This is a genomic window from uncultured Brachyspira sp. (assembly GCF_944388875.1).
GTDB lineage: Bacteria > Spirochaetota > Brachyspiria > Brachyspirales > Brachyspiraceae > Brachyspira.
On the sequence record NZ_CALXKQ010000017.1, the window covers coordinates 1 to 57671 of the forward strand.

Sequence of the window (57671 nt, forward strand, 5' to 3'; positions counted from 1 at the left end):
ACATCAAGAACAGATTCTTTTAAATTAATATTTTCAGGCAGATTATGAGGATTAATAATCTCCAAATCATGAACTTCATCAAATTTTGAATCTCTAAGTACACAGTTTACTATATTTTCTAATATATCTTCATTACCAAGAGAGCCTAAAAGATAACGCACAAAATAATCGTTCATTCTGTTAATATTTCTCATACAAAAATTATAACAAAAAGAAAATAAAAGTAAATGTTTTCTTAAATTGCATGTATCATACTCTATAAAATAAAATTATTACTTATTTTTTTTATTATCATTATCCCTAAGGTATTTACTAATTCTCAATGCTATAAATGATATTATACCGCCAGAAAAGAAAGCTAATAATTCTAGTACGCTCTCTATACTTCCACCCATATTAAAAATAGCCATGTTTCCATGTATTTTATAAATAATAGCCAAACTCATTATAAGAATTACAGCAAATGTAATAATATAAAATTTATAAGAGTAATTTTTAAAAAAAAGCATATCCGCCAAAATGCCTATGACAGCACATCCTATAAAAAATATTATTACCAATCTAATAAATAAATCTTCTGAATCCTTTTTAAAATCTACATTAGGATGCTCCCTATAATCTCTCCATCGGTGGCTTCGGCGAATTTCTTTAGTTTCTATATCACTATCAAAATCATAACTATTTTCTAAAATAATATTATTATCACTTAGTATATAGTTTCCATTATAAATGTTGTTTTCTTCATCATTACTTTCTTCTATTATTATATTTGTTATATTAGAATAATATTTTGTCATTTCATTATAAAATATAATAGAAAGAGTAATTAATATAACTGCTAATACACTAATTTTCATAATCCAACCTTCTTAATAATTATTAACTTATAATAAATTTAAATAATTTTTATTTCAAGCAAATTTACTATACCCACACCCTCTATCTTTTTTACCTTATTCTAAATTGTTACTTTCCTATTTTTTAATGCTTAATTAACATCTATTAGTACCCACCCAAAGTGTTATTTAAATTTTCAGTCTAATTTACGCACGCAGAACAAAGCTAAAAAATAAAACTATTTTAATAATTCTAATTTAATTATTTTTTTATTAATCAGTTTACCGTGCGTTGAATAAATTGCAGGCTTAATAAACACTTGGGTGGGCGTTAAAAAATATAAGTTAAACTTGTAAAATAAGTACAATATTTATACCCAAGATAAATGGTAATAAAATATCAATTTTTTACAAAGAATATTGCAAAAAAAACGTAATTATAGCATACTATCAGCAATATTTTAAAGGATTTTATTTATGAATAATATAAATAATATAATAATAGAAGAGTTAAAATTTGATGATAAAGGCTTAATACCTGCTGTGATTATCGATTATTACACTAAAGAAGTTTTAACATTAGCATATATGAACAAAGAAAGTTTAAAAATAAGTATAGAAGAAGGGAAAACCTGTTTCTACAGCAGAAGCAGACAGAAACTTTGGAGAAAAGGTGAAACTTCAGAAAATTATCAGTATATACAATGTATAAAAAGCGACTGCGATAATGATGCCTTAGTTGTAGAGGTAATTAAGGATGGACCTGCATGTCATACAGGATCAGAATCATGCTTTATGAATGAAGTTTATTCTAAAGAAGATTATAAAGACTTTTCTATAGATAAACTCTATGAACTTATAAAAGGAAGAAAAATTAATCAAACAGAAGGCTCTTATACAACATATCTGTTTAAAAGCGGCATAGATAAAATACTGAAAAAAGTAGGAGAAGAATGCACCGAAGTTATAATAGGTGCAAAAAATGACAGCAAAAAAGAAACGATATATGAACTATCTGATCTGCTTTATCATAGTTTAGTGCTTATGGTTGAAAAAGGAATAAGCATTAATGATATAAAAAATGAACTTGCTGGCAGGGCTGTAATAGACAAAAAAGAAAAACAAAAAAGCATGAAAGAGTAATGTTTAAGGATTTTAGCCTAAAAACATATAATAGCATACAGATGCATAACATTTTTTTTACAAAAAAGTAAAATTTTTATATAAAAAATATTGCAATATTTTCATAATGATTTATTATATAAATAATAAGTTATTTTATGGAAATATCACATGAAAAAAATATCTATCATACTAATTATATCATTCTTATTATTAATTTCATGCACTAAAGATTTCGGTGTAAAAGTAACGAAACCTGGTGCTGATTTAATACTTTCTAAAATGCAAAGCGGTAAATGGTCTGGAGCTACAGCAAGCGGCAATAATCTTAATATCTCTTCAGGTGGTCTAGTTGGAAATTATACTTTTGATGAACCTGTACTAGGTATAGGAGCGGTATATAAAGACAGCAATGGAAATTATATAATGGCTACCCCAGTAGGGGATACTCTCTATGCTATAAAAATGAATGCAGAGGCAAAAGCTGCTGTTGATACTATATTGGATATACTTGATGATGCAGGCGGAGAAGCAGTTGTTGGAAACTTAATAAGTGCTGTTATAGATAATGGTGCTGACAAAATAGATTTAAGCAATTCAGATAAAATACTTGCAGGTACTAATTTAACTCCTGATAAAGCAGCAGAAGTTGAAGCTATATTAAAAGCTTCTGCTAATGGTTTTAGCAGCGGTGAAGCTATAAAATAATAATCAGAGTTCTCATTATGAAAAAATATTTAATATTATTAATCATTCTATTCAATAGTTTTTCTTTATTTGCTAAAGGACTTCCTTTATCTACTGAGGTAACAGGAGAGGATTACAGCTGGATAAAGGGAAGACAAATGATAAGTGTTAATCTTAATCCGGGCGGAGCAATATATTTCCCATTATTGTTCAATACTGCAGCAAACAATGCTGTAAATATAGCAGGATTAATTGGAACAGATTTCGGCGATGTGGCTAAATATTTTGATTATGCAGATGTAAAAGGTTCTGCTTGGTATATACCTGCCATTTCTTATTCTATATTTGTACATAATCAAATAGCTATGGAGGCTGGAATAGGGGTTTACTCAAGCACTTATGATTTGAATATATCAAAAGAAAATGCAGGAAAATTATTAGAAGCATTAGGACAGGGAAATTATTCCAGTGTAGTAGGAACCGATACAAAGTTTAATGCCTCATTTGTATTTATGCCTGTTACATTCGGCGTAAAATTCTACGGACCTAAAAGACAATTCTATAATGCATTCCGTTTCGGCTTAGATGCTTTCTTTTATACAGTTTCTACAGAAAATGGATTAACTGGTATAAAAACAGAACATACAGTTTATGATGCCGCTTTATATGTTTCTTATGAAATAGGATGGAATATAGAATTATTCCCTACAAGAGAATGGAGAGTAAAACCTACTATAGATATAGCATTACTTGAAATAGGGTATTATGTAAGACCTTGGGCTGAAAATGTATATAATACTGTAACTGGAGGAACTACTTCATTAACTGCTGGTTTCTCAGCATTTAATATTCCTGCTTGGAACAGTTTTCCTAGTTGGGTGAGAAACTTCGCTGTAAATGTAAGATTTGCCTTATTCCCAAGAATAGGATTTAGTTTAAGATTTTAATGGATTTGAAATATGAATACTAAAAAAATAATAATTTTTATATATTTGCTAGTTTTTACTTCTGCTTCTGCAGTACATGCTCAGGATTACTTAAAACATCATATAGCTGTAGACTTTGGTACTACTTTATTTTCTATGGGAACTATACCTATTATTACAGACTTAGTATTTAAACCTCAGGAAGGAGCAGGCGGAAAAGTTTATGACGGTAAATTCGGCATAAGATTATCATATAATTATACCTATCTTCCAAAACAGTCAATAGATGTAACATTAGGTTTCTATGCTTTTGATACACATTATGGTGATTACGGCGATCCTAGTGTTGATAGTGCTACAGGAAATATTATAAGTTCTGCCTTTTTAGGAAGATTTTATAACGGCAGCACAATAGCAATACCAGCATCTATAGGTGTTAGATTTTACTTTAATAAGAATGATAAAGCTAATGGATTTTTCTTATTGCCAAAAGTAGGTATGACTACATTTATAGTTAATGGTAAAGAAGTAAGAGATGACGGCAGTATTAAATATAAAAGAACTACTGTGTATGATTTTTATATTTCAGGAGAAATGGGTTTTAAAATAGATTTAGGCGGAGATTGGAATGTACGCCCTTTCATAGATATATCATTGCTTGATATAGGTTATTCTTTTACTCCGGGCATAAGACTAATACCGCTTCCAAGATTGGCTATAGGTATATCTTTTTAATAATTGTAGAAGGTTTTTGTCATGAAAAGAATTTTATTGATATTAATAATAACTTGCTTTATGAGTTCATCTCTATTTCCATTGATTGAATCATTTTATATAGCTCCTAAAATAATTTATAATTTTAATGATTCTGGTATATATAATTCTAAAAATCAAAGAGTTATGAATAATTATCTTGGTGCAGGAATTTCTGGAGGATTTGATTTTTATAGATATCAGAAGTCTGTACCTGTAAGAGTGGAATTAGAATATGCTTTCAAAGATGGTATGACTGGAAATTATCATCAAAATAATATACTAAAGCAATCACAGCATACTATACTTGCTGCTGCTTATTACAGCTTTCATATTTATCATATAAAAAAGAGTGAATTAAAAGTATTGACAGCTGATGAAATATACAGAAGAACGCCATTGATGTCATTATATTTAGGCATGCTTATAGGAGCTAAAATAAATGCTAATACTTATGACAGATGGTTTGAAGACGGAGGAAAGGTTAAAGCTACTGTAACTAAACCTGAAGCTACATTTACAATAGGTGCAGGCTTTGGACTTGATTTTTATGTTGCCAGCTTTCTTAATATAGATGTAGGATACAGACTATTATATAGTTTAGACAAAGTTTTAGCACATGAATTTGTATTAGCAGCCAGATTCCCATTACCAGACCTTAGGAAATAAAATATTATGAAAAGAAGAATTATTTTACTACTAATTATTTCTATATTTATTTTTACATCCTGTAAAACTGGTACTTTAGTTATAGTCCCTATACCTAATATAGAAATACCTATATATCCGCCTCAGACTAATTTAAGTTTGAATACTAACATATTTAATAATTATTATTTAGGATTAGGCGGCTTTAGCAGTTTTAATAGAAGTTTATTTAATAATAGTACTGTTTTTTTTAATGGTACTACTAATAATAATTTATTTAAAAAGAATTTTGTTTACTTAAAATAAAAGGGTTGTTATATGAAACGATTAGTGATTGTATTATTATTTTTTATAGCTGCTTTTTCAAATAAAACTTTATTGTCAGCAACATTTTCAGGTGTTTATATAGCCCCTAAATTTAATTTTAAGCATGAAGCTTTAAAATCTACAAATATAGAAGAAACTATGAAAAAAGGTTCTGTTGTTTTTGATAAAAATAATTATTTAGGACTTGGTTTTGCCGTAGGTTATGATTTATTTAGAAAAACAAGATTGATTCCTCTTAGAATAGATTTAGAATATATGTTTCAGGGTATGGTTGCTGGGAAGGATAAAGGCTATTTTATGCAGGACATAATGGCAAGCATTTATTATGATATTAATGTATTTTTCCTAAAAAACAGCGAACTGGATACTGTTACATCAAAAGTGCTTTATCAAAGAACACCGCTTATGAATATATATATAGGGTTATCAATAGGAAACAGATTATTTCAAACTAGATATAATTATTCAGATATAGGAGATGCACTTATTACTAGAAGCTCCTTTGTATTTGGAATTAATGCTGGTTTGGTATATAATATTTTTGATTGGTTTGCTGTAGATTTGGGATACAGATATATAATAGGCTTTGGATTTAATAATGCCCATGAAGTTTTAATAGGAACTAGATTTACTATAAGATAATTAATTTAGAAGAAGTATAATTATGAAAAATAATATATTAATATTGATTTCTATGCTATTTTTTGCTGTATCATGTTCTACTGCAAGCCAGAATGTTATTATTGTGGCTTTCAGCAAACAGCAGCATGCAGTTATTTATAATGATAATAGCGAATACAAAGATATTCCTGAAAAAAACAACAACACTGCTGCAGTTAAAAAAACAGATAGCGGAAATACTATATTAATTACAGATAATGTAATAAATTTTGATTTCGATTCATACGAATTAAAAGATGAATATAATGATGGAATAAACGAAATCTATTCATATTTAAATAATAATAAAAATGCCATACTAATAATAGAAGGTCATGCAGACAGCATAGGAGACAGTAATTACAATATATACCTTTCTGAAAACAGAGCAAGAGCAATATTTGATGAATTAAGAGAAAAAGGAATAGAAAGAAGAAGACTTAGATACATAGGATACGGTTCTACACGTTCAGACCAAAACTATGATAAAAATAGAAAATGCCAATTTGTAGTAATCAATAGTGCTGATGAAGAGAAAGCATACAAAGAAAAAAATGAAACTGATACTATTAAATTAAAAAAATAAAAATATATATTTTTTATAAGCTGTCAAACTTTATAAATAAATAATTTTTAACAATGAGTAAAAATTATATAATTTAATATATCTTCTATATTTCTTTGAAAATATTTTGTGCATATTAAATTATTTTCTTTATAAACTTCCATTTTATATCTATTTTCAGAAGATAATTGCTCTCCGTAAATTTTAATAGTTTTATCATCTACAGATATATGCACATATGGCTCTTCATAAGAGTATTGCCAAATATAATCCATTTTAATATTACTATTCAAATTTTGATTTTGAAAAAATAACAGCAGCAAATAAGATAAAAATTCAACATGATAAGAAGACATTTTTGAACGAGTTATAAGATACAATTTATCATTTTTATTTAAAATCCTTCTAAAATCATTCAAATTATAGTAATCATTTATTAATAATTCTCTCCAGTCTTCTACATTACTATTATTTATTATTTTCAATAAAGAATTTTTTATATCGTTTAAAGATATATTATTTCCATTATAATATTTATATATTTCATCAAAGATATACTTTATTATAGGAATAAAATCATCCTTTTTTAACATCCCTTTCCAATATCCCTTGCTCTTATTATAAAAATTATTTTCCCATTCTAACAATAAATAACATTTCCCTTTATATGTTAATAATGCCCTTTCAAATAATCTTTCTTCTTCAATATCTTTATTAATACATTTATTATCATCCTTAGCATCGAAAATACATTCAGCTATATTTTTATATTTATCAAATAATTCAGTATCGTATTCTCTGCTGTCATTAACAGACTTAACAGACATATCAAGCAAAAATTTTATCTGATATTTACAAAATTCATTTTTTTCCATTTCTATTATTCTATTTTTCCATAATTCTTCATTTTCAGTAATAAGATATGCCTTAATTTTTTCTTCTTCTCTTTGATAAACATCAAAATATTTAATATCTGTATTTTTTATAAACTCTAAAATATTATCTGAATTTTTAATAAACTCATCAATAACCTTTATATCTCTAATATAATTATCTTTAGTACTATCTGTATTTTCTGTATAATTTACTATAACTCTCATAAACTCATTAAAGTTATATATAATAGTATTATCATCATCTAAAATTTTATCGCTATACTTTATTATATATCTGTATAAAGCAGCAAAATTAATTCTATCCATAAAAGTAACATTGTTATTTAATATTTTACCAAGATTTTGAGAAATATCATATCGTCCATATTTATTATACTTATCAAAAAAATCTTTCATCTTTACTAAGCAGTCTAAAAATACAGTTATTTCTTTTATACTTTCTTCGTTTATGACTTTTGAACAGTAATAATCTTCAAAATATAGAACTTGTTCTTCTTTATTATTAAAATAGTCTTCTTTATTATCTTTATTATCCTTTGAATATATTTTCTCATAATATTCATTATAAAAAATGTTATGAAAAATATTCATTACTTTTTCATCAAATAGCTTCTCATCATCTTTACAATATGATAGAAAAAAATCAGACCAATCTGTGTCTATTTTCCTTGAAAAATACTCACGCAAATTAAAACATTTATCAACTATTTTATACTGTAATTGTACTCCATTTAGATATTGTTCCAATTTTGCCTTAAAATTTTCAAAAGCAGTTAATGGTATTCCTGTAGAATTCATCTTTATATAAATATCATCAGATAAACTCATACTCTTATCTTCTAAATCCAAAAATTGAAAAGATATAAGTTTGTCTTCATTTTTAATTAAATCATCAAAAATACATCCAATATCCTTAAAATCTTTAAATTGACTATGAATAACATCCATTGTATTAAGCATAGCTTTTATAGTAGGATCATAATACCATAAATACATAAACCAATTTTTATTTTTTATAATATTAGAAATATTTTCACCATTATTAAAATCACTATATAAATCTTTATTTACTATAGCATTGCAAAAATCTAAAGAACTTGCTCTAACTTCATACTGAAGTTTAGACTTTAATATATCATTTTCTTTTAATGTAAATTTTTCTCTAAACTTTTCCATTTTATCGCTTTTCTGTGCCAAATACCAATATAGTAAAAATAATGTAGTTATTCTCTGCTGTCCGTCTAATATAATATACTTATTATCTTTTTTTACTCCGTATATAAAATCAAGCTCGCATTGTTTTTTATTTAATAATGCTTCTTTTAAATAACTAATAAAATTCTTTATTACATTTTCTTCTTTATCACCGCACATTCTTCCCTGAACATAATCTCTCTGCATCGCTGGTATTAAAATAATGAATTCATTTTCAATAATATCAATTAAACTTTTTAATTTACTCATATTATATTTCCTCAAAATATTCTTTTATAGTTTTCTCTATCTCTTTTTGATATGCATCTGCATCTTCATCACTCCAATGAAAAAGATTAGTTAAAGCAGAGCTGTAAACTTTAGTAAAAACATTTTTTGTAGCTATAGGTATAAAATAACCTTTAGAATCTTTTTCCAAAATAGTTTTTCTTTTAAAAGGAAACCAAGCATTTTTATATGATCTGTTAGTCTCATAATCTAATAAAGCTAAATTACCGATAGAATTGATATTCTCAAAATTATCATCAAAATTAAAATAATCTTTTACCAAGCTAAATAATTCATTAAAATCATCATTACTTTTTGACTGCTCATATTTTTTTATATATTCATCTATTTCGTATATTTTTTTATAATCATCATTTTCTGTATCATCATCATTATTAATATCAATATTAAAAAAATTTTTTATCATTTTGAACCAATTATCTTTACTTGTAATATCTTCTTCTGTAGCTTGAGAATGTATATGTTCTATATCCCAGCTATTTTTTTTGAACTCATCAAATGGAAATTTTATTACTGACTTATTCTTAATAATGATTATTAAATTAAATAAAAGCAATATTTTTTTTATAATATATTTATCTTTATACTCTATATAATCTAAGGTTAGTTTATGATTATTATCATGTATTTTATTTTTTATATTTTTGTATATAATTTTTTTTATTGATTTTTTAAAATCATATTTAGTTTCAGCTCTATTATATTCATCTATAATATATTTTATTGACTTAATATTAAAACACATAATAAAACCTATTAAATGAAATAGTTCTAAATCATTATAAAAATAATCAAAAATATACATTATATCTTTTACTTCCTGCCATTTAATATCAATGATAAATTTAATATTATTTTCACTATTTTCAAAAAAATCATTATAATATTCATTGAATGTATATCTTATTTCTTTTTTATTATCTAAATTATTCTTTATTATATCAAATATATATTCAATTCTATTTATATAATTTTTTTTATCATCATTTATGAAATACCAAAAAGAATCATTTTGCAAAGTATTTTCTATACTATCCCATTCATTTGATATTTGTATATGTTTTACCTTAAGAAGCTGCTGATCGCTTTCATCAGGCCAAGTTTTTAGAAATAAAGCTTTTATTAATTCAGCATTTGTAAGCTCTATTTTTCCTATATTTAATCTTGAAAATATTTCATACTCTTTATCAGAATTTTGAGTATCATTATCATCTATTTCATACCAAATAAACCCTACATTTTTATTATTTTTATCACTTTCTCCTTTAAGCAATTCTTTTATATTTTCAAATGCATTTTTATTATCTTCAAAATATTTTTTTATAGTATTATATGCCTTTACCATATAATGGAAATCTATATTATCTATATTTTCAGAATTTATCTTTTCATCTATTTTTTCTAAAAACTCTTTACTTTTTTCTCTGCTTTCATACGATAATTCATAAGATATAGAACTTTCTAAATATTTAAGTATCATATAAATAGTAGTAAGTCTTTGCTGACCATCTATAACTTTATAATAATCATTATCTTTTTTTACTACTAAAGGCTGCAGACAGTAAAAAGTATTATTAGATTGATAATGCTCATATAAATCTTTCAAAAGCTGTTCAACTTGTGCTTTTCTCCATTTATATCCTCTTTGATAGCTTGGTATTTTAAATTTATATCCTGATATACCATTTATATACTTAATAGTTAAATCACTCATATCATACCCTCAAAATACAAAAAAAAATATATATTACTGTTTATAACATAAAATATATAATAATGTATTTTTATCAAATATCAATATTTTTTAAGAATTTATACAAATTATAGGCTTAAAATCATAAAAAAATTTGTTTAACTATATGCATATAAAAATTAATTGTAACGGAGTTTTATATGCATACAAAAATATATTCAGAAGCTCTATATGGAATAGAAGGCATACCTATTATAATAGAAGTAAATATATCGGAAGGACTGCCTAAATTCGATGTTGTAGGTCTTCCAGATCAGGCAGTTAATGAAGCAAAAGAGAGAGTAATTGCTGCAATAAACAACAGCGACAGATTTTTTCCTCCCAAAAGAATAACTATAAATCTAGCCCCAGCAGATTTGAAAAAAACGGGAAGCATGTATGATTTAGCATTTGCTTTGGGAATATTATCTTCAAGTGCTCAGATATTTTTCTCTGACTTTATGGATAAAACTATTATACTTGGGGAATTAGCATTGGACGGAAGCGTGAGAGAGGTAAAAGGTATATTTTCAATGCTTCTTAATGCTAAAGAATTAGGGATAAAAAACGCCATTATTCCATTTAATAATATGGAAGAGGCTAATATAATTGACGGCTTGAATCTATATCCTGTAAAAACTCTGAAAGATGCAATTGACTCCATTGAAGGAAAAAAAACTCCAATAATTTCTGATGGTAAATTTAATTTTAATAATGATTATGAAGAAAATATAGATTTCTCAGATGTTAAAGGTCAGGAATATGCCAAGCGTGCGGCAATGATAGCAGCAGCAGGAGGACATAACTTTATAATGATAGGCTCACCAGGATGCGGGAAAACTTTGATAGCAAAAAGAATACCTACTATACTTCCCCCATTAACATTTGAGGAAGCTATTGAAGTTACAAAGATATATTCTTCTTACGGACTTTTATCAAAAGATATGCCTATAGTAAAAAAACGCCCGTTGAGAATACCTCATCATACATCTTCTTATGTAAGTTTAGTAGGAGGCGGAAGAAATATAAAAGCTGGGGAAATTACTTTAGCTCATAACGGAGTATTATTTCTTGATGAGTTTGTGGAGTTTCAAAGCTCAGCACTTCAAACTTTGAGAGAGCCTATGGAAGAGAAAGTTGTAACTATAAGCAGAGCAAACGGCAGTATTTCTTTTCCTGCAAATTTTACGTTAATTGCAGCTATGAATCCATGTCCATGCGGATATTACGGCGATGAAAAGCATATATGCAGATGTTCAGAAATAGCTAGAAAAAGATATATAGCAAAACTTTCAGGTCCTATACTTGACAGAATAGATATTTCAATAGAGGTCCGTGCCGTTGATTATAATAAAATGATTTCTAAAGCCGATGGAGAAAGTTCTTCAGCTATGCGTAATACGGTTATTGCTGCTCGTAAAAAACAGGAAAAACGATTCAAAGAAAATGGAATTAAAATATTTTCAAACTCTTCTATGGGTATAAAAGATATAGAAAAATTCTGCATAATGGATGATAAGGCTAGAAATATACTTAATATTGCCATGGAAAAATTTTCAATGAGTGCAAGAAGCTATAATAAAGTATTAAAAGTATCAAGAACAATAGCCGATTTGGAGGATAAAGATATAATAGGTATAGATCATATAACAGAGGCTTTACAATACAGATTCAATATAAATTGATAATGCTATATATTTATACATTAAAAATATAATATATAATTTTCACTATTTTTATTAAGCTAGGTTGATAATATATAATATATATGTTATTATTAGAATACACAATATAGGTATAAAAAAAGTGGATATGGTATGAAAATTGTATCTGGGAGATTCTTATCAAAATCGGAACTCAAAAATAGAATATTAAGAGATGTAGTTATAGCAATAATGTTCGTTTCTATAGTATTTTTAGTTTATGTCCAAATGAGAAGTCCTGTACCTATAAAATTTATATTTAAATCACTGTTTCAGGATGTGAAAACTTCAATAGTAGAAGAGTATTCAAAAATATTCTACCCTACATACTACTTTTCCATGCAAATGACGCCTATATTTGATATAGTAAATCAAGCACCTGAAGCATATAAGATTCTTATAACTAACTTCTTTCCAAAACATACATTTATAGAAAAAGCAGCCATGCAGGTTGGAAATAATTATATGTCTATAACCAAAGAAGGAAACGGATATAAAGTAGTCGGGCATATTGTAACAAACAGCAATAATAATCAATATTCTTCCGTACCTTTTGAACAGCTTAGTATAGATTCATTTTATATAAAAGACGGAAAGCCTTATATACATCTAATATATATAGCAAATGAGAACATAGCCTTTGAATATATATCTCAATTCAATGTTAACTTTAATGAAGTTGAACTTAAAGATATTGATAATATATATGCATATCTTGTTACAGGCAATAGTAAAATAACATTCCCAATTTCATTTTCTTCAAATACGAATAATAAAATAAATGATTTGGATTATATTGCAATAGCTGATATTATGACAAAAGAGTTTAACGGCACCAATGAAGATATGATGAAAGTTTCATATAAGGATAATAATTATTGGGGATATAAAGGCACTTTTTCTGTTGCTGATAATAATATTGAGATAGGAATTATTATACCAGAAAAAGCATTAATAAATAAAATTCAAATACCTATAGTTTTATTTTTAGTGATATTTGTAGTTGTTACGATTGTATTAATAGTAGTGCTTGCTATACATTATATAAGAATAATTGAAGATTTAAGAAGAAATCACATGGATATAAAGAAGATTATTGAAGAGGGAGAAAACACCAATGTAGAGTTTAAATCTTCTTTACGGTATGACAGCAGTACAGAAAAAATTAATAAGGCTTTGGAAGAAGTTATTATGAAATCTATTGCGGCATTCAGCAATACGGAAGGCGGAAGATTATTCATAGGTATTTCAAATGACGGTGAAATTTTAGGGCTTGAACATGATTATTCTACATTAAAGCATGCCAATCAGGATTTCTTTGAACTGCATTTAAGAACTCTTATAGAAACATACTATGGAAATGCATTCTCTGCTGAAGGTATCAGAATAGATTTTATTGTTGAAGACGGAAAAGACATTTGTATAGTATATATAAGTAAGGGAAGAGAGCCTGTATACACTAAGATTACAAACAAGCAGGGTGCTAAAGAGGAAAAATTCTATATTCGTGTTGGAAACTCATCGAGAGAATTGGCTAATGCAAGTGAAATAATAGCCTATGTTAAAAAACATTTCAAATAATAAAATGTTTGAGGCATCTAATTTGACTATTTATAGTCAATATTATATAATAATTATTACTAATAATTAAAGGAGTGTTTCTATGTCTGAAAATGTATATGACAGCATTATAATAGGCGGAGGACCTGCTGGTTTATCTGCTATGTTATATTTGGGAAGAGCTTTAACTAATTCTCTTCTAATAGAGAAAAAAGGGGCTGGCGGACAGATGATGAGTACGGATACTGTTGAAAATTATCTAGGTTTTCCTGAAGAGATGAGTTCTTTCGAGCTTGTTGCTAGAATGCAGCAGCATGCTGAAAAATTTTCTAAAAATGAAATAGTTTATGATGAAGTTACAAAAATAGAAAATATAAAAGAAAAGATAAAAAAGGTTATTACAGCTGACGGCAAGACTTATGAAACAAAAACAATAATACTTGCTATGGGCGGTTTTGCTAAGAAATTGGGTGCTAACGGAGAAGAAACTTTTTCTGCTAAGGGTGTTTCTTACTGTGCTACATGCGATGGGGCTTTTTACAGAAATAAAACTGTTGCTGTAGTAGGAGGCGGAAACAGTGCTTTTGATGAGGCTTACTTCCTTACAAGATTCGTTAATAAAATATATTTAGTTCATAGAAGAAAAGAATTCAGAGCTGAGCCTATAAACGTAAAACATTTAACAGACACTGGAAAAGTAGAATATGTACTTGATTCTGTAATAGATGAGATTTGCGGAGATGGTAAAGTTAATAGCATAAAAATAAAAAATGTTGTAGATGGTTCTATACACGATCAAGCTGTAGACGGAGTATTTGTATTCGTAGGTCAGGAGCCTGCAACACATTTCTTAAAATACACTGGACTAGAATTAAAAGAAACTGGACATATAGTAACAAACATGTCTACAATGGAAACTAACATTGAAGGCGTATTTGCATGCGGAGATTCTATATTAAAACCAGTTCGTCAGGTTGCTAATGCTGTGGGAGAAGGTGCTGTTGCAGCTGTCAGTGTAACTCATTATTTGAATAAAGCTTGATTTTAAATTTCTAATAAAAAAGAGTTTAGCTTTTAATAAGTTAAGCTCTTTTTATTAGATAATTTTGTATATTTTTTATTATGATTGTTTCAAAGCCTATTTAAAAATAATTTCTTCAAGTTTTCTATTTTATATTAAAATTATACAATACTAATTATTTCATAAAGCAAGTATATAAGTTAGCACTGCAATATGATGCTTACCTGATAAATAGAGTTAAATAATTTTTGTTATACTTATAATTTTAAAAGTTTTTATATTACTAAATCAAATTCTCATCATGGCATATTTCATATTATTACGTGCCTTATTATTATTTGGATTTAATTTTATAGCTATATTACAATCCTCTATAGCTTCTTTATATAATCGAAGTCTAGTTTTTACATATCCTCTATCGGCATATAGATTTGAATTATTAGGGTTTAATTCTATCGCTATATCATAATCTTTAATAGCTTCTTTATATAATTGAACTCTAGCTTTAGCAAATCCTCTATTATTATAGATGCTATAATCATTTGGATTTAATTCTATAGCTTTATCATAATCTTTAATAGCTTCTTTATATAATTGAACTCTAGCCTTAGCAAATCCTCTATTATTATAGATACTATAATCATTTGGGTTTAATTCTATAGCTTTATCATAATCTTTAGTAGCTTCTTTATATAATTGAACTCTAGCCTTAGCAAATCCTCTATTATTATAGATGCTATAATCATTTGGATTTAATTCTATAGCTTTATCATAATCTTCAATAGCTTCTTCATATAATTGAAATCTAGTTTTTACATATCCTCTATTATTATATACATAATAATCATTTTTATTCAATTCTATGGATTTATTATAATCTTCAATAGCTTCTTTATATAATTGAACTCTAGCCTTAGCATCCCCTCTATTATTATAGATATTATAATCATTTGGATTTAATTCTATAGCTTTATCATAATCTTCAATTGCATCTTTATACAATTTAAGATCCTCTTTAGTATATCCTCTATTATTATAGATAATATAATTATTTGGGTTTAATTCTATAGCTTTATCATAATCTTCAATGGCTTCTTTATACAATTTAAGTCCAGCCTTGGCATCCCCTCTATTATTATAGATATTATAATCATTTGGATTTAATTCTATAGCTTTATCATAATCTTCAATGGCTTCTTTATACAATTTAAGTCCGGTCTTGGCATCCCCTCTATTATTATAAAAATCTGCATTATTTGAATTTAATTTGATTGCTGTATTAATATCATTTATTGCTTCGCTATACTGATTTAAAATATTTTTTATCCTGCATCTGTAAAAATAAGCATCAGCATAAGTAGGATATAATTCTATTATAGTATTTAAAATAATAAGTGCTTTATCATACTCTTTATCATCAATTAATTTATCAATATTGTAGGAATTATTTTTTAATAGATTATTTTTATCATAAGAAAGTGCATTATTTTTTAAACTATTAATGAGTATATCAATTCTGCAATTATTATATGCAAGTTCTTTCTTGATATTTTCTATGCTGTCAAATAAATCTCCTTTATTTTCTAATATACATTCTTTTATGCTGTGAATTTCATCTGCATCTTCACGCATTATATCAAGATACTCTAATTTATCATAAAAAGAGTCTATTTTTTCTACTAATATTTGTATTTTGTTATAAATATCATTTAAATTTTTATTATTCATTGTCTAATATAGTATAAAAGTATTCTAATAATTGCTCTTTTTCTTCGTATTCTTTTCTTTTTGGTTCTATTTCTGCTTCTTTTAATTTTCTATTTTCTTCTATCTCATTTTTAATATTCTCTATACTTTTTTCTATACTGCTTATATTATTATTAATTGCTGCACTTATAGATTTTAAAGAATCATTTGTTATTTTATCTATGTTTTTGTAGTATTCTTCTTTGGCATCATTAATTAATTCTTCAATATATGAAGATATTTTTCTTCCTCTTTCAGATGAATTTGAAATAGAAAGAAAAGATGAAAATTTTCTATCTGATAATGCTATATGTCTGGTTATATCATCAGAAAAAGTATTTTTAAACCTTTTTATAATATTTTCAAAATCATACTCCACAGACTTAACATTGAAGTCTATTTTATTTTTATCAACAATATTTTTTATTTCTTCTATCATAGTATCAAATGTTTTTCTGCTGCAATCTATAGTTGCTTTTTCTATATTGTTTAATTTATCATAATATTTATTTCTAGTATCTGAAACAACTCTGTCCATTTCAACAGTTTCATCAACGGTTGCTGTATGTTGATTATAGCTTCTTTCTCTTTCAAATGTCTGAGCTGTTTCGTTATAATCGACTCTGCTTGGTTTATTTCCTGCGATAACATTTGCAAATGATTTAACCGCTGATTTAATAGCTCTGCCTACAGTAGATGCAAAACTTTTTATTGCTCCCCAAAGTCCCATAATTAACCTCCTTATTAATTATTTTAAAGTTTCTTTTAATTCATTATTTGCTTCAAGCCATTTTTGCTTTAATTCATTAAATGCATTATTAACTTCTATCTTGCTTTCTTTTAAACTTTCCATCTCTTCATTTTTTGATAGAATATAGGCTTCTTTTTCATTCTCGCTCATATCTAAAGTGCTTTTCATATCGGCAGTTTCATTTTTAAGCTCATCTATTTTTATTTTTGTATCTTTTATAAGATTAGAGAATTTTTTATTTAGATCTTTTAAAACTATATCGCTTGAATGAACTAAGATGCTGTTTTTTAATAATTTGTTTATATTATTAATATTAGTACTTTCTTTTATTTGCTGTATATTTTTTTTAATAGCATTTAATTTCATCATTTTATATGCTTCTTCTGGATTTAAACTCTTATCTATATTAGAATTATCTAGTTTTAAATTAATATCAAAACTTTTTGCAAATTTATCTATAATGAATATAGCATCTTCATCTATATCTTTTCCTTTTTCTATATCTGACAAATGTTTATCCACATAAGAAGAAACACCTAATATATTGCTATTCATTATATTTTCATCTTTATACTTATCAATTAAATAATTAAACCATTCTTTTTTCTGCTTTAACCAATCAGATTTAGGGCTGTTTAATATATCCAATTTAGTACCTAATACTATAACTTTATAAATATCTTTTCCCACATTTTCAAAAACTTTTAGTATAGTTAATAATTCATCATTTGTTAAATTAGATGACTGAACACATACTATAACAGCATTAGCTCTTTTTATATAATTATTTGTTATATCCGAACGGTAGCTTACAACATCATTTAATCCGGGAGTATCTACAAACATAACTTCTTTAGGAATATTTTCATTATTAATACCTACAATGATTTCTTTTACAAAATAATGCTTAGCACTTCTTTTTGAAGTATATTCTCTTACTTTTTCTACTAAAGAGTCCATATCGGCACAATTAATAGTTAAATCAGACTTATTTAGATAATCATTTTTTATTGAATCAGCATTAACAGATTCATATTCTCTTTTAAACACATTGCTTCTAAACTGCTTATCAGAATCTTCAACGCTATCCCAAAGCTCTTTCCATTCTTCACTTGTATAAAATCTTATAACAAGATGATTTTTATCTGAATATTTAAATTTTGTTAGAGATGCCGTTTCAGGTGTAACTTCTGTTGAAGCTATATTTTCTTTTAAAAAAGCATTTATAAAAGTTGATTTTCCTGCTTTTATGCTTCCTACTATAGCAACTTGTAAATCAGGTTCTTTTATAAAATCTTTATGATCTTTTATCTGATTTTCTACATTAGAAAAATCAGAATTGCTAAATACTTTTTTAAGATTATTTATATACTCTTCTAATACATTTAATTTCCTGATCTGTCTTTTTGTTTCTGTAGTTATATTATCCAAACTAGACATATTAGATCTCCAAAAATATTATTTTAATTTATTTAATACCATATTAATATATTTTATAACATATTTTATTATAAATCAATATAAAATATATAAAAAAATTATTGACTTAAAATATATAATACTGTATAATAAAAGATGTGGGGGTAATGGTTTTTTAGGGTTCGATTCCCTTAACTCCCACTGGTTATAAATTAATATAATATTTTTGATTTTATTACTTATTCAATATATCAATCTTCAATTAAATCAAACAAAAATTTTTTTATTTGCAGGCATACACTAGTACATTTAAAAATTTAATACAAATAAGCATTAAAAAATCTATATAAACCCTGCGAGTCATATTCCACGCCCTTTAATGTTGGTGATACTAATAATGCCTCAGAGTAAAAATATATTGGTATTACAGCATTATCTTTTATAAAAATATCCTCTGCCAAATGAAGTGCATGCATTCTTATATTATTATTTTTGTTTGTGGAGGCTATGTCAATGTAATCATCAAATGCCTTATTAGAATAAGAGCCGTAATTATTAGGAGCATCGCTTTTAAAAATATTCAAAAAATTAATAGGATCATTATAATCAGCATACCATAAATAAACAGCTAAATCAAAATCTCTATTATACATATTCTGAAGATAAGAAGCCCATTCATGTTTTACTATCCTAACATCAATATTAAGTGCATCTTTAATCATGTTCTGCACGGCATCTGCTATATTTACATCAAACTCTCTTGTCGCTATAAGCAAATCAATAACAGGAAAGTTTCTGCCGTTTTCATATCCAGCTTCTGCTAATAATTTTCTTGCCTCTTCAATATTTTTTTTATAATCATCAATATTGATATTATCTCCGCCTTTTTCTCTGAAATCTCCATTAACATCATTAATACCATAAGGAACCAAACTTCCAGCAGGACGCTCACCGCATTTTGTTATTGATTTTACTATATAATCTCTGTCTATAGCTAAAGATAATGCTCTTCTTACTCTATTATCTTTTAAAGCTTCTTTATTGTTTAGATTAAATCTATAGTAGTATGAGGCAGCTACTGGTACTATATGAACTACTTTCTTTTTCTTTAGAGTTTCTATATCATTTCTAGGAAAAGGCTTTGCAAAATGAATAGAACCATTAAGAACTCCGGCAAGAGAAGTGTTAGGCTCTTCCATCAAAAGAAAAGTCAATTTGTTTGGCTTTATATTTTCATTGTTCCAATAATTGGTATTTCTTTCTAGTATTATACTTTTATCAAAATTTATCTCTGTCATTTTAAAAGCACCGTTTCCGATATAGCTTTCAGGCTTTAATGTCCATTCATCGCCGTATTTATTTATTATATCCTCACGCACTGGATAAAATGGAGGATAAGCAGCAAGCTCTAAAAAGTACGCTGTAGGACTGTTTAATTCTACTTCAAAGGTATAATCATCTATTGCTTTAACTCCAAGCTCCTCTATAGATTTTTTACCGCTTATTACTTCTTTTGCATTTTTTATCACTTCAAAATAATAGCTGTATTTATTAGCAGTTTTAGGATCAACCGCACGCCTCCAAGTATATACAAAATCATTAGCTGTAACACTTTTTCCGTCGCTCCATTTTGCATTAGTTCTTATATGAAAAGTATAAATATTTCCTTCATTATTAATATCCCAGCTTTCTGCTGCTCCGCCTATTATTTTATTATCTGCATCTTTTTTTGTAAGCCCTTCAAAAGCATGAAGAATATATATCATAGTAAGATTATCAGTATTCAAAGTTGGATCAATAGTTAAAGGCTCAGGTGCAAGATTTATCACTATATCATTATTTGTATTAATTTCTTTTTTTGAAACTTTTGAACATGATATTATTGAAAGTATTAGTAAATTGAAAGTAATTATTTTTTTTATCATATATTTTCCTTTTAAAGTTTTAAAGTTAAAATTTTTTTATAAGAAGCATACTTATTATTTTTATTGATATATTGAAAATTTTTAAGTTTGTCAATTTTTTATTGTTCTTTTTCCCGCCGCAAAAAGAACCAAAAAGTGCAAGTATTAAAATTATTATTAAATCATACTAATTATGTTTTATATGTAGGGTAAATTACTAAATTCAGTGTAAAATGTAGCCTTTTTGCTTCTCGCCGAAGGGGGTCTGTGCCTGTGGCAACAAAAGAAGTGGGGGGGTGCGGAGGCTAGTCCCAACAAATACTAAAATTTAAAAATTTTCAGTACATACTACGAGGTTAAACAAAATTGTATTTTTTAACCTAAAATATCACTTATAGACTTTACACACAAATCAACAGCCTTATCTATCTCTTCTTCATTAATTATCAAAGGAGGATTAAAATATATAACATTACCCAAAGGTCTTAATAATAATCCTCTCTGAAGTGCTTTTTTATATATTTGATAACCCATTCTGAGTTTAGCGTCAAAACCTTCTTTTGTATTTTTATCAGCAACTAATTCCATTGCATTAATAAGTCCTATATTTCTAATCTCTCCTATATTTGTATGATTTAATAATTTTTCTTTTAATTTATTATTTAAATATTTTGCCCTTATTTGTGCCTTATTTATAATATCATCTTCTCTTAAAACTTTTTGTACAGCCAAAGCAGCAGAGCATCCCAGAGGATTACCGCTGTAGGTATGACTATGCATAAAAGCCTTGCCTTCATTATAGTCAGCATAAAAGGCATTGTATATTTTATCTGTTGTGATTGTTATAGCCATTGGCATGTAGCCTCCAGTTAAACCTTTTGAAACACACATTATATCAGGGCTTATGTCGGCATGATCGCATGCAAACATTTTTCCTGTTCTTCCGAAATTTGTAGCTATTTCATCAGCAATAAAAACTACATTATATTTATCACAAAGCTCTCTTAACTTTTTTAAGTATAGAGGAGGATATATTCTCATTCCAGCAGAAGCCTGAAGCAAAGGCTCTATTATAACAGCACAAGTTTCATCAGCATATTTTTCAAACTTTTTCTCTGCATCTAAAAAGCATTCGCATTTGCAGGTTTCTCTGTTTTGATTATATTTGCATCTATAACAGTCTGGAGCTTCTATATGAATAGTTTCCATAAGCATAGGCTTGTATATTTTTGCATACAAGTCCAAACTTCCAACGGATAATGCACCTATAGTTTCGCCATGATAACCGTCAGTAAAGCACATAAACTTTATTTTTTTAGTATTGCCTATTTGATGCTGATACTGAAAAGCCATTTTTAAAGCAGCCTCAACAGATGATGAACCGTTATCTGAAAAATTAAATTTAGTGAGTCCTTTAGGAAGTATTTTTACAAGCTCTTCGCATAATTCAATAGCTCCTTCATGTGAGAAGTTTGCAAATATTACATGCTCTAATCTGTCAAGCTGTGATTTTATAGAAGCATTTATTTTGTCATTGCAATGCCCAAGAAGATTGCACCACCAAGAACTTACAATATCAATATATTCTTTTCCGTTTTTATCATAAAGATATATTCCTTTTGCTTTATCTATTATTATAGGAGGAAGCTCTTCATAGTCTTTCATCTGTGAGCAGGGATGCCAAATATATTTTAAGTCTTTCTCTTCTAATGTCATAATAAAACCTTGTTATTCAAAAAGAGATGATAAATTATCAGCATGAAATTTGTTTTCTTTCTTTAAAGTATTTTGTATAACAAGCCCTGCTGTATTTATTCCAGTTATCTCTTCTATCATTTTTTTATTGTCTTCATGCATTACATTTCCTATTTCAAATCTATTTAATATAATGCCTTTAATCTTAATTTTTTTACTTCTCATATATTCTACGGTAAGTACAGCAGAATTAATTGTACCAAGTCCTGCATCAGCTACTATTAAACAAGGCAAGTCAAGCTCTTTTATAATATCTTCTAAAAATATTTTTTTATCATTATCATATCTTATAGGACATATTATACCGCCGCTTCCTTCCACTATCATATAATCATGCTTTTTAGATATATCTTTATAAGCCTTTTTTATTACTTTCATATCTGTGGGATTGCCCTCAATTTGTGCTGCCAAATGAGGAGAATATGCATGCTTATAAGTATAAGAAACCATTTCATTATACTCATCTTCAAGATTTGCCTTTCTTTTTACATACCAAGCATCGCTGTCTTTTATATCACTGCTTCCGCTTAAAGCTGCCTTATAATAGCCTATATTAAATCCTTCATCTTTCATACGTTTGCAAATAAGTGCAGACACATAAGTTTTTCCTACATCAGTACCAGTTGCAGTTATAAAAAGAGCTTTAGCCATTAAAAATATCCTAATAAAATATTAATCTTCTGTTAATTCTATTTTATATCCTAACTCTTCAGCCATTTTTTTGTCTGTTTCTATTGAAATACCCGCGGTAGTAAGCATATCTCCTGTTATAGCAGCATTTGCCCCAGACAAAAAACATGATCTTCCTTTATCTTCTAAAAGTCCCCTTCCTCCTGCAAGTCTTATAAATGCCTTAGGATTAATAAATCTGTATACAGCTACTATTCTTCTCATATCATCTAAAGTTAAAGGAGTAATGTTTTCAAAAGGAGTGCTTGCTATAGGATTAAGCATATTAACAGGAATAGACATTATACCAAGCTCTCTTAATTCTAATGCCATATCAATTCTGTCTTCCCAACTCTCCCCCATTCCCATAATGCCTCCGCTGCACACAACCATTCCAGCTTTTTGAGCAGATTTTATAGCATTTATTTTTTCATCATAAGTATGAGTAGTACAAACATTAGGAAAGAAATTTCTTGAAGCTTCCAAATTATTATGCACTCTTCTAAGTCCTGCCTCTTTCATTTTTTTAAATCCTTCCTCATCAAGAAGCCCCAAAGATGCACATACATATCCGTCAGTTTCTTTATTTATAGTTTCTATTGCATCATATACTTTATCTGCTTCTTCTCCATATAATGCCCTACCTGATGTTACTATAGAGTATCTTAAAACACCTCTATCAAAATCACTTTTACCCTGCTCCAATATTTTATCTTTATCTAAAATATCATACTCCTCGCATTTGGTATCATAATGAGCCGACTGAGCACAGAACTTGCAGTTTTCAGAACATTTTCCGCTTTTGGCATTTATTATTGAGCACATATCAAATACATTAGAACAAAAATGCTTTCTTATAGTATTAGCAGAAATGCATAATCTTTCTAAAGGAGCTTCAACTAATTTTAATGCCTCTTCTTTAGTTATATTATATCCATTAAGTACTTTATCTTTTAATTCCTCTAAATTTATTTCTGTTTTTATTAAACTTTCAATATTACTCATTTTTTATGAACTCCTTAATTTATGATAATCTATAGTTAACACTGCCAGATGTAAGCCTATCAACTTTACCATTTTGCAATTCTATTATAAGGGCAAAAGTTTTATCTATATCCAAAACTTTAACTATATTCTCTGCACCATCTATATTAACTGCAACCTTCTTACCTATTAAAAAAGAACGCTTTTTATATTCTTCATAAAAATTAATATCATTAAAATAATATTCGTACAGATTTTCTAATATCCTTGCTATTAAAATATTTCTTATATCAGAATTTGAATTATCAGAATTAATAGATGATGCTATATTGTGAAGTTCCTTAGGAAAACCATTCTTAGGAAAATTAACATTTATACCAATACCTATAACAGCATAATCAAGTCTTCCGTCCTCAAAACTAAAAGCACCCTCTGTAAGTATGCCGCATACTTTTTTCTCATTGATAAATATATCATTAACCCATTTTATCTGTGTGTTTTCATTCGTTATCTCTTCTATAGATTTTGAAACTGCCATAGCTGCTGCCGTAGTTATGAATGAATTATTAAAATACTTATTCTCATTTCTTAAATTTAGTATTATGCTCATATATATACCTGTACCGTAAGGAGAGAAAAAAGATTTTCCATTTCTTCCGTATCCGCTTGTCTGCTCTTCTGCAATCACTACAGTACCGCTGTCAGCTCCGTTAATTGCAAGTCCTCTAGCTATTATATTAGTTGATTCTACAGTTTTATATATGAGAAAATCAAACTTATCCCTGTATTTAATCATATTATCTTTTATAATTTTTGATGAGAGAATATCCGTTTCCTTTGACATTGCATAGCCTTTATTGGATACTGCATGAATATCATAACCTTCATTTTTAAGAGATTTTATTGCTTTCCATACAGCTGCTCTGCTTACATTAAGCTCATTTGCTAATTTTTCACCTGATATAAAAAGTCCTTTATTTGACTCTAATATAGATATTATATTTTCTTTTATGTTTCTGCTCATAGAAATAGAATAACATACATAAAAATAATTGTCAACTTTAAAAAATAAAAAGGTTTACAATTTAAATAGATTTACAAAAACAATATTATAGTTACATATATTATAAATTTATTAATACAGGATAGTAATAACTTGACAATACTAAAAAATTAAATATATTATTTTTATAATAAATAAATATTATGAGTACTAATATGTCATCATCAGAAAAATATTATGAAGAAGGTATTAATTATTATAAAAATGGAAAATACGAAAAGGCTTTAGAATATTTTGATAAAGCAATAGAACTTGATAATACAAAGTCAAAATATTATAGTAATAGAGGCGGAGTAAAAAATGAATTAGAACAATATAAAGAAGCCGTAAAGGACTATGATAAAGCTATAGAATTAGACCCTAATAATAATGCCATTTATAATAACAGAGGAAATGCTAAAGCAAATTTAAAACTATATGAAGAAGCTGTAAAAGACTATGATAAAGCTATAGAGTTAGACAATAATGACAGCACTGCATATTATAACAGAGGAAATACTAAATCAGATTTAAAACTATATGAAGAAGCTGTAAAAGATTATGACAAAGCTATAGAATTAGACCCTAATTATGCCGATGCTTATAATAATAGAGGAAATGCTAAATCAGATTTAAAACTATATGAAGAAGCTATAAAAGACTATGATAAAGCTATAGGGTTAGACAATAATGACAGCACTGCATATTATAACAGAGGAAGTACTAAATCAGATTTAAAACTATATGAAGAAGCTGTAAAAGATTACGACAAAGCTATAGAATTAGACCCTAATTATGCCGATGCTTATAATAATAGAAGTGTTGCTAAATTTAATTTATTTCAATATGAAGAAGCTATTAAAGATTATAAAAAGTCTTTAGAATTAGATTCTAAGAATAATATTTCTATATAAAATATTCAAAAATATATATTGTTTGAAATAAAATATAATTATTTGTAATTTAAGGTATTATTTAGAATTGTTTAAAAAGTACTTTATAATATTTTAATAATTTACAAATTATTAAAATAATGTTTTATATGTTGTATAATTTATTATTTAATATATCAATATGCAGTATTTCATCTACTGTAGGCACACTTCGCGGGGTGTACTTCGTCGGTATGCAGAACACAATTATAATTAAAAAAATATTCAATCAAAAACTATAAGTATTAATAAATTGAGTTTTAAAACAAGTATAGCTTTTGAAAAATAAAAATATATAAGTACAAAGTATATACATGTTTTTATTATGATTAATTTATAAGTATAATTAATATACAAAATAGATTTTTAAAGCGTATATAAATAATACATATTTTTATTATTATAAATATAAAAATTAAAAAACAACAAAAAAACGTATAATTAATAAACATGTTTTAAAATTTAATTGGTACAATTATTGCATATATAATAGTGTAAGCGATGATGAAAAGCTAAAAGGCTTAAATAAATTAATAATCGCTTAAAATAATAAAATTAAGAAATATAAAAAAGTTAATATAAAAAAGGAGTTTTAACTATGACTAAAAATGTATTTTTACCAGCTTTACATACTATATTAGATGATTTTAGAGGTTTTGATGAGGCATTTAACAGCTTATATAATAGCAATGAAATAAGAAAAGTATCCCGCTGCAATGTGGAAGAAGATGATAAAAACTATTTAATAGAAATGGATATGCCTGGTGTTAAAAAAGAGGATTTAGAAATAGGCATAAAAGAAAATATATTGTCTGTATCAGCAAAACGCAAAAAAATGATGAAATCAGAAAACGGTGAATCTAAAGAAGAAGTTATATCAAGCTATGAACAAAGCTTTAATATTAGTACAAAAGGTATTGATGTAGAAAATATAGAGGCTAATTTAAATAATGGAGTTTTGACTATTACTCTTCCAAAGAAAGAAGAAGTTAAATATGAGAAAAAAATTAATATAGCTTAATTGCTTAAATCAGAGGTTTGTGAAAAATACTTAATGATGATAAGAATTAATAAAATAAGGAGATTTTAATATGTCAAAAAGAATATTTGTACCAACTTTGCATTCAATATTTTCAAATACTAATAGATATAATAATCCAATGCATTACAGAGATTATGAGCATAGAATGCTTGACTACAGAATAGATGAGGATGAAAAGAGCTACTGCTTGGAAATAGATATGCCTGGTGTTAAAAAAGAGGATTTAGAAATAGGCATAAAAGAAAATATATTGTCTGTATCAGCAAAACGCAAAAAAATGATGAAATCAGAAAATGGTGAATCTAAAGAAGAAGTTATATCAAGCTATGAACAAAGCTTTAATATCAGTACAAAAGGTATTGATGTAGAAAATATAGAAGCTAATTTAAACAACGGAGTTTTGATTATAACTCTTCCAAAAAAAGAAGAATTTAAATATGAGAAAAAGATTGAAATTAAAGGAGAATAAAAAACTTAATATAAATACATAATTATTTCAAATTCATAATAATAATCCATAATAAGAAAGGAGGCGTATGCATTAAAACATACGCCTTTTTTATTTTATAATAAAAACATTTAATTCAAAAGTTTTATATATTATACAGATTATCATTTGATATAGTGGAGGAATAAGAATAACTTTCTCTGCCAATATTAAAGTAAAAGATTAAAACTTTAATAAAAAGTTACAGAGTATCTTACTTATCATTTATATTTTATATAGGCGTATCATTTGGAAGAAATAATAAAAATTATAAACAGCATATTGACTTTATTTTTTGTAGATATAAGATTTTCATATTATAAAAAATAAATGCGTTTCAAAACTATCATTAACAAAATATTAATTAATTATTTATTATTGAAGGATTTTTATGGAAAAAAATAATATACAGGAATTGACAGAAGGCAGTGTCAGCAAAGGACTTATTAAATTAGTTATACCTATGATATTGGGCAATCTGCTAAACATAGCATACAATATAGTTGATACAATTTGGATTGGACAGATGATAGGTCCTAAAGGACTTGGGGCAATAGCCGTAAGTTTTCCTATTATATTAATATTAATGGCTATTGCATCAGGCATAACTGTTGCAAGCAATATTTTAATAGGGCAGTATTTCGGTGCTAAAGATTACGATTCGGTTCTTCATGCTTCCAAAGTTTCAACTACTATAAGTTTGATAACAGCTTTAACTTTGGCGGCACTTGGATATATATTTGCTCCTCCTATAATGAAATTCTTAAATACTGCAGACAGCATAATGGAATATTCTGTGAGTTATTTTAGGATAAGCATGATAGGTTTTCCTTTTATGTTTTATTATTTTTTAGTTTCTGCTTTGCTTAGGGGAATAGGAGATACTGTAAGACCTTTAATATTTTTAGCCATATCTTCAGTACTAAATTTAATATTAGACCCTCTTATGATAAAAGGCATAGGACCTATTCCTGCTATGGGACTTAATGGGGCTGCTTATGCTACGGCTTTTTCTCAGTTTGTATCCGTTTTGGTAAGCATGATATATTTAAAAATGAAAAACAGTATAGTTAAAGCTAATCCTTTTAATATTACTTTTGATGTTAATATAACAAAATTGATGTTTAAAATAGGCATGCCTTTTGCTGCTATGCAGTTAATAATATCAATAAGCTGGATATTTTTAAATAGACTTATAAACACTTACGGAGAATCAGCTTCAGCTTCTGTTGCCGTATCAATGAGAGTGGATTCATTATCCTTTCTTCCTCTTTTTGCATTATCTGCAGGAATTGCAACTATGGTAGCTCAGAATATAGGGGCTGATAAAATGGAAAGAGTTAAAGAAATATATAAAGTAGGCACTATTCTGTCAGTGGCTATATCATCATTTATGGCTATTTTTGCCGTATTATTCCCAGAAATTATAGTAAGAATGTTTACTGATGATATGAGCGTTTTAAAATATACTAGAAGCTATATTTATGTAGTAATGCCTTCTATAATAATGCTTTCAGTGATGTTTGCTACTAATGGTGTAATAAATGGAGCTGGAAAAACTTTTACGCTGATGATATTTGCTTTTATGGCACATATTTTAATAAGAGTTCCTCTTGCATACATAATATCTCCTAAAATGGAGCTATGGGGAATATGGACTGCTATGGCAATAAGCAATTTATTCAGCATGACTTTCAGCCTTCTTTATTATTTCTCTAACAGATGGAAAAAAGGAGCTAATATAGTATCGCAAAATTAATGATTAAAAGATTGCTTTTTTTCATAAAAGTATTATAATTAAAAATTGTGTGATTGTTTACATAATTATTTTAATTAAAATAATGAGGTGTTATATGGAGTTAAAAGATTATATAAGAAATATCCCCGATTATCCTAAAAAAGGAATACTTTTTAGAGATATAACAACATTGCTTCAAAATAAGGATGTTTTTAAGTTCGCAATAGATAAAATGTCAGAACAGGTAAGCAATGAAAAAATAGACTTTATAGTAGGAGCAGAAAGCAGAGGTTTTTTAATAGGTGCTGCTTTAGCTTATAAGATGAACTGCGGATTTATACCTGTTAGAAAAAAAGGCAAACTTCCTTATAAAACTATCTCAGAAGAGTATGCTTTGGAATATGGTACGGATACATTATTTATGCATGAGGATGCTATTAAAAAAGGAGAAAGAGTTTTGATAGTTGATGATTTAATAGCTACTGGCGGTACTGCTTTAGCTATGATAAAAATGGTGGAAAAACTGGGCGGTATTGTGGTTGGTTCTTCTTTTCTAATAGAATTAAAAGAATTAGACGGAAGAAAAGAAATATCAAAATATCCTGTTAATGTTTTGATACAATATTGATATTATTTCTTATTGACTTTTAATTATTTTTATTATAGAATTATCCAAAAATTATAAAGAAAAATTTATTTAAATAAATATATTTTAAGGAGAGAGTTATATGGCATCTATTAAACCATTGGCAGACAGAGTGCTTTTAAAAGTATTAGGACAAGAAGAAAAAACTTCAAGCGGAATATTTATTCCAGATACATCTAAAGAAAAAACTCAAAAGGCTGAAGTTGTAGAAGTAGGCGACAGCGAAGATATAAAAGTAAAAAAAGGCGATACAGTTATATACGATAAATATGCTGGAATACAAATAAAAGAAGGCGATACAGAATATTTAATAGTAAAAAATGAAGAAATAGTTGCTCTTATAAAATAATAAATAGCTATAACTAATATATAAAAAAGAACACTAGCTTTAAAAAAAAAGCTGTGTTCTTTTTTTACTTATCGGTAATTATTATAGTTATATAATTGTTAATAAAACTTTTTCGTATCATAAAGAATTAATAAGGTTAAATAATATATAAATTATATTATTTAATTTTATTAATTTGTTTCATAATAATGCAGCTGTCTGGGAGTTTATTTATAAATGCTAAAATATTTTGTAATATTTCTTGCAGTATTAAATGTTATATATGCTCAGGAATCTACAAATCAAATTAAAACATCAGAATATACTTTTATCTATGAAAAAGAAAACAGCTTCAATATATCCGATACTAATGCCTCAAATGAAGTTTCAATAATGATAGAAAGAAGAGGACTTCCTCTTGTTAATAGATTAGTGAGATTTACATCATTAAAACCTGAAGTATTTACATTTGAAATACCTAGTAATGATGATATATCATTAAAAGACATAGATGAAGAAGAATTAAATACCAATGATGCAAATCTATATACAAATATTTATATTGTTCCTACTGATGAAAACGGCGTAGCAAAAGCTAAACTTAATTTAAGCAATACTGGAGAGGGTGTTGTGCTTATGCATATACTTTATGTAGGATCAACTGGAAATACCAATATATCTTATGAAGAATTTGCTTATGTAAATGTTGAAGATAATGATAATGATTTATCTTTTAAGTTTTTAAATGGCGACGGAGAAAGTTTAAATGTTAAAGGTTCTATGATAATGACATTAACCCTTTTTCCTGCATTATTTTTAGTTGCTATGGCATTGATATTAATAAGCTATTTCAAACATATTTATGATGAATACAGAACAGCAAAATCAAAAATAATAATGTATACCTTCTTCGGATTCAGCTCTATAAAAAAGAATTTTATACTTATGATAGTAATTATATTAATAGAACTTATTATAGCAGCAAGTTTCTTATTATTAAACAGCTATATTTTCTCAGTATTATTAATAACATTCTTTATAGCTGGATTTATAGTAAAGAGGGAAAAAATATACTCAATAGCATTTTTTATATTGGGATGTATTTCAATGATATATTTATACCTTCAGACATTTATGAATTATTTGGGTATAGAATGCTTATTTCACTATAATATAATGGGAAATCCTGTATTTATATTTTTATTATTCACAATATTAACATCATTATCTGGAGGAATATATATACCATTATCTATATTAATTTTATATAAAACTATATTTAGTATAAATGATTTATCTTTAGTGACGGCATTAATAGGAATATTTATATCATCTGCTTTATATATTGTTAAAGTAAAAAAAGATATACCATTTTTATACTCTTTAAATCTATTAAAAATAAAAGATTGATATTATGTTTTTTGATTTAATCAGAGATTTGGAACTGCTTTTATCAGATATTACCTTTACTGGTATTAATAATATAGATGCTAATATAATAGATAAAATATATTCCATATCAAAACAATTTGAAAAAATAGGTATGAATCATTTAAAAGATTTATTGATAGATTTGTCAGATTCTATAAGAGTTTATAAAACTGATGAAAATAAAAAAGAAAATATAAAATCCGTTGTAAATAATATATCTAAAATAGAGTTTTATATAAAAAATACTTTATCTTATGAATAAAATAAAAAAACTATCTCTTAATATATCTTTCCATTTCTCTGTCTAAAGTTTTTCTTTTTAGTGTTTCTCTCTTATCATGCAGCTTTTTACCCTTAGCAAGTGCAAGCTCTACTTTAACTTTACCGCGTGAAAAATAAAGTTTTATAGGTATAAGAGTAAGACCTTGTTCTTTAATTTTTCCATTTAAACGTTTTAATTCGCGTTTCTTCATTAAGAGTTTTCTCTCACGCAAAGGCTCATGATTATTTCTATTGCCGAAATGATAAGGTGATATATGCATATTAACTATAAAAAGCTCACCTTTCTTGTTAAAAGAAGCATAAGAATCAGACATATTAACACTGCGTTCTCTCAATGATTTTACTTCTGTACCAAGGAGAACAATACCTGCCTCAAATTTCTCTATAAGCTCATAATTAAAAAGGGCTTTTTTATTCCTTACTATTTCTCCAGATGAAATACTATTGTTAGATTTTTTATCTTTTTTAGCCATCTCTTATTTACCAAAGTATTAAAGTATATAAGATTATACAAAAATAAATTAATTTGTCAATTATAATAAAAAAGGCTAGAATAGAAATTCTAACCCTTTATATAATTATTATTAATTATTAGTCAATGTGCTTAGTAAATTATTCATATCAGATATTTCTTTTTCCTGAGCAGATATTATTCTATTAGCTATCTCTTTTATTTTTTCATCTTTTGTATATTCCAATATCTTTTTAGATACATCAACAGCTCCCTGATGATGAGGTATCATTCCTTTTAAAAAATCAATATCATTATCAGCAGCAGCTTCTATAGAAGACATATCAGCCATCATCTTATTCATAATGTTTTCCATATCATTTCCTATAGAAACAGTATCTATATCTTCATAGCTTGTATTTTTTGCTTCTAATTCTTTAATTAAATCTGTAAATTCAGCAACCTCAGCCTCCTGAGATGTTATTATATTATTAGCCAAATTAATTAATGTTTGATTTGAAGTTGTTTCCAATAATTTCTGAGAAGATAAAATAGCTCCTTTATGATGCGGTATCATATTAGCTAAAAAGTCTATATCTATATTGGCAGTTTTTTCAAAAGGCTGTTCCATCATTGGGGCATGCATTAGGCTAATTATATCAGAACCTTCCATATTATGATGATTAGCATGAGTATTAGTTTCTGATGAAGTTTTGCTTGAGCATGATACAGCGAATATAAAAGATAATATCATAAATATAAAAATTATTTTTTTCATTTTTCCATCCTTAAAAATTTTATTTTCTTTAATAACTATTTATTTTATTAATTGTAAAAATATTATAATTGACTTTATAAATGCATATATTATAATTTTTAAAAAAATATTAACGGAAGGACTAATCATTATGAAAAAGTTACTATTTATAATTTCTTTATCTTTTTTCATCAGCATAATTTCATGCTCGAAAAAATCAGAAAGCACATCTTCTTTTCCTAAAGGAACTGTAACAAATATATCAGTAGAGGATGCTGAAAAACTTTTGGGAGATACTAATTACATATTTATAGATGTAAGACAGGAATCAGAATATATAGGCTGGAAAGTTAATTCAATAGAAGGCGGACATATAGAAGGAGCTTACGATTTTACTGCTGATTGGTTTGATATGCTTGCTTCAGATAAGGATGCTTTAATAGAATTAGGAAGAAAAAAAATATACCCTCCAATGAACTTAATTATATATGATACTAAAGATACTGATACTAATGTTGCCAATAAATTTGCTAATTTAGGTTTTAATGTAATGACTCTTGACGGAGGAATAGATGCTTGGATAGAAAAAACTAAAAGACCTTTAAATAAGATGCCTAATTATGAAATTTTAGTTTATCCTAAATGGGTTTATGATTTAACACAAGGAAATAATGCAGATATACCTAAAGATAAAAAATTTGTTATAGTTGAGCTTAGCTATGGGGATATGGAAGCGGATTATGAAAAAGGTCATATACCTGGTGCTGTTCATGTTGATAGTAAAGTTATAGATGTATCAGGACCTCAAAATTTGGAGGAGTATGAATTTCTAACTTTAGAAGAAAAAGCTAAATTTTTCAGAAGACCTGATGATGCCAGCATAGAAAAAACTTTATTAAGTCTTGGAATAGATAAAGATACTTTAGTTATAGTATACGGTCCTAAACCTTATGCTAATACAAGATATGCACTAATTATGAAATATGCAGGTGTAGAAGATGTGAGAGTATTAAACGGCGGAATTAAAAGATATAAAGCGGATAATCTGCCTTTAGAATCAGGAAAAGTAACTCCTACTCCAGCAGCAAGTTTCGGAGTAAAAATACCTGCAAATCCTCATTATATAATAGACTTGGAAGAAGAAAAACAGCTTATTAATGATACAAATGCAGTTATAGCATCAGTAAGAAGCTGGCCTGAATATTTAGGAGAAGTAAGCGGATATACATTCATAGGCGAAGCTAATGATATACCTAATTCAAGATTCGCTTATGCTGGTTCTAATCCTTACAACCTATTGGACTACAGAAACCCAGATGAAACTATGTTTAATTATCAAATAATAGAAGACAGATGGATATTATGGGGAATTACTCCTGATAAAAGAATATCATTCCATTGCGGTACTGGATGGAGAGCAAGCGAAACATTATTCTATGCTTTAGCTTTAGGATGGACTAATGTAACATTGTATGACGGCGGATGGTATGAATGGCATTTATATGAGGAGCTTCCTAGAAAAGAAAAAGGAGTTCCTAAAGATGCACCTGAAACTCCTGTATTCCATTATACTTGGTAAAATATTTAATGAAAAAAATAATATTTGTTTTATTATCTATATTATTTTTAATTTTAACGCAGTCAGCAAAAATCTATATACCAAATGCAGGATTTTTATATATCAACATTGTATATATATTTCTGCTGACTATAGGTTTGGGATTATGGCAAAGTATATTATTTAGTTTTATATATTTTGCCGTAATGCAATATTTAACATTAAGAGCAGGCGGAAGTATTAATATTTCATCATTTTTAGTTGCGGCATTTCAATCTTTAATAATATATTTATGCTGCGGAAAAACTTTTGATATAAAAAAGGCTGTAATTACTCCGATAGTATTGTCTATTACAGCATCTCTATTTGGTATAATTTTAAACTCGGCTTTAAGCGGTAATATATACAATATTCCTAAAAAATATATTGATTATATGATATATTCTTTAAAAAATGGCTCTCTATTTTTTAAATATTTTTTATCAAGTATAATAGCTTATATTTTATATAAAATAATTTATTTTAATAATAAAAAGAGGGTATCATAAATTATTATAATACCCTCAAAAATATATATTAGTCGATTTTTACCATATATGCAAATTTATTAAAATATAGAATTTACCATATCATTAGTGTAGAGCCCCAAGTAAATCCTCCGCCAAAACCTGTAAGAAGAACTAAATCTCCTTCATTAATTTTATTATTTTCTAGAGCATCAGTTAAAGCTAATCCTATGCTTGCAGAAGAACAGTTGCCGAATTTATTTAATACCACGCTTACCTTTTCCATAGGAAGACCTATTCTCTTAGCAACAGCCTGCGTTATTCTTAAATTAGCCTGATGAGGAACAAAGAAACTAACATCGGATAATTTCTTTCCAGTGCTTTCTAATACTTTATCTATGCTGTTTGAAAACTCAGTTACAGCTCTTTTAAATGTTTCAGAACCTTCCATATATATTTTAAACTCAGGAGCTTCCAAATCATCTGCTCTTATAGGACATACGCTTCCGCCGTTAAGTACGATACTCATATCAGGTTCGCTTTGCATGTGCATTCCTATAATTCCTTTTCCATCATCTCTAGTTGTTATCAATGAAGCAGTAGCAGCATCACCAAAAAGAATAGCAGTGCCTCTGTCCTTCCAATTTATATCCTTTGTTAATTTTTCAGAAGAAACTATAAGTACATTTTTACATTGTCCGCTCTCTATCAAAGCAGTAGCTGTATTTAATGAATATATATATCCAGAACAAGCAGCAGATAAATCTAAAGCAAAACAATGCTTAAGTCCAAGCATTTTCTGAAGCTGACCTGCCATAGAAGGGAATATATAATCTTTAGTTACAGTAGGAACTAAAATAGCATCAACCTCTTTTAAATCCACTCCCTTTTTCTCTAAATTTTTAACAGCATTCATACCCATTTCAAATATAGTTTCATCAGGTCTTGCCATGTGTCTAGTTTCTATTCCAGTACGTGTTATTATCCATTCATTATTAGTATCCAATATGCTTTCAAAATATTTATTGTCCAATATCTTTTCTGGTACATAATATGCTATATTTTTTATATATGCTTTACTCATACAACACTCCATATTTTTAATGTACTTAAATACAAGTTTTCATTATAAAAGTGTAGCTAAAAATATAAAAAAATCTATAGCTAATAATAACTATTTTGTTTAAATTCTATAGCTATATCATAATTTTTTTAACAAAATATATTAATACTATAATAAAAAATAATAAATAAATTAATTGCATAATAAATGATATCCATTATAATTATTGAATATAATAAAAAAGAGAGTTATTTTTATGAAACTATTTGTCAGCGATTATGATATGACTATATATATACATGAGAAGATAGATGCCAGTGTATTTGATGCTATTAAAAAATGGAGGCGGGAAGGAAATATATTTGCCATTGCTACAGGAAGAAATAAGTTTTCTATATTTGAACATATTGACAGGCATGGATTAGAGTTTGATTATTTGATAGCTAATAACGGAGCTTTAATTTTTAATAATAAGAGAGAAGCTATATTTAAAGATACTATTGATAATGATGTTTCTTATGAGGTTATAAAATTTTTACATGATACTTTCGGCGGAACAGTAGAAATAGTAGATGATAAGCATATAATATCTGTAAAATCAAAAGACGGAAACGATATACTACCTTTCAGAGTTGATGAAAAAATAAATATTGATGATATATACAATATAAAAAATATTATACAGATAAATAAAATGACTGCTGATTCAAAATCTACAGAAAATGTAGCAAATACAATAAATGATAAATTTGATAAGGTTATTGCTTATGCCAATATACGTACAGTTGATATAGTAAAAAATAATGTAAATAAGGTTAATGGAATCATGTTCATAGAAAATTTAATACAGAGCAATAAAAAAATCGAAAAAATATTAGTAACAGGAGATTCCAATAATGATATAGAGATGATAAAAAAATATGACGGTTATGTTCAAATAAATGCAAGAGAAAATGTAAAATCTATAACAAATAAATATTTTAATATTATATCTGATATTATTTATAAAGAATTATAGGACAAGTATTGATTTAAATACATATATAGGGTATTATGCAAAATAAAAAATGGAGTACTATATGTGAGTAATCGGTCTGATTATAGCTGGTATTGTAAGTTTATTTGATAAATTTAAAGGCAATAAAGAATAACCCTGTATTATTAAAATCTAATAATACAGGGCATTTTATAAATAAATTAATTATGCTGCTTGATAAACTAATTTTCCGTCTATATATGTTTTTAATACTTTAGTTTTAGTAATATCTGTAGGAGCTATTTCAAGTATATTCTTATCCAATATTATAAAATCAGCTTTTTTTCCTACTTTTATAGAACCTAAAGTATCTTCAGCAAAGTTCTGATAAGCACCATTTATTGTAGCACAGTCCATCATCTGTTCAACGCTAACTATTTGATCCGCTCCAAGAAGAGAATCAGCTTCTCCTTCTAAATTCATTCTAGTAGCACCAATCTGTATTCCGTCTAAAGGTCTAGGAGGCACTGTTACAGGATAATCGCTTGCAAGAGAAACAACACATCCAGCATCAAATAAATCTTTCATAGGATATTCTTTACTAGCTCTTTCTTCTCCCAAATAAGGAAGCTCTAATTCATAATAGTATCCGTCTTCTTTAAAAAACCAATAAGGATTAGCAACAGCAACAATATTTAATTCTCCCATTCTCTTTATATCATCTTTATTAACAACTTGCAAATGTGTTATAGCATGTCTTTTATTAGTAGCACCTGTATTTTTTTGTACATGTTCAAGTGCATTAACAGATAATCTTGCAGCAGCATCCCCTATTGAATGTATATGTATTTGAAGACCTAATTCTTCAGCTTTTAAACATACTTCATTCATGGCATCCTGCTCCCAAAGTCCTACGCTTCTAAATCCAGGATCGGAAGCATAATCATCAAGCAAATAAGCAGTTTTTCCTTCTACTACACCATCAGCAAATAATTTTACAGTTGTTAATTTGAATTTATTTCCATTAGCCTGCTTTTTTAAGTCAGCTATCACATTTAAATTTGATATAGGATCATTTTCTGCAAGCACCTGATAACCAGAAAAATAAGTTAATTTTAAATCTCCGCTTTTATCAAGTTCATTTAAAGCAGAAAATAAATTTTTTCCGTCTGTATTCATATTTAATAAAGGATTGAATATAGATGTAACTCCATAAGATAAAGCCTCATCCTGATACGCTAATATACCATTTTTATATTCTTCAATGCTGTAATCAGGCAATTTAGTTAATATCAAGTCCTGAGCTTTTTCTCTGAATGTTCCTGTAGGCTCTTTTGTAACTGGATCTCTTTCTATTACTCCGCCTTCAACATCCGGAGTATTGGCATCAACTCCTGCAATTTCCATAGCTTTAGAATTTACCCATATAGAATGATAATCCTGAGATGTTAATACTATAGGAATCTCTGTAGAAATTCTATCCAATACATCTTTAGTAGGACCGTTTTTAGGCGTATATCCATTGCCCCATCCTGAACCTCTCAATATTTTCAAACCCTCATGCTCAGCAACAAAGTTTGAAACTATTTCCTCATAATCTTTCATAGACTTTCCGTCATATAATTCTACTTGGTATAATTTACCTATACCGCCTAACTCAGCATGTGCATGAGCTTCAAAAAAACTAGGCATTGCCATACCGCTTTCTAAATTAATAACCTCGGTATTATCACCTATAAACTCTTTTACTCCTTCTTCATCTCCAACATATTTATACACACCGTCTTTTATAGCAACAGCAGACACCATTTTTTGATCTGCTTCTGAAGTGTATATTGTGCCTATTATAACAGTATCAGCGGCACTATTACCGCAGCCAATAATAATAAAAGAGAAAATTAGTAAAATGATTGGTAATAATGTTTTTTTGTTCACTTTTTGTAAACTCCTTTAAATTAAATTTTTTTAAAATAGAAATACAATTTTATATTAATTTTATACTATATACAATAACATATATATACTTTTTTTAATTATTATTAAAATAAATTTAATTTTTTATATAGTTTTGTATCAGATGAATAATAATTAAACAAATTTAGAATTGCTTTGTAAATGCATCGCAAATTAAAAATCTGTCTTTAGTACTTAAATCTTTTTTTACTTGAACATTTTTTATATTTAAAGAACTGCATATATCAATCAAAGCATCTCCTTGATTATAACCTATCTCAAAAAAGAAAGCTCCATTATCTTTTAAATATCTATCAATAATACTTAAAAAACTTTTATAAAAATCAAGACCATCCTCACCAGAATATAAAGCATTAAAAGGTTCAAACTCTAAATCCTTTTGAAGAGAATCTTTATCTTTTAATGGAACATAAGGAGCATTTGAAACTATTATATCAAATTTTTTATTTGGTAAATATTTTAAAGCATCAGTATTTATTATATTTATCAATTTTTCATTACCTAATATAGTTAAAGCATTTTTATTTATAACTTCAAAAGCTCCATTACTAATTTCAATCGCTGTAATATCAATATTTTTATTTTCTTCTAAAAATAATTGTTTTAATGTTATAGAAATATTTCCGCTTCCTGCTCCTATATCGCATATAGAAATATTATTTTTATTTTTTGTATAATCAAGTAATAAATCAATAAGCTCTTCAGTTTCAGGTCTTGGTATAAGCACATTACTATCAACATAAAAATCAAAGCCGTAAAACTCTTTTCTATTTATTATATATGATAAAGGCTCATAATTAAGGCGTCTATTTATAAGGCTTTCTATTATATTTATTTCTTCTTCAGTTAATTCTCTTAAACCTTCAGATATTAATTTGGTTTTACTAATATTCAAAGAATGCATTATAATAGTCTGAGCTTCAATATAAGACACTTTATAATCGCTATTAATTTTTTCTAATTGTTTAGAATAATATATTACAGCCTGATTAATATTCATAAATAAATTAATTATTTAAAAAATCTTCTCTATGAGGAGTAAAAGTATCTAATAGTCTGCCTTTTTTAATACATCTACATCCATGAGTCATATTTTTAGCAAAATGAAGACTATCTCCAGATTTGCATGAATATTTTTCACCATTTACCGTAAACTCAAACTCTCCGTCTATAATATATGTAATTTGTTCATGATTATCATGGAAATGTTCATCAGCTAAAGCACCCTCATCAAATTCCATATAAACAGTCATAAGGTTTTCAGAATGAGCTAATATTCTTCTTTTAAGTCCATTTCCTAAATTTTTTAATTCAGTTTTATTAAAATCTTGATACATAATTATTTCCTAAATATATAATATTATTAGTTTAACAACTTTAATTTAGAAATGCAATAATATTTTATCAATATAAAAGAAATTAATTATTTATTTTTAAGATCATCTTCCCATATCTTTGGAACTATAGAAGCATTAGAATATGTATGAAAAAATAATTGGAACTCTCTTTTCTTAAAATCACCATTATATATGAATATCTCTTGTATTTTTTCTCCAGATTTCATCAAATATCCAGAATTTATAATATTAGATTCTCTGCTGTTATTATTTTCTTTAGTAACTGAAATTATTATTTTATCATTTGGATATTTTTGCTTAATAAGATTTAATATTTTAGAACCATATCCTTTACAACGCGTATTCTCATCAACAGCCAAAAACATAATAAATAGTATATTATTAACTTCAGCCATATAAGTAAAACCAATCAAAGTATCATCATCATAAAAAGCAAAAAAGTCTGTAGTATTGGTAAATGATGTGAAAAACATCATCCAAAAAGGTATTCTCTCTTCTTTAGGAAATGAAGAATTATAAATTTCTTTAACTTTCTTACGAATATTACCTTTTCTAACTTTTTTAATTATAAGTTCCATTTATAAAACAAAAAAACCAGCCCATAAGGCTAGTTTATTAACGAGGTATAAAAAATATAATATGGAAAAATTCTTTCAAATATGAATAGCAGTAAGATTTAAGTCGGACAATCTCCGAATAAAGGAGGTGATCCAGCCACACCTTCCGGTACGGCTGCCTTGTTACGACTTCACCCTCATCATCAGTCCCACCTTCGGCACCGCCCTCCTTGCGGTTAGGCTAACGACTTCAGGTAAAACCAACTCCGATGGCGTGACGGGCGGTGTGTACAATCCCCGGGAACGTATTCACCGTAGCGTTCTGATCTACGATTACTAGTGATTCCAACTTCATGGAGTCGAGTTTCAGACTCCAATCCGAACTGAGGCAACTTTTTTGAGTTTTGCTCCACCTCGCGGTCTTGCTTCTCTTTGTACTTGCCATTGTAGCACGTGTGTAGCCCTGGACATAAGGGCCATGAGGACTTGACATCATCCCCACCTTCCTCCCACTTGAACGTAGGCAGTCCCCTAAGAGTGCCCGACATTACTCGGTAGCAACAAAGGGTGAGGGTTGCGCTCGTTGCGGGACTTAACCCAACATCTCACGACACGAGCTGACGACAGCCATGCAGCACCTATGTAAAACGTCCTTGCGGTCTGACTTATCTCTAAATCATTCATCTTACAATTCAAACCCAGGTAAGGTTTTTCGCGTATCATCGAATTAAACCACATGCTCCACCACTTGTGCGGGGACCCGTCAATTTCTTTGAGTTTCACCCTTGCGGGCATACTCCTCAGGCGGTACACTTAAGACGTTAGCTACGGCACTTCTATTTAAATAGAAGCACCTAGTGTACAACGTTTACGGCTAGGACTACCAGGATATCTAAGCCTGTTTGCTCCCCTAGCTTTCGTGATTCAGCGTCGATAAATGCCCAGATGACTGCCTTCGCTATAGGTGTTCCTCTCGATATCTGCACATTCCACCGCTACACCGAGAATTCCATCATCCCCTACAATATCCAAGACTTACAGTATCCGAGGCGTTTCCGAAGTTGAGCTTCGGTCTTTCACCTTAGACTTATAAGTCCGCCTACTCACCCTTTACGCCCAGTAAATCCGAGCAACGTTTGCCTCCTACGTATTACCGCGGCTGCTGGCACGTAGTTAGCCGAGGCTTACATTATCTACTGTCAATCATTCTTCGATAATTTCCGAGGTTTACAACCCGAAGGCCTTCATCCCTCACGCGATGTCGCTCCATCAGACTTTCGTCCATTGTGGAAGATTCTCAGCTGCTGCCTCCCGTAGGAGTCTGGGCCGTATCTCAGTCCCAATGTGGCCGGTCACCCTCTCAGGTCGGCTACCTATCGTTGCCTTGGTGGGCTTTTACCTCACCAACTAGCTAATAGGCCGCAGGCTCATCGTAAAGCGGATTGCTCCTTTCCTCTACTCTACTTGAGTAGCAAGAGTATATGCGGTATTAGTCCATGTTTCCATGGGTTATCCCCCACTCTACGGCAGATTACCTACGTGTTACTCACCAGTTCGCCGCTAACTTATCCAGTTGCCCGAATAAGCCCGCTCGACTTGCATGCTTAAGACGCATCGCCAACGTTCGCTCTGAGCCAGAATCAAACTCTCCATGCTCACTTTTGTGAATCAAGTTGATTCTTTTATATTATCATTCTGCTGAATGATGATTTACTTACTTAAAGAAATGTTACAAATTGTAACTGTTGGGTCATAGAACTTAATCTAAGTTCATTTACACCAGTTGTGTTTTGTTTTTCTTAAATTGCTTCTGCTATCCATATTTCAAAGAACTTTGTTGTTTCAAGCGATGTTTTTTATTTCTTATCGTTTGTTTTATTATTATAGCACGAGGCTAAAAAAACACAATAGTTAAAACAATTATTTTTTATATTTTTTTATTCAAAAATATAAAATGCTATATTATATTATACATATAATACATATTTTTACTCGTTTAATATAAAACAACAAAAAAATGCTCAGAAGAATACAGAAAAACAGCCTAAAAATACAGAAAAAACAAGAAAAAATACCAGAAAATACAAAATTTTAATATGATTAATAAGAAATTTATAAAGATTTTCTTTTTTCTAATAATAAATATTAAAAACTATTAAAAAAAACAGCTGAATAAATTTAATAAAAACAAATCCGATAAAAATCCACCGAAACAAATAAAAAATAGAACTTGATTTTATATTGATTTAGATATATTATATAAGGGCATATAATTTGGAGAGTATATTTTGGAAAACATGATAGATATCATTAATATAGCACAGCTTAAGAACATAGATGAGGATACTTTCTTGTCTATAGCTTCAATATGTTCTTTTATTCCGAAATCTATCACTGAAAACAATACTTGGAAAAAACTGCCTTTATCGGCAAAAGAAGTGTACAGAACTTTAGTAGCCAATTATGATTATAAACTAGGCATATCTCAAATAACTCATTCTCAAATACTTAATGAGGCAGGCATAGGCGGAAATGCTACCATAGTAAAATCATTGGATACTTTAGAGGAAAAAGGTTTTATTACAAGAGTAGAATCAAAAGTAAAAAGTCATCATTATTTGATGCCTTATCAGGAAAAATTTTTTGCTGCTGTATGCAATGCAGAAGTTAGAGATTTTTCATCTCTCTATACTATAAATAAAAAAGAAAAAAAAGATGCACAAATAAAGCAGTCTATTGATAAACTTTTTTTCAAAGTTTGTTATAATTTAAGCTGGTTAGAAATAGATAATCCGCAGAAACTGATAGATAAGTATTCTTCTGACGGCAATCAGCTTAGAATAATACTTTCTATGTGTAATTCTATTTATATAGCAAAAAAATACGGATTAAGTAAAGATATAAATTTAAATGATTATCTTATAGACTCATTAAAAAAAGGAAATATAACTGAGAATCTATTTGATAATGAAACTATGAATACTATTAAAAACATTCTAATAAAGAACAAACAAAATATAACAGAGTAAAGATTATGGCTACAAAAAAAACTACAACTAACAAAGAAACAACAACAAAAAAAACAGCTTCTAAAAAGACAGCAGAGGAAACTACTAAAAAAACAGCTGCTAAAAAAACTGCTAATGATACAGCTAAAAAAGAAGATACTGTAAAAAAAACAGCCGCTAAAAAGACGGCAGAAGAAACTCCTAAAAAAACGGCTGCTAAAAAAACTGCTAATGATACGGCTAAAAAAGAAGATACTGTAAAAAAAACAGTTGCTAAAAAGACAGCAGAAAAAACTGACTCTAAAAAAGAAGATATAGTTAAAAAAACTGCAGCTAAAAAAACTTCATCTGTAGTAAAAAAAGAAGAAACTAAAGCCATAGACAATACAGATAAAGCAGAAAAAACTGAAACTAGAACATTAGATTCTATAATAAAAAGAGATAAAGATGATGATAAAAAAGAAGAGAAAAAAGATTTAAAAGATTTATTAAAGAGTTCTCAGGATAGAAAAATATCATTAAAAACTTCATCACCTGTTAGAAAAATAGAGAATATAAAAACAGAAAATAATGATTCCAAACCAGAAAGAGAATCTATAACTTTATTAAAAGAGGCAATAAAAGCAAAATCAAAAAATGTATCAAGACCTGTAAGCGTAAAAAAACGCATACTTATAGAAGATGATGATAATGATGTATCTGCTAATGATATACCTATGAATATTTCAAAGCCTGTATCATCAGGATTATTAAATAACAGCATTAATGAAGATGCCAAAAAAGAAGATACAGCATATACATTCAATAGATTTGATGATGACAAAAGAGATAAAGATGATAATTACTCATCTGTTTATAATGCTCAGACATATAATTTTGAAAAACTTTCAGATGAAAAAGATGACAAGAAATATGAAGATAAAAATATAATAAATAATGATATAGATGATGCAAAAGAAGATATAAACGAAGCTGAGGAAAAAATAGAAGATGACAAAACTGAAGATATTAGAGATGAAGAAGATGAAAAAATAGAAGATAACAAATATAATGCGGAAGAAGATAATGAAAAAGATGATGCTGATGATGTAAATGAAGTAATAGAAGAAGTTAGAGAAATAGAAGAAATAAAGGACGAAGTTTTAGACAGTGAAGAAGAAAAAAGTAATAAGGATAAGATAGAAGAAAAAGTAACTTACAGCAAAAGCGATATATTTAGAAGAGTTGTAATACCTAATTTGAATGATAATGAAGATATACAAAGATCTAAATTCAATCAGGAAGAAATAGATAAGGCCGTTGAAAATGCCCCTATAATAGATGAAAATGAAAAAGTAGAAAATTATCAAAATTACGCATCTGACAATAAAGAAAAAGAAGATGAAAAACTTCAGGAGCTTAGAGAAAAAGACATTAAAATTATAGAAACAGAAGATGAATTAAAAACATCCTCTTTGCCTGAAATAGAAAAAAAGCCTGTTGAACCTTATTCTCTTCCAGAACATTCAATTGATGATGATGATAATAAAAAGCAAAGTAAAATTGTTCCTATAATTGGTATTATTATTATTATTTTAGGTTTATCATTTTTGGGAATACAATTCTTCTCAGGAAGAAATAATAATAATACAGATGATGATTTCTATGAGATTGTAACAAATGAAACAATAAACAATAATAATACAAATAATAATTTATCAGCAATACAGTCAAATAACAATGCAGTTAGACCTCAGACTAACAATACTGCTAATACTCAAACTAATGCAGCTAGACCTCAGACTAACAATGCTGCTAATACTCAAACTAATGCAGTTAGACCTCAGACTAACAATGCTGTTAATACTCAAACTAATACAGTAAGACAGCAAACTAATAATGCTGTTAATACTCAAACTAATACAGTTAGACCTCAGACTAACAATGCTGCTAATACAGCTACGCCTCCAACTCCTCCTAAAGAGCCAGAGATAACTCCTCCTACGCCTCCAACTCCTCCGCCTAATCCTCCAACAGCAAATAATACAAATGCATCAATATCTGGATTAAGACAAAATAATACATCAGCATACACATCTGATGTTAATACATATAAAACTCAATGGAATGATACCCTATCATCAATAGCTACAAAAGAGCTTGGAGATGGAAGAAGATGGCCTTCAATATTTGTAATGAATCAGGATGTTATGAAAAGTCCTGATGATATAGTATTCAATATATATATAAAAATGCCTGAAGGCGGTAAAAAAAAAGTTGATGATATGACGGACAGTGAAAAAAAAAGTTTATATGATGACTATATGAAAGTTGCTGAATTATATTCTAGAATCGGAAAAGAAAATCTTGCAAATACAATTAAATCTCAGGCGAATTCTCTATTAAAATAAATTCAATAAAAATCATATTAGCGATACAAAGATGAAAAGATTTAGTAAAAATAAAAATGCGGTATTAGAGTTCTCATGTACAGGATGCGGTATATGCTGCAGAGAAAAAGGATATGTGTTTTTTAATGATAATGATATAATAAATGCTGCTGAATTTTTAAAAACATCCCCTATGGTATTCATTAATAAATATTTGGAATATGAAGAAAATTATGGATACTACATAAAAATATCTGAAGGAGAAAGCTGTACATTTCTTGACGAAAATAACAGATGCACTATAAACGCTGCTAAACCAAATCAATGTAAGACTTTTCCATATTGGAAAGAATATATGGATAAAAACGGCAATTTAATAGCTGGTAAATTCAATAGACCATGTCCCGGTGTAAAAATAAAAAAATAATATTTTACTTATTTCATTTTTTTTAAAATATTATATAATATATTGTTAATGTATAAAATTTTAGGAAAAATAAATAATGAGTAATGACTTAATTAGTAAATATGATGCTTTATCCGTGAAAGAGATAAAAACCATTAAAGATCAATTAATAGCACATAATATACCTCTGTTTAGACTTGATAAAGAAAAAAATATGATAGCATTTCCAACAGAACAATTAAGCATCATAATAGATAATGATAAATATACAAATTTAAAATTATATATCCCAAAGCATTTCTCAGTATTTATAGAAGAATTTAAATCCATAATTAATGCATCCTCCAATAATCAAAGCGAATCAGATGCTCCTTATGTGTTTAGAACACCAAAAGAATCTGAAAAAGAAATGGGTAAGAGAATATCTGAAATCTCTAAAATGACATATAAGGAAAAAGTTGATACAATAGAAACTTATAATAAAGAACTTAGAGAAATAAAAATAGATGAGCAAATAGGATTAACAAAAAAAGCAGCTCAGCAAATAGTCAATGTAGGAAATGACGTAGGATTAATAGCCAAAGTTACAATGTTTGAAAGCATACAGAAAATTAAAGGCGAGGAAATTACTCAGGAACAGGCTAAGATAGAAAATCAGGAAATAACTGAAACTACTACAAATCTTGTTACTACAATAGTTGATATGCTGGCAAATAATACAGAAACTCAAAAGGTTTTTGATGAACTTAGAAATTATTCTGACGGCGGTGTAATGTCGCATTCAAACAGGGTTTTCATTTCTTATGTTAATTTCATGGCATTCTATAATAACCTTATAAACAGAAGGCATTTAGTTCATAAAATAAGAACTTCATATACTAATAAATATAAAAAATTCTATGAACAAGTTGAGGCTGTATTTAGTAAAGCTGATATAAGAAAAAATCTCTCTACAGTTGAAGATTGTATTGATAAGGGGATAAAGGTTATAGGAGAAAGAGAGATGAATCTTTATGCCGTAGGCTCTCTCCTTCATGACATAGGAAAAGTTAAAGATTTAGATTATTTTGAAGGAGCTACTGGAAGGGATTATGAAAGAATAAAAAAACATTTATTTAACAGCTATGCCCTAGTAAGCCAAACTTCAGAATATCCTTTAGAGGTTATATTGACTGTAGCACTTCATCATGAATATTATGGTTTAGGATATGGTCCTTATCAGCATTTATACGAATTAAAACTCGCTAAACATCCTAATTTTCAAATACAGAGAATAATGACTTATGATGCAAAGGCTATAGATGAATGTGATGCATTTGCTTATTTCCCTGCTAAGATGCTTGAAGTTATAGATGTATACGATGCCTTAATAGACCCTGCACGTAAATACAGAGGCGGAAAAACATTCTCTCCTGAAGAAGCATTAAATATAATGAGAGAAGACTTTATAGAAAAGCATGTTAAATTAGACCCTATATTGTATGATGTGTTTGTTGAGTTTTTAAGCAACTCTATAGAACAGGATTTAATGACATGCAAATTAATATAATTTAATCTAAAAAAATGAGCCAATCATGGGAATCGAACCCACGACCCACGCATTACGAATGCGTTGCTCTGCCAACTGAGCTAGATTGGCTTATAATAAACTTTAATTATTATTATTTGTTGATTGCAATTCTTCTAGTTTAGCCATACCTTCTTTATAAGCAGAAAATACAGTCTGCCAATTAGTAGTTGCTAAAGGAGAAATATATATATCATCATAAGTTTCTTCATTAAACTCGTTTATAAAATTGAATCTTATATTAGTAATTTGACTATTAGCAAAACTATCAAATTCAGCATCATCATTAAATTTATATCTCACCTCTACATCATAAAATCTAACCTTACCCATCATAAAAGGATTATAAATAACTTTCTGTATATTAGATAATTGAACAGTGCTTCCATTATTAAAAGTAAATACTATAGGAGTACCTCTATTTACTGATATATGGGCAGGATACTTATATCTGAACTCTAATGTTATTGTTCTTCCTGCTCTTTTATAGAATCTAAATTTATTATCTCTTAAATATTCGTATGTATCTTTCCATGATGTGTATATATTAATTTTTGAAGTTAATTTATCTCTTTCTGTAAAAAACAATCTGCTTTTTAAAATATCATTGGTTTCATTTGAATTATTCATCTGCTGCGAATACAAAGATGAAAAATATATAAATATAATAAAAAATGAAATTAGTAATTTATTCATTTTATTATTCTCCATAAGTTAATAACATATATATCATTAAGAACGGAATATTAATACTTAAAATTGAAGATAAGTCAATATTTTTTTATAAAAATTATACAATAATATTGACAGCATAGAAATATTTGTTAGAATACTATAACAAATATTTTATATATAAAACTTTAATAAATAAAGGATATTATAATTCAATGGAAAGCATAATAATTATAACAGTAATAATAATAATAGGTGTTACAGCATCATTAAGCTATATAAAGAAAATGAAATCTGGAAGCTGCTGTTCAGGGGAAATAAACTGCCGTATAGAAAAAGTTAAAGTAAAAGATAAAAATAAAAATAATTATCCATACAAGAAAGTATTAAAAATAGGAGGAATGAGCTGTACAAACTGTGCTAGAACAATAGAAAATAATATTAATAAAATTGGAAATGTATATGCTAAAGTTGACTTTGATAAAGAAGAAGCTGAAATACTTATGAAAGAAGATATTGATAATAAAATATTTGAAAATATTATAAAAGAATCAGGATACAGATATTATATAAAAGATTAAAAAAGGAGGCTTTTTAAGCCCCCTTTATAAAAATTAATTATTTACTTTCTTTTCTTCTTCCTCTTTTTTATCTTCATCGCCTTTAGCAACTACAGAAGTTTCTTCCTTCTTAGGTCTTGCTCTCAAAGAGTTTAATAAAGTATAAGCAACAGCCACATTTTCTTCACCAGAAGAAGATGCTACTCTGAAAGCCATAAGAGAAGAATATCTGCTTCTTCCATAAGCATATCTAAATCCTATTTCAATAGTTTCACCAGGGTCAATATCCACTTTTTCACTGTCAAGTACTATTGTAGATAAAGCCTGCGACAAATCAGTTTTAATAGTTACATCATTTTGTCTTTTTGATGTTCTATTAACTATAGTAAGCACTCCTGTTCTATTGCCCTCATTAAGCTTAACAGTAACATTAAATGGGTTTTCAGAATATTTCTCTTCTATTCTTGAAACTATAGAAGCATTAATATTAGCCCATTCTTTTATATTGTTTCCAGAACCTCTGAATTTAGACCATAGCATTCTTGATACATCATGGAAGAATACTCCTCTTATTCTGCTGCTTCTATTAAATTTAGCTTCAGATTCATATACTCTTCTCATATATTCAAGCTCTGGTCTTAAACTTCCATCCTGAAGTCTGTTGTCTATCATATTTCCAACCAATACATTGTACTCGCCTGATAAATACTGAGGCCAAGCAGCAAGCATTCCCACATGCTGAGCACGGTTAGCTTCATATATCATAACTGCATCATAATCTATACCAGCATCAAAGAACATATAAGGGTCTTGTCCATGTTCCTGTCCATGATTCCATCCCAAAGTAAATGCCCATAATTTTTTCTTTATACCAGAATCTTTTATAGCTTTTATTATCAAAGATTCTTTATGTGCTCTAAACCATCTCCATTTCATACCTATTTCTTTTCTGCCTCTATTTACAGCAAGCCAACGCATACGTGCAGCTTTACTCATAGTAGACCAATTAGCTGGTACATAAACACCAGTAAGCTCAACCATCTCATCAACCATTTCATATCCGTCAACTTCGCCTGTACGTATAAAGTCAAGTCCTAAATAAGATATATTAGGGTTGGAATCATATCTTTTTAATATATCTATAATATCCTGAACTCTCTTAGGATCAGCTAAAGATATATGTCTGCTTTCTACCAAACTTTGTGTAGCAGAACTATATCCCACTGATACATCATAACCGCCTTTTCTAGCACCTCCGCCTGCAGCAAAATAACTCATAACATAAGCACCAAGCTCAACATTTCCTTTAGCTCTGCTGTCAGCTAAATTCTCAATATTTTTTATCATAGCTTTAGCCCAAGGCTCTTCAGGAGTTATTCCAGCAGTCCATCCTGTAGTCTGTCCCCCTATAGCCCAGAACATATCGCATTTCATATATCTAATCCAATCGTATATAGCATCATAAGTTGTAAGCTCGCCTGTTTCTACACTAGGTATCTTTTTGGTAGTTAAATCTATAGCATACTCTAAAGTAGCTATTTTCTTAGTTTCTTTAGCAGGAGGGGACTGTCTTCCTTTAACTGTAAAATCTTTTGTATATCCATAAACTCCGTTTTTAGTTTGAACTAAAACTATAGCCTGATATTCACCTAAAACTCCGCCGAAAGGATGCAGATATGTTCCTTTGTACTGAGAGTTTTTAACTTTAAACACATTAATAGGATATCTTTCATCCCCATTTTTTCTAACTATTCTGTCTTTTTTGTATCTTACATAAATACTTATATTTTTTACAACATCTTCAGTATATACTGAAGCATTTATAACTACTGGCTCATACCTAAAAACTGATATTTTAGATAAATCTATTGATACCCTAGGAGCTTCCCTATTTCTAGAATTAAGTATTGCAGCATTGATTGCTTCGCTAAGTTTATCAGCAGCTTTATCTGTGGTATTAGCATTAAATACCATAGCTGGAAGTATATTAGGATTAGGCATTCCAGAACTGAACTCATCATCGCTTAAAAGCAAATCCTGACTTAAATACTGTATATCCTCATCAGCACTTATCTCTTCATCTGTGTAAATATCTTCTAAATCTACAGATAAATCATAATCATATATAGGCTTAGCTGTAACAAGAGAAAGAGAATCAGGATTATACATATCTATCCTATGATTCTTAGGATCATCATTATCAATCTCATAAGTATTATCATTATTATAACTAAGTATGGTCATTCTCTCGCCTATTCCGAAAGTGAGAGAAACGAGTGCTACAGATACGAGCAGTAATATAGTAGTGGCTATTATGCTTTTTTTCATATTGACTTATTTCCAATTTTTTATTTTTATTTTTTATATAAATATGTAATTAAGTGTTTTGTCTAGTATGCTTTGAATGTTTAGGATGCTTGGCTATTTGCTTTTTCAAATGCGAAGAATCCACATGCGTATATATTTCTGTAGTTGTTATATCAGAATGTCCCAGCATTCTTTGAACAGACCTTAAATCTGCACCATGCTGTATAAGATGAGTGGCAAAACTATGTCTTAATGTATGAGGATAAATATTTTTTTCTATGCCGCTTTTTTTCATAGTTTCTTTTACTATTTTCCAAATGCCTACTCTTGAAATCTTATCGCCTCTAAAGTTTAAAAATAATTCACTTGTCTTTTTACCCTTAACCATTATTACCCTGCTGGTTTGTATATATCTTTGCAAAATGTCTAATGCTCTGTCATTAATAGGCACTATTCTCTCTCTTTTCCCCTTACCGCATATTCTCAAATACTTACCTTCAAAAAATATATCGTCAATCTTCAAAGAACAAATTTCACTTACTCTTAAACCAGATGAATACATAAGTTCAAAAATAGCCTTATCTCTTAAACCCTTATCCGTTTTTTCATTATGCACTGACAATAGATCATCCACCTCAGTTGTAGTAAGAGATTCAGGCAGTACTCTTTTTAAGCGTATAACCTCCAAATTATCTGTGGGGTTTTTAGAAAGATAATTTTCCATTACCAAAAATTTATATAGATTAACTATACTAACTTTATTTCTAGCTACAGTTCTGGATTTTGAACCTTGCTCTTTTCTCTCGCTTAGAAATTTCTCAATATCTTTTCTTGTGGCTTTTAAAATTGTCTTTTTATTCCTACTTAAAAAATCAAGATATATAACAATATCTCTTTTATATGATTCCAAAGTATTTGATGATAAGCCTTTTTCTACAGCCTCATAGTTTAAATACATTGATAATATTTCTTGATCTGAAACCTGTTTAACTGACATTGAAATCTGCCTCTTAATTTAAGATATAATATACAAATTAAAGCTGACATTAATATTTAAGGATATTGTCAACTTAAAATCATTATCGACAATATTTACTATTTATTTAAACATAATACATAGCTTGATAAAAATATTACATTAACTAAACATAAAATTTAAAAGTGTAAACTAATTTAAAAATAATCAGATAATAATAACAATAATAATAATTTTGATAATTTATAATTTAATATAAAATGAACAAAAAAATTTTTTTAGATAAAAATGAAAATCCATACAAGCCTTCAAAAAATATTATTAAAGAGCTTGAGAAATTTGATGTAGATTCATTAAAACTCTTTCCTGAATTTATACCAGAAAAATTAGATAAAGAAATGTCTAAATATCTTAATATAGAAAATGAAAATATAATATCTGTTAATGGAATGTATGAAGCATTTACATGTATAATAAGCTCTTATGATAAATATAAAATATTTCTTCAAGAACCTTATAGGGACTTATATACAAGAATATTAGAATACTGCACAATTAATTATGATGTTATAGAAGCTAAAGAAGACTATAATATAAATCTAAAAAAAAATATAAGAAATAAAAGCTCAATCATAATAACAAGCAATCCAAATGCAGAAACTGGAATGTTTATAAATATTAAAGAAATAGAAGAGTTCTTAAAACATTATGAAGGAATATATGTAATAGACGAATCATATATAAACTTTGCAGGAGAAAGTGCAATCAATTTGATTAACAGCTATGATAATTTGATTATAATAAGATCTATAGCACATTCTCATTCTATATCAGGGCTTAATATTAATTTTATAGTTTCAAATAAACAAAATATAGAAAATATGTCAAAATTAAGACAAAAATATGGAATTAATAAAATATCAGAAACAATAGCAATAGCAGCTTTAAAAGATAAAGAAACATCATATAAAAACATATTTAATATAGTATTAGAGAGAAACAGATTAGATACTATATTAAGCAAGGAAGGGTTTATCGTAATACCCTCTAGGGCTAATTTTCTTTTGATAAAGCATGTAAACAAAAATTCAGATTTTATATATGAAGAATTATTAAAGAGAAATATATTCGTAAAAAAATATAATAATGAAAGCATACTTGCAGACTTTCTAAGAGTTACAATATCATCGCCTAAAATAAATAATATTTTTATAAGCGAGTTAAAAGAAATAATAAATCTTCAATAACTTATGCTATACAAAAAACTGTTTTACTATATCTTACAGATACACTTCGCAGTAATATATAATATTAAGTCATAAGATTTATTACTATTCATTACACAGTGAAATAAAACATTAAAAGATAAACCCAGAACTAAAAAGAAAACAAAAAGAAACTAAAGAAATCAAAAACTAAAAAGCTAACCCATACCCAAAGAGCTAACAAAAATAAATAATAAAAAGAAAAGAACTTAAACCCTCACCTCACCCGTAAGAAGCCTCTGCATAATACCTTTCTTCTGAAGTTTGCGTAATTCTAACTGCTTTTTGAGATTATCAATTTCAGCGTCTATAGTAGAAATCAGTTCAGATATTCTTTTTTGTTCTTCTAGATTAGGAACTTTTATTTTAATAGATAAAAAATTTTCAGGACTAACTGATTTTCTTTCATAAACAGTACCCTTTTCATATCTTCTGACATTATGAATAAAAGATTTAGATTTAAAAATATAAGTAAAAAAATCTGCATCAAATTCTTTATTTACTTCAAAAGTAACATATATAGGTGAAAATATACCTTCTCCATAATTATTCTTACATATAACGCCAAATTTTAAATTAGCTGGATTATAACAAATATCATTTATTTTAGTAATTTTATATTGTTTATTTTTATCTTTCACTAAAAAATCTCTTTCATATCTTTCTGTTTTTGGTATAATACCGTCTTTAGTTAAAGAAACATGCTCTAAACTTCCATCTTTAGATTGATAAATTTTTCTTTCTTTTAGAACTTCATATAAAAATATATCTTTCCACTCATCAGTAAAACCGTTAAATCTAACCTTACCAGTTAAAACCCTTTGCATCACTCCTTTCTTGTAAAGTTCTTTTTTTTCTATAAGTTTAGCAAGGTTTTCTATTATGTCATCGCATAATGAAAGTATATCGGCTATGCGTTTTTGTTCATCTATTGGAGGTAATGTAACCATTAACTTTTCTAATGATGAAGCGTATACATGTACAACAGTATGTCCCTGTCCCATTATACTAATTTCTTTTCTGCATCTGCCAAAATTCAATATATAACATAAAAATAAACTATTTAAATCAATATTTGGTCTAAAAATTATAATATCTCCTCCAGCTAATACTTTGTAATCATCTAAAAAAGCAGCAGACTTTCCTATCTCTTCCGCTGTTTCGCCAGAACCTGCAAATAATATATCTCCTCTTTTTAATTCTGTGCCTTTTGAATTTGTATAAGATGAAATATTTTTTATTATAAAATCATATTTTGTATATATATCTCCATATCTTACAGCTGGTACCCCAGTATCAGATAAATCTTTTTTAGATATTCCAGAACCTCTTAAAAAATAACCTATATCCTTTAATTGAAATTCCCGCCAGCCGCTTGGTAATTTGACATCTTTCATAAAAGACCTTGACATTAATTAATTACAAAATAAAAAACAGTATATTGCATTTTTAATATTTATTCAAGTTCAGAAAAAAATTATATAAAACTATTGACATTGGAGTGTACTTCAATGTTATAATACTGTTATATTTTTTAAGGAGTTTTTATAATGCTGCTAGATAATAATTTGGAAGAAGCTAATTCTGGAAAAAGAATCAATGCAAAAGGATACGCAGTTCACAGCAAAACAGATACATTCAAGCCATTTGAGTTTTCAAGACATTCTATGGGTGATAATGATATACTTATAGAAATAATGTATGCTGGTATTTGTCATAGTGATATACACTCGGCAAGAAGTGAATGGCATGAAGGCATATATCCTATGGTGCCTGGACATGAAATTGCTGGAAAAGTTGTAGCTGTTGGTAAGAATGTTACTAAATTCAAAATAGGTGATTATGCAGGCGTAGGCTGTATGGTAAACTCATGCGGAGAATGTGAAGCATGTAAAAAAAGCCATGAACAATTCTGCGAAAGAGGACAAACTGTACTAACTTATGACTGTAAAGATCATTTTCATAATGATGAGCCTACTTACGGCGGATATTCAAACAACATAGTAGTAAGCGAGAAATTCGCTATTACTGTACCAAAAGATGCCCCAATGGAAAAAGTAGCCCCTCTTTTATGTGCTGGTATTACAACTTATTCGCCTTTAAAATTCTCTGAAGTTAAAAAAGGCGATATAGTAGGAGTTGCTGGCTTTGGAGGACTAGGCTCTATGGCAGTTAAATATGCTGTTAATATGGGAGCAGAAGTTTATGTATTTGCCCGCAATGACAAAAAGAAAAAAGAAGCATTAGAGATGGGAGCTAAAGATTTATTTACTTCCACAAAAGATGTTAAAATACGTTTTGATTTAATAATATCTACAATACCTACTGGATATGATGTTAATAATTATGTAGATTTGCTTAAATACGGCGGAGAGATGGCTATTGTGGGACTTCCTCCTGCTGAACTTAAACAAAGTATAGATTTGGCAAGATTAATATTCTCAGGCGGAAAAAAAGTTTATGGTTCTATGATAGGAGGAATTAAAGAAACTCAGGAGATGCTTGACTTCTCTCTTAAGCATAAGATATACCCAGAAACAGAAATAATATCTGCAAACCAAATAGATGAAGCATACAATAAACTTACTAATGGACAAGCAAAGTTCAGATATGTAATAGATATGAAAACATTATAATTTTTATTCATTAGTTTTTCTTAATAAAATAAAGCAGTAGGCATTATACCCTATTGCTTTATATTTTATAGTATTAACAAAATAATAAAAACATATATAATATAAATATATGATTAATGTAAATAATAAATATTTAAATATTCTTTCTAATAAGAATCAAACCCAAATAAAAGATGGAGATATAGTAAGATATTCTGTAATGCGTAAATTAGATTCTGATAAAGCATTAATAAATGTTATGGGAAATAAGGTTATAGCATTATTTAAAAATGGAATCACAGAAAAAGGTTTTGCTTTGGTATCTAAAAAAAATGGAGAGATAACGCTTACTATATTAAAAGATGCCAAAAGCATTAAAGAAGCCAGAGAAAATATAAACAGTCAGAAAAATGCTGATTTAATAGTTAACATAAATACAGAAAAATCAGAAACGGCTTTATTATTGTCCCAAAGAGGTATAAAGCCTAGCTATGAAAATATAAAATACTTTGAAACAATATTAAAATATATTCCAGACTTGGATATTAACAAAAAAAAGTTTATATTAAATGCAATGTCTAATGGAGTATATTTAACGGTAGAAGAAATAAACACTTTAGGAAATATTTTT

Annotated in this window: 53 protein-coding genes, 1 tRNA gene and 1 rRNA gene (1 of these 55 running past the window's edge); 30 read left to right on the forward strand and 25 right to left on the reverse strand. The window is 27.9% G+C overall.

The annotated features are described in order from the left end of the window. Both Q0J69_RS09825 and Q0J69_RS09830 read right to left on the reverse strand, forming a co-directional pair. On the reverse strand, window positions 1-194 hold a 194-nt coding region (locus Q0J69_RS09825), incomplete at its 3' end, for a PD-(D/E)XK nuclease family transposase (protein ID WP_297206841.1). Between the two features lie 78 nt (window positions 195-272). After that, a complete protein-coding gene (locus Q0J69_RS09830; RefSeq protein WP_297206845.1) occupies window positions 273-857 on the reverse strand; it encodes a hypothetical protein in 585 nt (194 codons plus the stop codon). Between the two features lie 456 nt (window positions 858-1313). Here Q0J69_RS09830 and hisIE point away from each other — a divergent pair, with 456 nt between their 5' ends. The 8 genes from hisIE (at window position 1314) to Q0J69_RS09870 (ending at window position 6545) form a co-directional block, all read left to right on the forward strand. Further along, the gene (gene hisIE / locus Q0J69_RS09835; protein WP_297206847.1) at window positions 1314-1979 is read left to right on the forward strand and encodes a bifunctional phosphoribosyl-AMP cyclohydrolase/phosphoribosyl-ATP diphosphatase HisIE; all 666 of its coding nucleotides are present in this window, start codon (window positions 1314-1316) and stop codon (window positions 1977-1979) included. Window positions 1980-2129: 150 nt separating this feature from the next. Further along, a complete protein-coding gene (locus Q0J69_RS09840) occupies window positions 2130-2666 on the forward strand; it encodes a hypothetical protein (RefSeq protein ID WP_297206849.1) in 537 nt (178 codons plus the stop codon). Window positions 2667-2683: 17 nt separating this feature from the next. Further along, window positions 2684-3592, forward strand: a complete 909-nt coding sequence (locus Q0J69_RS09845; RefSeq protein ID WP_297206852.1) for a hypothetical protein — start codon at window positions 2684-2686, stop codon at window positions 3590-3592. Between the two features lie 12 nt (window positions 3593-3604). Next, window positions 3605-4306 carry a hypothetical protein gene (locus tag Q0J69_RS09850; RefSeq protein WP_297206854.1) on the forward strand — a complete coding sequence of 234 codons (702 nt, stop codon included), beginning with the start codon at window positions 3605-3607 and terminating at the stop codon, window positions 4304-4306. A 21-nt stretch (window positions 4307-4327) separates the two neighbouring features. Next, window positions 4328-4993, forward strand: a complete 666-nt coding sequence (locus Q0J69_RS09855; RefSeq protein WP_297206857.1) for a cell envelope biogenesis protein OmpA — start codon at window positions 4328-4330, stop codon at window positions 4991-4993. 6 nt (window positions 4994-4999) lie between these two features. Continuing rightward, entirely contained in the window at window positions 5000-5278 is a 279-nt protein-coding gene (locus tag Q0J69_RS09860) for a hypothetical protein (protein WP_297206860.1), read from the forward strand. A gap of 12 nt (window positions 5279-5290) precedes the next feature. Beyond that, window positions 5291-5941 carry a tia invasion determinant gene (locus Q0J69_RS09865; RefSeq protein WP_297206862.1) on the forward strand — a complete coding sequence of 217 codons (651 nt, stop codon included), beginning with the start codon at window positions 5291-5293 and terminating at the stop codon, window positions 5939-5941. A 22-nt stretch (window positions 5942-5963) separates the two neighbouring features. After that, on the forward strand, window positions 5964-6545 hold the full coding sequence (locus Q0J69_RS09870) for an OmpA family protein (RefSeq protein WP_297206864.1): 582 nt from the start codon (window positions 5964-5966) through the stop codon (window positions 6543-6545). A gap of 47 nt (window positions 6546-6592) precedes the next feature. On the opposite strand, the gene Q0J69_RS09875 is transcribed toward Q0J69_RS09870, so the two are convergent. After that, a complete protein-coding gene (locus Q0J69_RS09875) occupies window positions 6593-8884 on the reverse strand; it encodes a DUF262 domain-containing protein (protein WP_297206866.1) in 2292 nt (763 codons plus the stop codon). Window position 8885: 1 nt separating this feature from the next. Next, entirely contained in the window at window positions 8886-10637 is a 1752-nt protein-coding gene (locus Q0J69_RS09880) for a DUF262 domain-containing protein (RefSeq protein WP_297206868.1), read from the reverse strand. A gap of 179 nt (window positions 10638-10816) precedes the next feature. Between Q0J69_RS09880 and Q0J69_RS09885 the strand changes: the two genes are divergently transcribed. The 3 genes from Q0J69_RS09885 (at window position 10817) to trxB (ending at window position 14960) form a co-directional block, all read left to right on the forward strand. Beyond that, the gene (locus tag Q0J69_RS09885) at window positions 10817-12340 is read left to right on the forward strand and encodes a YifB family Mg chelatase-like AAA ATPase (RefSeq protein WP_297206869.1); all 1524 of its coding nucleotides are present in this window, start codon (window positions 10817-10819) and stop codon (window positions 12338-12340) included. 132 nt (window positions 12341-12472) lie between these two features. Continuing rightward, complete coding sequence (locus Q0J69_RS09890; protein ID WP_297206871.1) at window positions 12473-13939, forward strand: ATP-binding protein; 1467 nt, start codon at window positions 12473-12475, stop codon at window positions 13937-13939. A gap of 82 nt (window positions 13940-14021) precedes the next feature. After that, a complete protein-coding gene (gene trxB / locus Q0J69_RS09895; RefSeq protein ID WP_297206874.1) occupies window positions 14022-14960 on the forward strand; it encodes a thioredoxin-disulfide reductase in 939 nt (312 codons plus the stop codon). Between the two features lie 267 nt (window positions 14961-15227). Here trxB and Q0J69_RS09900 read toward each other — a convergent pair whose 3' ends face one another. The 8 genes from Q0J69_RS09900 to Q0J69_RS09935 form a co-directional block, all read right to left on the reverse strand. Continuing rightward, a complete protein-coding gene (locus Q0J69_RS09900) occupies window positions 15228-16667 on the reverse strand; it encodes a tetratricopeptide repeat protein (protein ID WP_297206876.1) in 1440 nt (479 codons plus the stop codon). Continuing rightward, complete coding sequence (locus Q0J69_RS09905; RefSeq protein ID WP_297206877.1) at window positions 16660-17415, reverse strand: hypothetical protein; 756 nt, start codon at window positions 17413-17415, stop codon at window positions 16660-16662. The genes Q0J69_RS09900 and Q0J69_RS09905 overlap by 8 nt, the downstream gene beginning before the upstream one ends. A gap of 18 nt (window positions 17416-17433) precedes the next feature. After that, a complete protein-coding gene (locus Q0J69_RS09910) occupies window positions 17434-18876 on the reverse strand; it encodes a dynamin family protein (RefSeq protein ID WP_297206879.1) in 1443 nt (480 codons plus the stop codon). A 296-nt stretch (window positions 18877-19172) separates the two neighbouring features. Then, window positions 19173-20780: a peptide ABC transporter substrate-binding protein gene (locus Q0J69_RS09915; protein WP_297206881.1), complete on the reverse strand. Its 1608-nt coding sequence runs from the start codon at window positions 20778-20780 to the stop codon at window positions 19173-19175. Window positions 20781-21134: 354 nt separating this feature from the next. Next, window positions 21135-22475 carry an adenosylmethionine--8-amino-7-oxononanoate transaminase gene (bioA, locus tag Q0J69_RS09920; protein WP_297206883.1) on the reverse strand — a complete coding sequence of 447 codons (1341 nt, stop codon included), beginning with the start codon at window positions 22473-22475 and terminating at the stop codon, window positions 21135-21137. A gap of 12 nt (window positions 22476-22487) precedes the next feature. Then, entirely contained in the window at window positions 22488-23165 is a 678-nt protein-coding gene (gene bioD / locus Q0J69_RS09925) for a dethiobiotin synthase (RefSeq protein ID WP_297206886.1), read from the reverse strand. A gap of 21 nt (window positions 23166-23186) precedes the next feature. Then, entirely contained in the window at window positions 23187-24188 is a 1002-nt protein-coding gene (bioB, locus tag Q0J69_RS09930; protein ID WP_297206889.1) for a biotin synthase BioB, read from the reverse strand. Window positions 24189-24207: 19 nt separating this feature from the next. Continuing rightward, window positions 24208-25191, reverse strand: a complete 984-nt coding sequence (locus Q0J69_RS09935) for a biotin--[acetyl-CoA-carboxylase] ligase (RefSeq protein WP_297206891.1) — start codon at window positions 25189-25191, stop codon at window positions 24208-24210. Window positions 25192-25385: 194 nt separating this feature from the next. Between Q0J69_RS09935 and Q0J69_RS09940 the strand changes: the two genes are divergently transcribed. The 8 genes from Q0J69_RS09940 (at window position 25386) to Q0J69_RS09975 (ending at window position 32075) form a co-directional block, all read left to right on the forward strand. Further along, window positions 25386-26123, forward strand: coding sequence for a tetratricopeptide repeat protein (locus tag Q0J69_RS09940; RefSeq protein WP_297206894.1), 738 nt, complete (start codon window positions 25386-25388; stop codon window positions 26121-26123). A gap of 616 nt (window positions 26124-26739) precedes the next feature. Next, window positions 26740-27162: an Hsp20/alpha crystallin family protein gene (locus Q0J69_RS09945; RefSeq protein ID WP_297206896.1), complete on the forward strand. Its 423-nt coding sequence runs from the start codon at window positions 26740-26742 to the stop codon at window positions 27160-27162. Window positions 27163-27232: 70 nt separating this feature from the next. Beyond that, the gene (locus Q0J69_RS09950; RefSeq protein WP_297206899.1) at window positions 27233-27652 is read left to right on the forward strand and encodes an Hsp20/alpha crystallin family protein; all 420 of its coding nucleotides are present in this window, start codon (window positions 27233-27235) and stop codon (window positions 27650-27652) included. 409 nt (window positions 27653-28061) lie between these two features. Further along, window positions 28062-29429, forward strand: a complete 1368-nt coding sequence (locus Q0J69_RS09955) for an MATE family efflux transporter (protein WP_297206902.1) — start codon at window positions 28062-28064, stop codon at window positions 29427-29429. A gap of 94 nt (window positions 29430-29523) precedes the next feature. Continuing rightward, a complete protein-coding gene (locus tag Q0J69_RS09960) occupies window positions 29524-30036 on the forward strand; it encodes an adenine phosphoribosyltransferase (RefSeq protein WP_297206905.1) in 513 nt (170 codons plus the stop codon). Window positions 30037-30136: 100 nt separating this feature from the next. After that, window positions 30137-30403, forward strand: coding sequence for a co-chaperone GroES (locus Q0J69_RS09965; protein ID WP_297206908.1), 267 nt, complete (start codon window positions 30137-30139; stop codon window positions 30401-30403). A gap of 216 nt (window positions 30404-30619) precedes the next feature. Continuing rightward, window positions 30620-31792, forward strand: a complete 1173-nt coding sequence (locus Q0J69_RS09970; RefSeq protein WP_297206912.1) for a hypothetical protein — start codon at window positions 30620-30622, stop codon at window positions 31790-31792. Between the two features lie 4 nt (window positions 31793-31796). Next, complete coding sequence (locus tag Q0J69_RS09975; RefSeq protein ID WP_297206915.1) at window positions 31797-32075, forward strand: hypothetical protein; 279 nt, start codon at window positions 31797-31799, stop codon at window positions 32073-32075. A 10-nt stretch (window positions 32076-32085) separates the two neighbouring features. On the opposite strand, the gene smpB is transcribed toward Q0J69_RS09975, so the two are convergent. Next, window positions 32086-32568 carry an SsrA-binding protein SmpB gene (gene smpB / locus Q0J69_RS09980; RefSeq protein ID WP_297206918.1) on the reverse strand — a complete coding sequence of 161 codons (483 nt, stop codon included), beginning with the start codon at window positions 32566-32568 and terminating at the stop codon, window positions 32086-32088. 111 nt (window positions 32569-32679) lie between these two features. After that, window positions 32680-33324, reverse strand: coding sequence for a DUF305 domain-containing protein (locus Q0J69_RS09985; RefSeq protein WP_297206921.1), 645 nt, complete (start codon window positions 33322-33324; stop codon window positions 32680-32682). A 130-nt stretch (window positions 33325-33454) separates the two neighbouring features. Between Q0J69_RS09985 and Q0J69_RS09990 the strand changes: the two genes are divergently transcribed. Both Q0J69_RS09990 and Q0J69_RS09995 read left to right on the forward strand, forming a co-directional pair. Then, window positions 33455-34882, forward strand: coding sequence for a rhodanese-like domain-containing protein (locus tag Q0J69_RS09990; RefSeq protein ID WP_297206925.1), 1428 nt, complete (start codon window positions 33455-33457; stop codon window positions 34880-34882). 8 nt (window positions 34883-34890) lie between these two features. Further along, on the forward strand, window positions 34891-35409 hold the full coding sequence (locus Q0J69_RS09995) for a hypothetical protein (protein ID WP_297206927.1): 519 nt from the start codon (window positions 34891-34893) through the stop codon (window positions 35407-35409). Window positions 35410-35482: 73 nt separating this feature from the next. Here the strand turns inward: Q0J69_RS09995 and Q0J69_RS10000 are convergent, their stop codons facing one another. Next, window positions 35483-36451 carry a beta-ketoacyl-ACP synthase III gene (locus Q0J69_RS10000; RefSeq protein WP_297206930.1) on the reverse strand — a complete coding sequence of 323 codons (969 nt, stop codon included), beginning with the start codon at window positions 36449-36451 and terminating at the stop codon, window positions 35483-35485. A 235-nt stretch (window positions 36452-36686) separates the two neighbouring features. Here Q0J69_RS10000 and Q0J69_RS10005 point away from each other — a divergent pair, with 235 nt between their 5' ends. After that, entirely contained in the window at window positions 36687-37448 is a 762-nt protein-coding gene (locus tag Q0J69_RS10005; protein WP_297206932.1) for an HAD-IIB family hydrolase, read from the forward strand. Between the two features lie 183 nt (window positions 37449-37631). Here the strand turns inward: Q0J69_RS10005 and Q0J69_RS10010 are convergent, their stop codons facing one another. The 5 genes from Q0J69_RS10010 to Q0J69_RS10030 all read right to left on the reverse strand — a co-directional run bounded on the left by Q0J69_RS10010 (window position 37632) and on the right by Q0J69_RS10030 (window position 42951). Beyond that, window positions 37632-39341, reverse strand: coding sequence for an amidohydrolase family protein (locus Q0J69_RS10010; RefSeq protein WP_297206935.1), 1710 nt, complete (start codon window positions 39339-39341; stop codon window positions 37632-37634). Between the two features lie 163 nt (window positions 39342-39504). Further along, on the reverse strand, window positions 39505-40380 hold the full coding sequence (gene prmC, locus Q0J69_RS10015) for a peptide chain release factor N(5)-glutamine methyltransferase (protein WP_297206937.1): 876 nt from the start codon (window positions 40378-40380) through the stop codon (window positions 39505-39507). A gap of 7 nt (window positions 40381-40387) precedes the next feature. Beyond that, entirely contained in the window at window positions 40388-40717 is a 330-nt protein-coding gene (locus Q0J69_RS10020) for a cupin domain-containing protein (protein ID WP_297206940.1), read from the reverse strand. A gap of 86 nt (window positions 40718-40803) precedes the next feature. Continuing rightward, on the reverse strand, window positions 40804-41316 hold the full coding sequence (locus Q0J69_RS10025; protein ID WP_297206942.1) for a GNAT family N-acetyltransferase: 513 nt from the start codon (window positions 41314-41316) through the stop codon (window positions 40804-40806). Window positions 41317-41436: 120 nt separating this feature from the next. Beyond that, window positions 41437-42951 (reverse strand): 16S ribosomal RNA (locus Q0J69_RS10030). 632 nt (window positions 42952-43583) lie between these two features. On the opposite strand from Q0J69_RS10030, the gene Q0J69_RS10035 reads away from it, so the two are divergent. From Q0J69_RS10035 to Q0J69_RS10050, 4 genes are all read left to right on the forward strand, one after another. Next, window positions 43584-44324, forward strand: a complete 741-nt coding sequence (locus tag Q0J69_RS10035) for a hypothetical protein (RefSeq protein ID WP_366030578.1) — start codon at window positions 43584-43586, stop codon at window positions 44322-44324. A 5-nt stretch (window positions 44325-44329) separates the two neighbouring features. After that, window positions 44330-46693 carry a hypothetical protein gene (locus Q0J69_RS10040; protein WP_297206944.1) on the forward strand — a complete coding sequence of 788 codons (2364 nt, stop codon included), beginning with the start codon at window positions 44330-44332 and terminating at the stop codon, window positions 46691-46693. Between the two features lie 31 nt (window positions 46694-46724). Beyond that, window positions 46725-47099 carry a YkgJ family cysteine cluster protein gene (locus tag Q0J69_RS10045; RefSeq protein ID WP_297206947.1) on the forward strand — a complete coding sequence of 125 codons (375 nt, stop codon included), beginning with the start codon at window positions 46725-46727 and terminating at the stop codon, window positions 47097-47099. Between the two features lie 76 nt (window positions 47100-47175). Further along, complete coding sequence (locus Q0J69_RS10050) at window positions 47176-48627, forward strand: HD domain-containing protein (protein WP_297206949.1); 1452 nt, start codon at window positions 47176-47178, stop codon at window positions 48625-48627. 17 nt (window positions 48628-48644) lie between these two features. Here the strand turns inward: Q0J69_RS10050 and Q0J69_RS10055 are convergent. Together Q0J69_RS10055 and Q0J69_RS10060 are read right to left on the reverse strand one after the other, a co-directional pair. Then, a tRNA-Thr gene (locus Q0J69_RS10055) sits at window positions 48645-48717 on the reverse strand. Between the two features lie 12 nt (window positions 48718-48729). Next, on the reverse strand, window positions 48730-49341 hold the full coding sequence (locus Q0J69_RS10060) for a hypothetical protein (RefSeq protein ID WP_297206951.1): 612 nt from the start codon (window positions 49339-49341) through the stop codon (window positions 48730-48732). A 191-nt stretch (window positions 49342-49532) separates the two neighbouring features. Here Q0J69_RS10060 and Q0J69_RS10065 point away from each other — a divergent pair, with 191 nt between their 5' ends. Next, entirely contained in the window at window positions 49533-49898 is a 366-nt protein-coding gene (locus Q0J69_RS10065) for a heavy metal-associated domain-containing protein (protein WP_297206953.1), read from the forward strand. A 33-nt stretch (window positions 49899-49931) separates the two neighbouring features. Here Q0J69_RS10065 and Q0J69_RS10070 read toward each other — a convergent pair whose 3' ends face one another. Continuing rightward, window positions 49932-52205: a hypothetical protein gene (locus tag Q0J69_RS10070; RefSeq protein WP_297206955.1), complete on the reverse strand. Its 2274-nt coding sequence runs from the start codon at window positions 52203-52205 to the stop codon at window positions 49932-49934. A gap of 49 nt (window positions 52206-52254) precedes the next feature. After that, the gene (xerD, locus tag Q0J69_RS10075) at window positions 52255-53181 is read right to left on the reverse strand and encodes a site-specific tyrosine recombinase XerD (protein WP_297206957.1); all 927 of its coding nucleotides are present in this window, start codon (window positions 53179-53181) and stop codon (window positions 52255-52257) included. Window positions 53182-53420: 239 nt separating this feature from the next. Here xerD and Q0J69_RS10080 point away from each other — a divergent pair, with 239 nt between their 5' ends. Further along, window positions 53421-54407 carry a histidinol-phosphate transaminase gene (locus Q0J69_RS10080; protein WP_297206959.1) on the forward strand — a complete coding sequence of 329 codons (987 nt, stop codon included), beginning with the start codon at window positions 53421-53423 and terminating at the stop codon, window positions 54405-54407. A gap of 227 nt (window positions 54408-54634) precedes the next feature. On the opposite strand, the gene Q0J69_RS10085 is transcribed toward Q0J69_RS10080, so the two are convergent. Next, window positions 54635-55822 carry a restriction endonuclease subunit S gene (locus Q0J69_RS10085; RefSeq protein WP_297206961.1) on the reverse strand — a complete coding sequence of 396 codons (1188 nt, stop codon included), beginning with the start codon at window positions 55820-55822 and terminating at the stop codon, window positions 54635-54637. Window positions 55823-55975: 153 nt separating this feature from the next. On the opposite strand from Q0J69_RS10085, the gene Q0J69_RS10090 reads away from it, so the two are divergent. Together Q0J69_RS10090 and Q0J69_RS10095 are read left to right on the forward strand one after the other, a co-directional pair. Further along, the gene (locus Q0J69_RS10090; RefSeq protein ID WP_297206963.1) at window positions 55976-57061 is read left to right on the forward strand and encodes an NAD(P)-dependent alcohol dehydrogenase; all 1086 of its coding nucleotides are present in this window, start codon (window positions 55976-55978) and stop codon (window positions 57059-57061) included. 109 nt (window positions 57062-57170) lie between these two features. Then, window positions 57171-57671: the 5' portion of a hypothetical protein gene (locus Q0J69_RS10095; RefSeq protein ID WP_297206965.1), read on the forward strand. 588 nt of this gene lie beyond the right edge of the window; the window shows 501 of its 1089 coding nt (coding positions 1-501); it begins with the start codon at window positions 57171-57173; its stop codon lies beyond the right edge, outside the window.

What these genes read in the sequence shown, in the direction of transcription:
- Q0J69_RS10040 (WP_297206944.1), top strand. Translation starts at nt 44,330, where the DNA reads ATGGCTACAAAAAAAACTACAACTAACAAAGAAACAACAACAAAAAAA.
- Q0J69_RS09850 (WP_297206854.1), top strand. Translation starts at nt 3,605, where the DNA reads ATGAATACTAAAAAAATAATAATTTTTATATATTTGCTAGTTTTTACT.
- Q0J69_RS10000 (WP_297206930.1), bottom strand. Translation starts at nt 36,451, where the DNA reads ATGAGTAAAGCATATATAAAAAATATAGCATATTATGTACCAGAAAAG.
- Q0J69_RS09900 (WP_297206876.1), bottom strand. Translation starts at nt 16,667, where the DNA reads ATGAATAATAAAAATTTAAATGATATTTATAACAAAATACAAATATTA.
- Q0J69_RS09885 (WP_297206869.1), top strand. Translation starts at nt 10,817, where the DNA reads ATGCATACAAAAATATATTCAGAAGCTCTATATGGAATAGAAGGCATA.
- Q0J69_RS09845 (WP_297206852.1), top strand. Translation starts at nt 2,684, where the DNA reads ATGAAAAAATATTTAATATTATTAATCATTCTATTCAATAGTTTTTCT.
- Q0J69_RS10080 (WP_297206959.1), top strand. Translation starts at nt 53,421, where the DNA reads ATGAACAAAAAAATTTTTTTAGATAAAAATGAAAATCCATACAAGCCT.
- bioB (WP_297206889.1), bottom strand. Translation starts at nt 24,188, where the DNA reads ATGAGTAATATTGAAAGTTTAATAAAAACAGAAATAAATTTAGAGGAA.
- Q0J69_RS09865 (WP_297206862.1), top strand. Translation starts at nt 5,291, where the DNA reads ATGAAACGATTAGTGATTGTATTATTATTTTTTATAGCTGCTTTTTCA.
- xerD (WP_297206957.1), bottom strand. Translation starts at nt 53,181, where the DNA reads ATGTCAGTTAAACAGGTTTCAGATCAAGAAATATTATCAATGTATTTA.
- Q0J69_RS09890 (WP_297206871.1), top strand. Translation starts at nt 12,473, where the DNA reads ATGAAAATTGTATCTGGGAGATTCTTATCAAAATCGGAACTCAAAAAT.
- Q0J69_RS09935 (WP_297206891.1), bottom strand. Translation starts at nt 25,191, where the DNA reads ATGAGCAGAAACATAAAAGAAAATATAATATCTATATTAGAGTCAAAT.
- Q0J69_RS09960 (WP_297206905.1), top strand. Translation starts at nt 29,524, where the DNA reads ATGGAGTTAAAAGATTATATAAGAAATATCCCCGATTATCCTAAAAAA.
- Q0J69_RS09965 (WP_297206908.1), top strand. Translation starts at nt 30,137, where the DNA reads ATGGCATCTATTAAACCATTGGCAGACAGAGTGCTTTTAAAAGTATTA.
- Q0J69_RS09985 (WP_297206921.1), bottom strand. Translation starts at nt 33,324, where the DNA reads ATGAAAAAAATAATTTTTATATTTATGATATTATCTTTTATATTCGCT.
- Q0J69_RS09905 (WP_297206877.1), bottom strand. Translation starts at nt 17,415, where the DNA reads ATGGGACTTTGGGGAGCAATAAAAAGTTTTGCATCTACTGTAGGCAGA.
- Q0J69_RS09915 (WP_297206881.1), bottom strand. Translation starts at nt 20,780, where the DNA reads ATGATAAAAAAAATAATTACTTTCAATTTACTAATACTTTCAATAATA.
- Q0J69_RS10050 (WP_297206949.1), top strand. Translation starts at nt 47,176, where the DNA reads ATGAGTAATGACTTAATTAGTAAATATGATGCTTTATCCGTGAAAGAG.
- Q0J69_RS09975 (WP_297206915.1), top strand. Translation starts at nt 31,797, where the DNA reads ATGTTTTTTGATTTAATCAGAGATTTGGAACTGCTTTTATCAGATATT.
- Q0J69_RS10020 (WP_297206940.1), bottom strand. Translation starts at nt 40,717, where the DNA reads ATGTATCAAGATTTTAATAAAACTGAATTAAAAAATTTAGGAAATGGA.
- Q0J69_RS09870 (WP_297206864.1), top strand. Translation starts at nt 5,964, where the DNA reads ATGAAAAATAATATATTAATATTGATTTCTATGCTATTTTTTGCTGTA.
- Q0J69_RS09970 (WP_297206912.1), top strand. Translation starts at nt 30,620, where the DNA reads ATGCTAAAATATTTTGTAATATTTCTTGCAGTATTAAATGTTATATAT.
- Q0J69_RS10065 (WP_297206953.1), top strand. Translation starts at nt 49,533, where the DNA reads ATGGAAAGCATAATAATTATAACAGTAATAATAATAATAGGTGTTACA.
- Q0J69_RS10085 (WP_297206961.1), bottom strand. Translation starts at nt 55,822, where the DNA reads ATGAAAGATGTCAAATTACCAAGCGGCTGGCGGGAATTTCAATTAAAG.
- Q0J69_RS09950 (WP_297206899.1), top strand. Translation starts at nt 27,233, where the DNA reads ATGTCAAAAAGAATATTTGTACCAACTTTGCATTCAATATTTTCAAAT.
- bioA (WP_297206883.1), bottom strand. Translation starts at nt 22,475, where the DNA reads ATGACATTAGAAGAGAAAGACTTAAAATATATTTGGCATCCCTGCTCA.
- Q0J69_RS09990 (WP_297206925.1), top strand. Translation starts at nt 33,455, where the DNA reads ATGAAAAAGTTACTATTTATAATTTCTTTATCTTTTTTCATCAGCATA.
- Q0J69_RS10025 (WP_297206942.1), bottom strand. Translation starts at nt 41,316, where the DNA reads ATGGAACTTATAATTAAAAAAGTTAGAAAAGGTAATATTCGTAAGAAA.
- Q0J69_RS10060 (WP_297206951.1), bottom strand. Translation starts at nt 49,341, where the DNA reads ATGAATAAATTACTAATTTCATTTTTTATTATATTTATATATTTTTCA.
- trxB (WP_297206874.1), top strand. Translation starts at nt 14,022, where the DNA reads ATGTCTGAAAATGTATATGACAGCATTATAATAGGCGGAGGACCTGCT.
- Q0J69_RS09875 (WP_297206866.1), bottom strand. Translation starts at nt 8,884, where the DNA reads ATGAGTAAATTAAAAAGTTTAATTGATATTATTGAAAATGAATTCATT.
- Q0J69_RS10045 (WP_297206947.1), top strand. Translation starts at nt 46,725, where the DNA reads ATGAAAAGATTTAGTAAAAATAAAAATGCGGTATTAGAGTTCTCATGT.
- Q0J69_RS09860 (WP_297206860.1), top strand. Translation starts at nt 5,000, where the DNA reads ATGAAAAGAAGAATTATTTTACTACTAATTATTTCTATATTTATTTTT.
- Q0J69_RS09955 (WP_297206902.1), top strand. Translation starts at nt 28,062, where the DNA reads ATGGAAAAAAATAATATACAGGAATTGACAGAAGGCAGTGTCAGCAAA.
- Q0J69_RS09880 (WP_297206868.1), bottom strand. Translation starts at nt 10,637, where the DNA reads ATGAGTGATTTAACTATTAAGTATATAAATGGTATATCAGGATATAAA.
- Q0J69_RS09855 (WP_297206857.1), top strand. Translation starts at nt 4,328, where the DNA reads ATGAAAAGAATTTTATTGATATTAATAATAACTTGCTTTATGAGTTCA.
- Q0J69_RS09830 (WP_297206845.1), bottom strand. Translation starts at nt 857, where the DNA reads ATGAAAATTAGTGTATTAGCAGTTATATTAATTACTCTTTCTATTATA.
- Q0J69_RS10005 (WP_297206932.1), top strand. Translation starts at nt 36,687, where the DNA reads ATGAAACTATTTGTCAGCGATTATGATATGACTATATATATACATGAG.
- Q0J69_RS09940 (WP_297206894.1), top strand. Translation starts at nt 25,386, where the DNA reads ATGTCATCATCAGAAAAATATTATGAAGAAGGTATTAATTATTATAAA.
- Q0J69_RS09840 (WP_297206849.1), top strand. Translation starts at nt 2,130, where the DNA reads ATGAAAAAAATATCTATCATACTAATTATATCATTCTTATTATTAATT.
- smpB (WP_297206918.1), bottom strand. Translation starts at nt 32,568, where the DNA reads ATGGCTAAAAAAGATAAAAAATCTAACAATAGTATTTCATCTGGAGAA.
- prmC (WP_297206937.1), bottom strand. Translation starts at nt 40,380, where the DNA reads ATGAATATTAATCAGGCTGTAATATATTATTCTAAACAATTAGAAAAA.
- Q0J69_RS09910 (WP_297206879.1), bottom strand. Translation starts at nt 18,876, where the DNA reads ATGTCTAGTTTGGATAATATAACTACAGAAACAAAAAGACAGATCAGG.
- bioD (WP_297206886.1), bottom strand. Translation starts at nt 23,165, where the DNA reads ATGGCTAAAGCTCTTTTTATAACTGCAACTGGTACTGATGTAGGAAAA.
- hisIE (WP_297206847.1), top strand. Translation starts at nt 1,314, where the DNA reads ATGAATAATATAAATAATATAATAATAGAAGAGTTAAAATTTGATGAT.
- Q0J69_RS10090 (WP_297206963.1), top strand. Translation starts at nt 55,976, where the DNA reads ATGCTGCTAGATAATAATTTGGAAGAAGCTAATTCTGGAAAAAGAATC.
- Q0J69_RS10070 (WP_297206955.1), bottom strand. Translation starts at nt 52,205, where the DNA reads ATGAAAAAAAGCATAATAGCCACTACTATATTACTGCTCGTATCTGTA.
- Q0J69_RS09945 (WP_297206896.1), top strand. Translation starts at nt 26,740, where the DNA reads ATGACTAAAAATGTATTTTTACCAGCTTTACATACTATATTAGATGAT.
- Q0J69_RS09995 (WP_297206927.1), top strand. Translation starts at nt 34,891, where the DNA reads ATGAAAAAAATAATATTTGTTTTATTATCTATATTATTTTTAATTTTA.